This window comes from Luteibaculum oceani, assembly GCF_007995015.1.
Taxonomy (GTDB): domain Bacteria; phylum Bacteroidota; class Bacteroidia; order Flavobacteriales_D; family Luteibaculaceae; genus Luteibaculum; species Luteibaculum oceani.
In genome coordinates this window covers 173,014-230,684 of record NZ_VORB01000003.1, presented here as the reverse complement: position 1 = coordinate 230,684, position 57,671 = coordinate 173,014, and the positions used below count along the sequence as shown (strand labels likewise).

The following is a 57,671-nucleotide window of genomic DNA, read 5'->3' as shown; positions in this document are numbered from 1 at the left end:
CCAATTTTTTAATCTATTGTTATCTGGATTTTTATTTAAAGTAATTGTAGCCTTATTCGATACTCCAATTTTTTATTTGGTCACTTTTTGGGCCAGAAAGCATTTTGCATTGCAATTGGGAGAGGAAATTAGTCTGGATTAAGGGAAAAGCCAAAAGGCATAGATTCGTTACTTTTGCACCTGCTTACGATAACAACCTATGCGAAACCTATTATTAGTTTTATTATCCCTTTTTACTTTGAGCATCTCCGCTCAAATTTATAATCCAGTTAAATGGTCCTATGAGGTTGAGCCTGTTTCTGGAAATGAGTACAAGTTGCTATTTAAGGCAAATATTGAGAAAGACTGGCACCTATATGCTGCTCATTTGAGTTCAGACGAGGGGCCTATAGCCACTAGCTTTTACTTTAAAAAGGGGGATCATTACTCAACAAAGGGGGCAATCAAAGATGGTAACGTAATTACCAAATTTGACAAGGTCTTTGAAATGGATCTCAGCTATTATGAGAAAAGCGCAGTCTTCACACAAATTGTTAAGTGGGAAGGTAAAGCACCTATTACAGGTGAGCTGGAGTTTATGGTTTGTACCGATGAACGTTGCCTTCCACCCGAAATAATTGATTTTTCTTTTGCGAAACCATCAGCTGGAGGTGCCGAATCCAAAAAGATGGACGCGGCAGTAGATGAGAATACTAAATCTGAAGAGGCAGGTGAGGAAACGGGTACAACTATTTTCGACCCCGTAGACTGGTCTTATGAGATAAAGCAAATTGATGAATTTACCTTCGATATTAATTTCACCGCTTCTATTGATGAGGGGTGGTACGTGTATTCTCAATATCTATCAAGTGAAGATGGACCTATTGCGACTGTTTTTAGCTTTGAGGATGCCGAAGGGATGCAACTTCAGGGCAAGACCAAGGAACCAAAAGCAGAGGAAAAATACGATCCCAATTTTTTGATGGATTTGGCCTTCTTTACCGAGGAGGTAACCTTTACGCAAAGAGTTAAAACAGACGGTTCTTTAAATAAGGTTAAGGGATATTTCGAGTTTATGGTGTGTAATGCAGAACGCTGCTTGCCACCAGAAATGGTAGATTTTGAGTTTGATTTAACACCTGGGCCTGCAACCAATCTTGCAAGTTTAGAGACCGCCTCAACGGATAATGCTGTTGCCGAGGTGGTACCTACCCTTCCAAAGGTGGACCTTGAAAACCCACTTGGTACATGCGGAGAGCGCCAAGAAATTAGCAATGTGTGGATGGTGTTTTTATTTGGGTTTTTAGGTGGATTGCTAGCACTTTTAACCCCATGTGTATTCCCGATGATACCCCTAACAGTAAGTTTTTTTACCAAGGGTGAGGGTGGATCAAAAGGTGTGGGAAAAGCCGTGCTTTATGGTTTTTTCATCTTCTTTATTTACGCAGTTCTAAGTGTTCCATTTCATTTTAATACCGATCCAGAAGTACTAAATGAGATTGCAACCAGCGTATGGTTAAACCTTATCTTTTTTGGGGTATTCGTGTTCTTTGCTATTTCCTTCTTCGGTTTTTTTGAAATTACCCTTCCAAGTTCTTTGGCGAATAAAACCGATTCAGCATCCCAGGTCGGAGGAGTATTGGGAATCTTCTTTATGGCTTTAACCTTAGCGTTGGTATCATTTTCTTGCACCGGTCCTATACTTGGTACGGTTTTAGGGAATGCCCTAAAAAATGGTCCATGGCCTATTACGGCAGCTATGAGTGGCTTTGGGGTTGCACTAGGTTTACCTTTTGCGATTTTCGCCACTTTCCCAAGTATGATGGCCAAATTGCCTAAATCAGGGGGATGGTTAAATTCGGTTAAGGTAGTTCTTGGATTTATTGAGCTGGCCCTAGCGCTTAAGTTTATCTCTAATGCCGATCTAGTAGAACAATGGGGATTGGTTAAAAGAGAAACCTTCTTCCTAATCTGGTCTGTAATTGGAATTGGATTGGCAGCATACTTGTTTGGATGGTTGAAGTTTCCTCACGATAGCAAACTAAAAAAGCTTTCTACAGGAAGATTAGCATTTGCCGTGAGCGTGTTGTTATTTACAGTTTATATTTCTACTGGAGTACTTAAAAATAGTCCATGGAACCACAATTTGTTAAGTGGTTTCCCTCCTCCAACTTTTTATTCTTGGTATGAAAAAGAAGGATTCCACGCGGAGTATGACGATTTTGCTGAAGCCATGGAAGCGGCAAAGGCAGAAAACAAACCCATTCTGATTGATTTTACCGGTTGGGCTTGCGTTAACTGTAGAAAAATGGAGGAATCCGTTTGGACCGTTGATGAAGTGAAAGAGAGACTAGAAAAGGATTTTGTACTTGTTTCTCTTTATGTAGACGACAAGGTGAAATTACCCGAAGAGCAGCAAGGGGTAATTGAGTTTGAAGCCAATGGTGAAATCATTAAAAAGAAAATCAGAACCATTGGAAACAAGTGGGCTACCTTCCAAACACAGGTGTTTAATAACAATTCACAACCTTATTATGTAATGCTATCCCCAGAAGGAGAGTTACTAGGGAATCCAGTGGGTTATACCCCTAATGTTGAAGATTACTTACAGTTTTTAGATTGTGGAATAAATACCTTTAAATCGAAGGAAGTCGCAGGACTTTAAATCAGTTTTTTCAATAATTAAAAGCCGTGTTTTTATCCTTGAATAAAGGTGGAAACGCGGTTTTTTTGGTTGAATAGGAATGGGGTTAAAGGTCTAATGAGGTTGGGATTAAGCCTTTTACTCAATTAATCACTCTTTTGTATCTAATCTTCCCAGTCTTAAAAATTAGAATAACCCGTTTATTTCGGCATTGATTTGGTTTACGATTTCACCCAAATCTTCTGGATTTTCATTGAAATTATTCTGGTCTACATCTACCACCAGCAGTTTCCCTCTATCGTATCCAGCTACCCATTCTTCGTAGCGTTCGTTTAACTTTTTAAGATAGTCTAGTCGGATAGACTCCTCGTAAGCTCTTCCGCGGCTTTGAATATGCTTAACCAGTGTGGGTACAGAACCTTTTAGATAGATGATTAAATCTGGAGGGGAAACAAACTCATCTAATAGAGTAAATAAGGCCTTGTAGTTTTCGTAGTCACGCGTGGTCATCAATCCCATTGAGTGCAGGTTGGGAGCAAAAATGTGCGCATCCTCGTAGATGGTTCTATCTTGAATTACATTTTTATTTCCTTTTCTAATTTCAAGGATTTGATTGAAGCGGCTATTCATAAAGAAGATTTGCATGTTGAAAGACCAACGCTGCATATCATCGTAAAAATCATTGATATAGGGATTGTTCATGGGGTCTTCGTAATGAGCTTCCCATTTAAAGTGTTTAGCTAACAATCCGGCAAGGGTAGTTTTACCCGATCCGATATTACCTGCAATAGCAATGTGCATATCTGATTTTTTGAGGAGTCTAAAGTAAAAAATTAGACTCTCGAATGGTCTACAAAACTGCGATTCTTTTCGGCAAATTCAAGAATCTCTTCTACGTGTTTGCGGTCGTTAGACAATCTTGGAACCTTGTGTTGCCCTCCAAGTTTGCCCTTGCTTTTTAACCATTGATAAAAAGTATCTTTTTCTACCACATTCAATTTCAGTTGCTTTAATGTAAGGTCGCCTGTGCGTTTGGCATCATAATCGCTATTTAGCTTCCTAATATTTAGGTCTAAATCAGCTACAAAAGCATCGATATTTTCTGGATCCCGTTCAAATTCGATGATCCATTCATGAGCCCCACTCTCTTCTCCTTTCATGTAAACAGGACAAGCAGTATATTCATTTACAATGCAATTGTGTTGCTGGCAGGTTTCGGCAACAGCTTGATCGGAATTTTCCACTACTAACTCTTCTCCAAATGCGTTTATAAACGACTTGGTTCTTCCACTTACTTTAATTTTAAAAGGGAAAGTAGAGGTTACTTTTATGGTGTCACCCAACTTGTAACGCCATAGACCTCCGTTGGTTGAAATAACAACCGCATAGTTTTTACCTACCTCCAAATCATTTAGCGACAGGGTTTCAGGTTGGTCTTCGGTCCATTTGCTCTCCTCAATAAACTCGAAATAAATTCCATAGTCTAACATAAGGAGCATGTCGTCCAGCCCATTCCTAGATTGTATTCCAAAATATCCTTCCGAGGCGTTATAACTTTGGTAAAACTTAATATTAGGCAATTGTACCAAGTCGTTGAACTGCTCTCGGTAGGGTTCGAAATTAACTCCACCGTGCATAAACAATTCTAGGTTGGGCCAAACTTCGCCAATCGATGATTTCCCAGTTTTTTCTAGAATTCGCTTAAATAAAACAATGGTCCAAGATGGTACACCTGCAATATTGGTAACATCCTCTTGCATGGTGATTTCGGCCATTTGTTCAATTTTGCGCTCCCACTCAGCCATTAGCGCCACATTGGATTGTGGTGTGCGCTTAAACTCAACCCAAAAAGGAAGGTTTTTAATGATAATCGAAGAAAGATCGCCGATATAACTATCCTCACGCATCTCATTTATCTCACTACTTCCACCAATTACCAAGCTTTTGCCATCGTATAAATTACTGTTTGGATTGGCATTGTAGTATAATGCTAAAAGGTCTTTTCCACCTTTGTAATGGCAGTCTTCTAAAGACTCTCTACTTACTGGGATGAATTTGCTCCTATCCTGTGTAGTCCCTGATGATTTGGCAAACCATTTTATTTCCGTTGGCCAAAGTAAATTCTGTTCTCCGGCAATTAGTCGGTTTACAAATGGCTTGATGGCCTCGTAATCTTGAAGGGGCATGGCAGACTTGAAATCAGCTGCTGTCTTGATCTTCTCGAATCCATGTTGTAACCCCCATTCGGTGTTGGCTGCTCTTTTTGTAAGATTGTACATCACCTCATTTTGAACTTCTAGAGGATACTTCTCGAAAAGCTCTATTTGGTGAATTCGTTTTTTAATAAGCCAAGCTAAAACCGTGTTTAACGCCATGGAAATGGTTTATTTTGCTACCAAGTTCTAAAACTACAATACATTTTAAATGCAAGTACAGGGATTGATAAAAAAAATGAAAGTAGCCTTACAAGCCAATGAGGTATCCTACTATTTCCCATTCGAAGGAAAAGTTCCGGTAAACGATTGGGTAGGAAAGGAGGTGGTTATTCGCTTTTCGGGCCAACTAAATTGCATTAACTGTAGTAGAGAAACCAATAAAATTTTTGGTGAGGGGCTTTGTTATCCTTGCTTTAGAGATGCTCCACAGGCTGCACCCTGTATTATAAGACCTGAATTATGCGAGGCGCATCTTGGAAAGGGTAGAGATGTAGAGTGGGAGGAACAGCACCATAACCAACCGCATATTGTTTATTTGGCACTCAGTTCATCAGTAAAAGTTGGGGTAACCAGAGAAATTCAGGTGCCAACAAGATGGATAGACCAAGGTGCCAATCAGGCAATTATTCTTGCAGAAGTACCTTATCGCCAATTGGCTGGTGAAATAGAGGTGTTTCTAAAGGATCACTACACGGATAAAACTTCTTGGCAAGCCATGGTTAAAAACCACGTGGCCGAAGCCGATTTGCTTGAAGAAAAGGAAAATGCAGCTTATGAACTACCTCCGGAATTACAAGATTTTGTGTCGGATAACGACGAGGTGTTCGATTTAAAATACCCAGTAATAGAATTCCCTACTAAGGCAAAGTCAATTAAACTGGATAAAATGCCTGAGGTTCAGGGGAAGTTGGCTGGAATAAAAGGTCAATATTGGTTGTTTTCGGATGGAAGGGTATTCAATTGGCGTAACCATAGCGGATACAATGTGGAAGTTTCGCAAGTTGAGGAAAGTAGTAAATCCCAAACTGAATTATTTTAAGTTTTGTTGAAGTCATTTCTCGATAGACTTAGGGCTCCTTTCCCCTCCCAATCCAGCCTTTTAGAAAATGCCAAAGGTCTTTTTGGAATAGGACTTTTTGTTGCAGCATTTTTATATCTGTTACGACCCTTTGGTATTTCGGGAATGAATGGAGTTCTATTTTGGATCTGTCTCGGGTTTGGTGGGGTGACGGTAGTTTTCGGGCTTGTTTTTCAATTGGTTTGCGATTATCTATTAAAAATTAGAACCGATGTGCCATCTTGGACCCTTTGGAAATGGTTGGTCCAAGCGTGCCTTCTATTATTATGGGTAGGGCTGGGGAACTATTTATTTATGATCTTAATCTCCGATGCTACTTGGAAGGGCGAAAGCCTAATTAACATGTTAATAAATACCATCGTTGTAGGTGTTTTCCCTATCGTGTTTTCGGGTTTGATGATTCAGATGAGGTCTATTAAAAAGAATCAAACGCTGGCAGGCAGTATTAAATCCAAGAAACAAGACCCGTCCGATACTTTATCATCTCACTTGCTTATTAACCAAGGAAGCTCAGCAGAACTACGGCTCGATGAGGGGGGATTCTTTTTTGCAGAAGCCATGCAGAACTATGTAGCCATTCACTATAATGAAGCAGGTGAACTCACTAAAAAAGTTATTCGCTATACGCTGTCAAAATTGGAGTCAGACTGCGAGGGGACAACTATTATTAGGTGTCATAGGTCCTATATTGTAAATCCTCAAAAAATAGAATCTATATCTGGGAACGCACAGGGACTGAAATTGAAAATTAAGAATTGCGAAGTGGAAATTCCCGTTTCCAGAAGCTTTATTCCTACCCTTAAAAAAAGCTTGGATTAATCCCTAGGTATTGCTGTTTATCCCAAGCGGTTTGTCTTTGGTCACAAAGCTTGTTGGTCGTCACAAAACCCTCCGGTATTAGTTATTCCCAGTGTAGATTTCGGAAAAACTATTACTGATGGAATGGATAATTAAAGGAATAACATGGACACACGTATTAGCTGGATTTTCCAGTTTGATTGTTTTTTGGATTCCTGTTTTTACCAAAAAAGGAGGAGAGGCGCACAGAAAAGCGGGTAAAATATATGTGGCTTTAATGTGGGCGGTTGTTATTAGTGCATTTTTACTTTGTATAAATAATCTTTCAATTGCCAGGTATTCCTCAGCAGCCTTCTTAGGTTTCTTATCTCTTATAACTGGAAATGTTCTCTGGTATGGAATAGCGATTTTAAAAAACAAGAAGGGGCTTTCCAGCCAATTCAGGCGGATTCAATTGCTTCTTCAGGGGGCAATTGTGCTAGCATCCTCGCTTTTGATTTTCTACGGGATATGGTTGGAGGGTCATAGCACTGCCATTTTAATGTTTGTGTTCGGAGGGTTGGGGCTTACCGATTTGCCGAAGTTTATTAAGAATTTAAAGGGATCAAAATCAGACTCTTGGTTAAAGACCCATATAGTTGGAATGTGCACTAGTGGAATTGCAGCTTACACAGCATTTTTCGTGTTTGGAGGCAGGGTCTTATTTAAGGGGCTATTTGTTGGCTATTGGAGTGTAGTTCCATGGATTGCTCCGGGTATAGTTGGAGGGATGATAATTTACTTGATGGTGAGACGATTTGATAAGAAGAAGCCCATTACTTAGCTGGAAACAAAAAGCCCCCATCGCAAAGCGTGGGGGCTTAATATTTAACGGTAGTGTGCGTCTAATCTTCGATGATAAATGGCATTCTCATTTGAACGCCTTTCATGCTTTTAATAGTTGAAACACTTTTAAAAGCGTCAACTAAAGCAGGGTCATCGATAAGTTTCTCTGCAGCGTACATCCTAACATTTTCCATGTTTAATTCTTCCAATAATTTTTCAATTGGCTTCTTGATTTTTGGATAACCTTTAACCTTAAAGTCTTCACCTAATTCAGCTCTACTAGCTGCATCCGCAATAGCATCTTCTAAGTCTCCTAGTTCATCTACCAATCCAAGTTCAAGGGCGTCGATACCACTCCATACCCTACCTTGACCAATGCTATCCACATACGAAACGCGAAGTCCTCTTCCATTGGCTACACGTTCTAGGAAGGTAGAGTAGGTTTGCTCAACCTGGTTTTGAATGATTGCATATTCTTCGTTACTCAAAGGACGATAAGCAGCCCCTAAGTCTGCAAATTTGTGGGTTTTCACTCCATCGAAAGTGATTCCTAGTTTATCCTCAGTTAGCTTTTTAACGTTTGGTAGAATTCCAAACACCCCAATAGAACCGGTAATGGTATTCGGGTTGGCATAAATTTTTTCTGCTGGTGTAGCAATGTAGTATCCACCAGAAGCAGCTAGGTTACCCATCGAAACTACAAGAGGTTTTTCTTTCTTAAGTAGCTCTAATTCTCTCCAAATTACCTCAGATGCAAGTGCGGATCCACCAGGAGAGTTAATGCGCAGTACAACCGCTTTTACGTCCTTGTCGTTACGAAGTCTTTTGATTTCATCGTAGAAGGTTTTTGAACCTATTGAAAGCTCATCGCTCTCTCCACTGTTAATCTCACCATTCGCATATAGAACTGCTACCTCGTTCTTACTTCTATTGTATTTATTAAAGCCTTCTACTCGGGCATTTTTGTATTTATTCAAAGAAATTACTTCAACATCCTCGCCCTTCGTAACTCCTAATTTATTAGCCATTATTTGGAAGAATTCATCTTCGTAAACAGCGCCATCAATCATTTTATTTTCTAAGGCTAGTTGTGCGGATCTTGTGCCAATGGTATTGGTTATTTCATCTATTTTTTCAGGAGTTAGACCACGAGATTTTGCAACAAGAGATCTAAAAGTCTCCCAGCGATCTTCCAAGTAAGTGAAGGTTTGCTCCTTGTTAGCCTCGCTCATTTTTGAGTTCATAAAGGGCTCAACCGCAGATTTAAATTTGTTGTTTTTCCCTCTAATAATTTGAGCTTCAACACCAATTTTATCCAACATATTCTTAAAGAACATGAGGTTGGCGCTATAACCAGTTATTTCTGCAGCCCCCTCTGGGAACATGTAAATCTCATCTGCTGTACTGGCTAAAAAGTATCCTTTCTGGGCATAAACTTCGTTGTATGCTAATACCCACTTACCACTTTCCTTAAATTTCTCTATGGCTTCCCTAATTTCCAAAAGGTTAGCATATCCAGCTGGTGGGTATATACTGTTGATGTAAAGTCCCTTTATTCTGTCATCAGCGGCTGCCTTTTCGAGGTTTTCTTTAATAACATCAACACCTAAGACACCAGCTTCTTTAAACGGTCCAAAATCTAGGTTTAAATCATCTCCAGAACTTCTGTCTGCAATAGGTTGGCTTAGGTCTAACCTTAAAACAGAATTAGCCTCTACCGTTACCATTTTATCCTTGTTTTTTAAGTCTGACATAGAAGTAGCAACTACTCCTACCATAACTACAAAAAACAAGATAAATAACACTACTCCAGATAGGATAGTTCCTAACATGGAGGCAAATACGAACTTGAAAAATTGTTTCATAAAGTGTCGAGAATAAGTCGAATTTTGCACGAAAATAGATTTTTAGTGCACAGTGGGTATAGTGATTTTACAAGAGAGGCTTTAAAAAATGCCGAAAGGTTAGAAAACGACATTTACGTTTTGTTGGTGGGTGCCAACTTAAATGATCCTAAGCAACAAATTAGTGAGGCGCTTAAACGATTTAAAAAAGAAATTAATGGTAGTGTAATCGTTTCTTCTTTGTTTCGGTCCGAGGCTTGGGGCTTCGATTCTGAATTGTACTTTTTGAATCAAGTTTGGATTTGCAGGAGCGAAAAGTCGCCTTTAACAATGTTAAATTTCATTAAAGGGATAGAGCATGAAATGGGGAGGGTTAAAACACAAAGCGAAAGATATGAGTCGCGCCTGATTGACATCGACATTCTTTTTAAGGGGAATTCAGTAATTGATTTTCCGGAGCTTCAGATTCCGCATCCCTTGATATATAAGAGGAAGTTTACAACTGTGCCTCTTTCGGAACTCATTCCCAACTTTAATCACCCAGTGTTAAATCAAAAAATGTTTCAGTTAAATGATGTTTTAACCGATCAAGTCGATAGGTTAGAAGATTAGTTCTTTAAATTTCCTTAGCATTTAAAGGTGTAATAAATTTTAATCTTGGCTTCAAGCTTAGTATTATTGCAGACAAATCCGCAAACAAGCAAAAAATGAAAATCGCTTTATCATCTAAGCTATCTGTATTGGCGTTGGCAGTAGTTTTTACTGGATGTTGTTGTTTGGGTCGTATGACTCGCAACGCAGACGCTGTATCTTATAAAGTAAATCCAGCACCTCTTGAAGCACACTGTGACGAAATTGAGGTTGAAGTAACCGCAGAATTTCCACCAAAATATTTCGATAGAAAAACAACTATCGATGTTACTCCAATGTTAGTTGGTGAAAATGGTGCAACTGCAAAATTTGAGTCTTTTAGCCTACAGGGAGAAAAAGTAGCAGGAAACAATACCGTAATTCCGTTCAAATCGGGTGGTTCTTATACTTTCAAAGGAAAAGTTCCTTACAAAGAAGGTTTAGATTACTCAGATCTAGAAATGAACATTACCCTTAAGAAGGGAACTAAAAACAAAGTTTTAGATCCTTATCAAATTGCGGTAGGAACTATTACTACTCCATACTTAGTTCAAAATGATGATCGCGTTCTAATTGCAAAAGATAAATTTCAGCGTGTTACCGAGCACAAGCAAGAAGCTACTGTAAATTATGCTCAAAACAGTTCTTACGTTCGTCCTAACGAATTAAGAGATGCTGATATTAAAGAACTAGAGGCGTTTGTTGCTGAAGCTGCAAAAAATGAAAACATTACCATTACTGGTGTTGAAATTCAAGCTTATGCTTCACCAGAAGGGGAATTAAGATTTAACGAAAATCTAGCTGAGGATCGTGCAGAGTCTGCTAGAAAAGTGGTTGCAAGAATCCTTAAGAGAAAGAAAATCGATACCAAAGCAGATAATTTCTTCAACAACATTGCTAAAGGTGAGGATTGGTTAGGATTTAAGGCTGAAATGGAAAAGTCTAAAATCGAGGATAAGGAGTTAATCCTTAGAATTTTAACCATGTATGATGATTTAGCAAAGCGTGAGCAAGAAATTAGAAACCTGTCTAAAACGTACACAGAAGTAGCTGATAAAATTCTACCTGGATTAAGAAGATCTCAAATTGATGTTAACTACAAAGTACAAGGTAAAACAGACGAAGAAATTCTAAGCCTTGCTAAGTCTAACCCAGTTGATCTAAACGTTGAGGAGTTGTTATATGCTGCTACTTTAACTAGCGATAACAAAGAGAAATTAGCTTTCTATACGGCAGCTCAAAACCAATTCCCAGCAGATTACAGAGGATTTAATAACGCTGGAGTTATTGAGTTTAAAATGGGTAACACAGCAAAAGCTAAAAACCTATTTAACGAAGCTAAAAAAGTAAATGCTAGCGCAGAGGTTCACAATAACCTAGGTGTAATTGCAAGACTTGAAGGTCGTAAAGGAGATGCTAGAAAGCATTTTGAAGCAGGTTTAGCAGCTGGAAAAGACGTTAAATACAACACGGGTATACTTGATATCCAAGAGTGTAGATATGGTTCTGCTGTTACTAACATGGCTGGAGAAAACACATTTAATGCAGCTTTAGCAGCTCATCTTGATGGTAAAAATGATAAGGCTATTGAGGTGTTAAATGCAGCTGGAAACAAAGATGCTAAGTCTCACTACTTATACGCGGTGGTATACGGTGATATGGGTAACGAAGAAAAAATGGTTGCTCACCTAAAAGAATCTATTTCTGCTGACGCTAGTATGAAAGCAAAAGCAGCTAAAGACAGAGCATTCTACCAATACAGAAACAACAGTGCCTTTACTTCAGTTGTAAAGTAATTAAGCGCTAGTAGATAATTAAAAAGGCCACCAAATTGGTGGCCTTTTTTTATGCGCTAAGTTTTTGCAGATCTTTTTTTACTTTCTTAATTCTTCCCTTTCCAGATGGCGGTGCAACCATCTCTTCTATTTCGCAGATTTGAAAAAGCTCTGGAATAAGGTCCTTGCTATATTTTGCAAGGGGTAAAAAGCCAGAGTAGGAGTTGGCTTTTACAAACTTGTGGTTAGACCTTCGGCATAAATCAATAAACGATTCCCAAGATTTGAAATTGTTATGGTCCAGAGTTATGTAATCTGAGCATTGAAGTAACAATAAATGGGCTAGCCGGATTTTACTTTCAGACCAAAATGCAATTAAACGGGAGCTCAATTTTGCATCTATTTCTCTCTTACAGGAATTGATCCAGTGCTTTAATACCCATAGGGCATTGTAAGATTGCATATATGCGCCGTTTTCCATGATGCTTAAAAGCTCTTCTATAACTTCATTTTGATTAGGTAGCGAGTCTGCTATGGCGCGCACCTCTTCAGCGCTTATTTCATTATTTGGTATCTGGATTTCAAGCATAAAAAAAGGCTCCTTAGTTGGAGCCTTCAAAAGTACATGCTGTTTTTTAATTAGAATCCAACCCCAATCGAAAAAGCAAAATATCCAATTTTAAAGTCTTTGTTATTGTCGTTCGTATAAAAGGGACTTAAATCCTGAGAAATTCTGGCGTCGAGCATAAATACCTTGCCGTTGGCATTGGCTATTTGTACTCCACCACCAGCTTTAAAAGAAGTTGTAATGGTTTCCATGTTGTCGATATCAGTCGATTTGCTGTCGCCATCATTATACTCTCTAGTTACATTTCCTGCTAAATTAAAATCGAAAGATGGTCCTGCGAATGCAACAAAGGCAAAATCACCAAATGGAATGGATAATTTTCCTAGGAAAGGAAGTTCCAGCCTGATAAAGTTATACTTGTCGGTGTATTTCTCTCCGCTACTTCCACCAAAAATGCCACCTCCGGCGCCATCTTCCTGTCCGTTTACCTTAGCTCCAGAAAAGTTTAGCATAACATCGGTTCCAACTCCAACTGCTTCTGTAAAAAAGTAATTAGCGTTAAAGCCTGCACCGAATAAAAGCTTGGTATTTACATCGCCATTGTTAAAGGGATGTTCTTTAAGTTCAGAGCTACCCATCATAAATCTACCTCCAGAGAAAAAGCCAGATTGCTGTGCTGATAGTCCTAAAGAAAATAATGACAATACTAATACTTGAATTAGTTTCATGGTTATGGGGTTTAGGGTTATTTAAAACTTGTTGTTAAAATGCTAAATGTAATTTGTTTTACATTTGCCGCCGGATGCAAAGTTTCATAAAACATAGAGGTTTTAGTATTTTTTTGCTTTTTGTAGCAATGTCGGTTCAATTCGGAACCGCCCTGCATTTATTTGCATCCACTCACAATCACGAAATAAGTCACGAGTTTGATTACTCCCATGAATCTAACTGTGATGTTTGTACTTTCATAAAATCATTTAACTCAACCCCGTCGTTTGCGAGTTCATCGCTTGTGTTGGAGTTCCTCGCTTTTGAGGAAACCACAATTGAGAACGAAACTCATGGGGCACACTGTTTGGAGAGCTATCTCCGCAATCGAAGAAATAAGGCGCCACCTGCTTGCTAAGGGTGGATTATTTTTTTGATTAAACAGTTATTTCAATGGCAAAATATTTAGTGTTTTTGCTGTTATGGCTACCTGGTTTTTTACTGGCTAACCATTGCAAAAACAGAATCTCAGGAATAGTTTCGGACGAAGTCCACAACGAATCACTGAGTTACGCAAACATTTACATTCCAGAACTAGGGGTAGGGACAGTTGCAAACGAAAAAGGCGAGTTCGCATTCGAAGAAGTATGCGATGGATCATACACGCTAAAGGTTTCTCATATCGGTTGTAAAACAGAGTACATAAAACTTACTGTTACCGAGGATGTATTCATAACCGTTTCCTTAAATCACAATGCAGAGCTTTTAGAAACCATAGCCGTTAATGCAGATAAAGGCGAATTGGGAGCAGGGGCATCAAAAAGTAGGGTGGTTTTAGGGAGTCCTGAATCTTCTAGTCAGGTTTTGGCAGAAAGTATGGAGAAAATCCCTGGGGTAGGAACCATAAGCACTGGTAACGGAATTAAAAAGCCAACCATCCATGGGCTTTCGGGAAATAGAATTGCGATTATTAATGCCGGGGTTAAGCTCGAAGGGCAGCAGTGGGGAAGGGAACACGCGCCTGAAATTGGACTTAATCAATCGAGTGAAATAACGATAGTAAAAGGAGTTAGCGCCTTAAAATATGGGTCCGAAGCCATGGCTGGGGCAATTATTCTAACTCCTAAAAAAGGATTGGGTGAAAAAGGTGTTGCGCTTAGCGTGGATGCTGGTTATCAAAGCAATGGGAATGGTCAGAGCAACGGAGTTAATATTCCGTTTAACATCGGAGGTAAATATAGTCTTACCGGCTACCTTGGTGGGGCAATAGTTAGGAAAGGAAATTATTCCTCTCCATCCCGAATTTTAACCAATACAGGATATAAGGAGAGTTCATATAATGGATTGTTATCCGCCGATATTGAAGGCTATAAATTGGTATACCTGCAGAGTGCATACCAATCTGAAATTGGAATATTTTCTGGAGCTCATATTGGTAATGTTACCGATTTACTTCGTGCGGTAGAAAATGGATCAGGATTTTCCGGGGATACATTTACCTATCAGATAACCGAGCCCAGACAAGATGTTTTTCACGAAACTCAAAAATTTGAGGTAGAAAAGCAATGGAAAACATGGTCGGGGAAAATGATTTTAAGTCGCCAATACAACCGAAGACAAGAGCTCGATCAACTAGCTCGACAGAGTTCTAGGTCCTTTCCGGGAACGCAATTTGAAATCACTACCCATCAAGCAAATATCCATTTTAAAAAACCGGGAAAAAAGGTAACCTACCAGTGGGGAGCCCAGGGTAATTTCCAAAAAAACACCTACGAGGGAAGTTATTTCATTCCTGGTTATTATAGAAATCAGATTGGGGCTTTCGCACTTGCCAAGTACTATTTAAGCACAGAGTCTAACTTAGAATTTGGATTAAGACAGGATTGGGCTGTCATAGATAGTCCGAACCCCAGAAATGTGGAAGGAAGTTTTGAAAAACGGGCTTCTGTATTTTCTTATCAAATCCTTTATGATAGAATCTATCACGATTTCCAAATAACAGCACAGCACGGAAGGGCCTGGAGGATGCCCGGACCGAATGAGTTGTTTGCAAATGGCTTACACCATGGTGCAGCAAGGGTGGAGGAGGGAAATGTAAACCTCAAACCTGAGATCACGTACAATTCCAACCTAGACTTTAATTACAGACCAAAGAGCAACTGGGGCTTAAATCTAAACCTGTATGCAAATTATTTTACTGGATTGATTTACCTAAAACCACAGCCGGAGCCAGTTCTTACTATTCGAGGTGCTTTTCCTCACTTTGTTTTCGAACAAGATAGGGCGTGGCATTATGGAGCAGATGCTGGTTTAGATTATAAAATCAATAAAAGGTATAGTGCAGAAGTTGCGGGTTCATTAACTAGGATAGACCTGTTGGGACTCGGAAATACAGTCACAGATTTACCGCCAGAAAATATCAGAATCCGTATAGAAAGATCTGTGGGAAAGGAAAGGAAATCAAGGATTTGGATTCAGAATCAATGGTTTAATAAGCAACATCAAACGCCCAGTTTTTCTAACGAGCAATCCTCCGAATATTTTTCTGCAATAACCGCAGCACCGCCAGCCTATAATCTTATTTCAGTAGGTTGGATGGGAGATGCGAATTTGAGTAAAGATTTGGATTTCAGTTACTTTGTAACTGTTGAAAATTTATTGAATCACGAATATCGATCGTATACCGATAGCTTCAGGTATTTTGCTTCCCAACCTGGAGTGAATGTCAAAATGGGAATGAAAATTAAAATAGCTAATCACAAAAAATGAATATCATGAAAACTACCAACCTATTCATCTTGGGTCTTTTATCACTTGTAACTTTTGTTGCCTGTGAAAAGGATAAAGACAAACCTGGTAATGATGATAATGATGGTGAATTAATTACCACCGTGCTAGTTCGCGTTACGGATGCGAATGATGCAAAAACTAGTTTTATTTTTTCAGATATAGATGGTCCAGGAGGTGAAAATCCATCTATTGATTCCATTAAGCTATCTATTGCAAATGCTCCGTTTACCGCAGAATTAGAGTTTTTGGATGAATCTGCTTCTCCAGCAGTTGATATTACCGAAGAAATTGAGGAAGAAGCCAACGAACACAGAGTTTGTTACGATGTTAACACGGGTTCTTTATCTATTGCCATTACGGATACCGATAACACCGGTAAACCGCTTGGATTGAATACGGCTTGGACCGTTTCGGATGAGGTTGCAGGAAGTTTAACCATTACTTTAAAGCACCAGCCAGGAGTGAAAGACGGAACCTGTGATCCAGGTGATACGGATGTTGAGGTTAGTTTCCCGATTTCGATTAAGTAATTAATCGGGTTCGTGGGCTACCCATTCTTCCGGAAAATTAACCAGAAAAACCTTTTCGCTGGCCCGTGTAAAAGCGGTATATAGCCAGCGAAGAAAGGAAAGGTCCATTTCGGGATTGGGTAAATACCCCACATCTATATAAACCACTGGCCATTGCCCACCTTGTGCCTTATGGCAGGTTACGGCATGACCAAATTTAACTTGTAAAGCTTGGAGATAGGGGTCCTTTTTAAGGGCCTCTTTTCTTTCCGGTTTATTGATGATGTCTCCGTAGAATTCCTTGTCGATCAAGTCCCATAATTTTTCTCCTTGGGCCTGAGGCATGGAAGCCTGATCTACGAATAGTGAGTCCAACCAAATTTTCACATCCAATTCAAGGTTGTAGTCACTAAAATAAAGGGTTGCATCCGTGAAATTGAATCCAAAAATTTCATCCTGATTCCTAACCCGTTGAATAACACAAAAATCACCGTTTGCTATAAAATCTTGGGTGCTATCATCCTGAACCCAATGGTAATTATTTTTAACTACCATCAATTTGTCTCCTCCGTCTATCATAGATTCTGAATGATAAACTTGCGTTCTAATTTGTTGATTTAGTCTGTTTGCTTGCTTGTTAGACCGGGTAATGTACATAACGGCATCATCCCCATATTTATCCAAATGCTCTTGATAGTGGTCGGTAAAATCAAAGCGGGAGAGGTATTGCACATCATGGTGCATCTCCAATTTAAAGAAGGGGTCTGGATTTTGCATTTGTTCTCTTAAGCGTGTGGCTTCCAATAGAATTCCAGACTGCAACTCCTGTCTAACAACTTGGTTAAGCGTTATTTTTGCAATCGTTAGATTAAAATCCATTTCAAGCCTGTCCTTGTTTAAGGCGGGGCTGTTTTCCGCTCCAACCGGTGGAAGCTGCGCCTCGTCTCCAACCAAAACCAACCGACAGCCCGTGCCCGAAAACACGAAACTCATTAAATCGTCCAGCAAACTGTTTTTGGTGAATCCGCCGCCTTCTTCGCCGATCATACTGCACTCATCAACTATAAAAACGGTGTCTTTATAGCTGTTTTTTTTAAGCGCGAAAAATTGTCCACCTCCTTTTCGCTTTTTTAATGCATAAATTACTTTGTGAATGGTATATGCCTTCTTTTTAGAGTAGGAGGAAAGAACCTTTGCAGCCCTTCCTGTAGGAGCCATTAAAACATATTTTTTACGCTCCGATGTTAAGTAATTTGCACAGGCAGCTAGCAAGGTGGTTTTTCCCGTACCCGCGTATCCATTAAGGATAACAGCGCAATTTGGCTTATTACTAGCCATAAATTTTTCGAAAGCCATCATAAAATATGATTGGTCTTCCGTGGGCTGGTATCCATGAAATTTTTTGAAGTACTTAAGCAATCCAGACATAGCTGGAGCAAGGTGTGAGATTTTTAACGGAAATAAAATTTTTTCACGAATTAACCTTTAGGTTTTTGGGGGCAACGCAATTCTGCTATTTTCGCAAACGATGAATAATATAGCAGCAGACTAAATAAATTGTAGTTTTGTTGCACTTGAATCCATTTCTATAAAATCTGCTTTATGGACAATTTAAGACAAAGCTTCGGTAAGTTTTTGTTTCCAGCTTTTTTAATAGCTGTAGGTATTGTGATGATCATTACTTCTTTGGTAATGGATCAGAATGCAAGTTTCATCTTAGGATCTACCTGTATCCTTTTGGTGGGAATAGTGAGTTTAATGTACTCATTGGATAAAATCACTAAGCAAATTCAAGGTTTCCTAACCATTGGATTGGTCTTAATCACAGGTCTATTGGTTTGGAAGGACATAGATTCTGTTCAAGAGGATATTCGTTTTGCGGATCGTAAGAAAGAAGTTTATGCTCAGGTAATTCAACGCTTAAAGGACCTTAGAGAGGTGCAGTTAACGCATAAAAAGGTAAATGGAACATTTATAGCTGAAATGGATTCTTTAATGGACTTTTTGGAAAATGGAAAGCTTCCAATTATTAAGGCTATTGGTTCGGTTCCGGATACTTTAACCGAAGAACAAGCGCTTGAGATGGGGATCATCGTGAGAGATACCATTATGGTTTCGGTTTTAGAGAACCTGTTCTTAAATCCAGATACCAGAAAAGATAGAAAGTTCACTTTCGTTAAAGACTCATTACCATATGCTCCAGTATCAGGGGTTCCATTTTGGATGAATGCTGGTACTATAGAATCTGGTGGTGTAAACACTCCAGTTTTTGAAATTAAAGACATGAAACCATTCGACAAGTTCGATACTTTGAAGGTGGGCTCAATGAACGAAGCTAGTACAAGTGGAAACTGGTCAGGAGAGTAAAATATTAGAAAGTTTTAATTCATTTGCGAAAAAGCGGTCGATATTATCGATCGTTTTTTTTAGCAGTACGGTCCAAATCTCGTGGCGTTTGCCCGAAGCTGAGGTTTGGAGCGAAGTAATCTCCCTTCCCTTCAATCAAGATCAAGTTTCTGTAGATCAGATCCACCGGGTAAAGAAATTTACTGAGGGGTACCGCATTGGACAAAATCAGGTTTACATAGGGATTTCTTCTCGGATGTATACAATAGTACCAAGAGAATTATATGATCCTGCAAAAAAAGGGGAATACCTTATAAAAAATACGGGAGCCAAGCCCATTGAATTGGGTTCTGTAATTACCTCCCCTGTTCAAATATTAGATAGTTACATCGTTTTTAATATCAGCAATACCTTAGATCATTTTCTCAATAATCATTTTCCTGGAATGGTTTTATTGCACGAGAAACAAAGCTTGGTTGCAGCTGCTTTGAGTAGACCCGAATCTTCGGAGCGTCAAATGGTGGTTAACTTCAGTGGAAACCATTTCGATATTATTGTTGTCGATCAAAGAAAAGTGAAGTTCTTTAACTCCTTTAGCTTGATGAGCACCGAGGATGTTCTTTATTATTTGCTGTTTGTTACCGAAAAATTGGGTTATGATGTAAAGTCATTAAAAATCCAGTTGTTTGGAAAAATTCCAGAGCAAATTGATAAAGAGGCCTTGCTGAAATATTTGCCTATTACCTCAAATGTAGATGAGGAAAATGAGTTCTTAAGTCTTAAATTTTTACCTAGGTGCGAATCATAGGAGGAAGTTTAAAAGGAAGAAAAATTCTATTACCCAAGAGATTTCAATCTAGGCCTACCACCGATTTTGCAAGGGAAGGGTTATTCAATTATTTAGAAAATCAATTTGACCTTTCAAGTTGTTCTGCTGCCGATTTATTTGCAGGTTCTGGAGCAATATCCTTTGAGCTGGTATCCAGAGGATGTCAGAAAGTAATTTCTCTCGAGATCGATAGGTATAATCTCCAGGCATTACATAAAAATAGAACCGAATGGGGGTTGGAATCTACTTTAACCATTTTAAGGCAGGATGCATTTAAATGGGCAAAAAAGAACAGCGAAGTTTTTGAAATAATATTTTTAGATCCACCGTTTTCCTTTCAAAGTAAGTTCCAAACATTGGTGGATAATATCCTGGCTTCCGAGAGCTTAAATTCAAATGGAAAGTTAATTTTGGAACATCCAGCAGAATGGGAAAACCAAAACTCCGATTGGAACTGTGAAACCCGAAAATTCGGTAACCAGAGTTTTTCCATTTTTGAAAAAGCGTAGTTAAAATGGAAAAGATTGCTGTATTTCCTGGGTCCTTCGATCCCATTACTAAGGGTCATGAGTCTGTTATAAAAAGGGCACTTCCCTTATTCGATCGTATAGTTGTGGCCATGGGAGTCAACACAACTAAAAATTATCTTTTTCCAAAGGAACAACGATTGGAGTGGCTTCATCAAATTTTTGAAGGTGAACCCAAGATTGAAGTACGGGAATACTCACAGCTTACCGTTGATTTTTGCAAAGAAATAGGAGCAAAGTATCTGTTAAGAGGCCTTAGAAATTCACTGGATTTTAATTACGAAAAAAACATTGCCCATATGAACCAGGCAATGGAACCCGATATTGAAACCATTTTTATTCTTACTACTCCTGATTTAGCGGCTATTAATGCCAGTATAGTCCGCGAGATTTACAAGAATAAAGGGAATATTCAGCAGTTTATTCCTCAAAAAATAAACATACCACAACCCTAATCACTTGAAATGAGATATCTAATTCTTGCCACTTTTTTATGCTTATCGACATTTGTTAAGGCCGAGACTATAGTTATAGAAGGTACTGCCGAGGCGGTGTATCACAACAAACCGTTTTACCTATGGGAAACGGGAGACGCCATTTCTGGTAAAAAACAATTGGTGGCCAAAGGTTTGGTAAATGATTTAGGGAAATTTTCCATAGAATTCGACTGTAAGAATACCAGTGAATACATATTAAGCATAGACCGTATTTCTGGGCGTTTTTATGGAATGCCAGGGCAAAATTATAGCTTGTTTTTCCCCAACCTACCAGAGGGAGTGGTGCGTACGTTCTCAGGAGCAAATGAGGTTGATCTAGTGTTTTACGACCTTACCGAAAAGGACCCTAATCTTGTAATTGGAAATTTCAATAGAAGCTTGGAGGAATTTGCAGCTTCAAATGTGGATATTGCCTTTACCAACGCCTACCTTAAAGGGTTACTCGACTTCTGGAAAGCCCAAGCAGCAAAAGTAAAAGAACTGGATGCTTTCAGTAAAAACTACGTTCATTTCGCCTGTGCAAACGCATTGTTAGATGGTGGAATGGATAAGCGTAAGATTTATGAATACTTTTTACAGGAAACTGAGCTAGTTGTTAATAACCCCGAGCTTGGCGTTTTTCTTCAGGATTATTTCAGTCAAATTTTAGAGGAAACCGATCGCTTAAGCGGTGACCAGGTAATAAAAATCACTGTAAACGTTGCCCCACGAGCGTACAAAATCCTTGAGGAACTTAAAAAGAACGACTATCTGGCTGATTTAAAATTAAGAGAGCTTGTAGCGCTACAAGGACTCAAGGAGTTATCCAGCCTAGAAGGATACAACAAAAAGAACATCGTTGATTTGGTAAACCAAATAGAGGTGAGGTCTATTTACGAAGATGTAAAAAGGGTAGCAAAAAATTTAAGCTATCAGTTAACATGGCTAAAGCCTGGCTTTAAACTTCCCGATTTTGAATTAAAATCCGTAGACGGTGAATTGGTTACTCCTGAGAAATTTGTGGGTAAACCAACCATGTATTTTTTCTGGGCGCCATGGAGTACAACATCCCTAAATGAGATGGTGCAATTGGTTGCCGATCAGCCTAATTGGAAAAAGGACATGAACGTTGTATTGGTTTCTGTTGCAGAGAGTAAAGAAGCCGAATTAACTGCGTTAAATGCGGTTCCCAACAACAATTTTGTAAAGCTTAATACAAGAAACCAGCCAGAGGTAATAGAAACCTATCAGATTAAATCAGTTCCCCATTTCCTTTTGGTAGACAAAGATGGGAAAGTGGTTAGACATTATGCCTCTTCTCTGGATGAAATAAGAGGCACCTTCAAAAAGCTTCCTTAACCTATCGTTTTAATTTCCATTTGCTCGCAATAGTGCTGGCAAAGGTCGATAATGTTAAAAAACGAATTTCTATAAACTATGGAAAGGTTTTCTGGATGAAACCAGGAAACCTTTTCTATTTCCTCCTCCTCTTGAGGGATAGGTTCGGTACTCTCTGGTAATAAATCCATTAAGAACCAATGTGAGGTTTTTAAAATGGGTTTGCCCTTTTCAAAATACACATGGTAAGTGGTTTTAAATATTTCCGAATCAGATAGGGCCACATTTATCCCACATTCCTCCTCAACTTCGCGTATAGCCGTCTCTGAGATAGATTCCCCTTTTTCGGTTTTACCCTTAGGAAGATCCCACTTTTTTCGTCGATAGATGAAAAGAAGTTCTCCTTTTTCATTCCTCACCAATCCTCCCCCAGCACTTATGTTTTTAAATAGATCTTGGAAAATCATCCAACATTGTTCTATATCATAAGCGTAAATCCAAAGTAATTGATCTTTATCTGTTAGATGCGTCTTAATTGCATTTTCTAAAGAACTTTTTTTGGTAAAAACCAATTTTTTTACGGCTTTTTTTTGCTCAAATAAACTAGCCCTGTTAGTTATCACTAAAGGGTTTCCATTGATGAAAACTTTATACATTTGCTCCATGAAAGAGGGTAACGAGTCGGAGCTGAAAGTAGCTGAATTTCTTCTTAAAATCAAAGCGGTACAGTTAAATCCGGAAAATCCTTTTACTTGGGCTTCCGGTTGGAAATCTCCAATTTACTGCGACAATAGAAAAATTCTTTCTCACCACAGTATTAGAACCTATGTTCGACAAGAGATGGTAAAAAAAATAGAGGCAGAGTTTTCTCAGCCTGATTGTATTGCTGGGGTTGCCACAGGTGGAATTCCTTTAGGAGTTTTGGTTGCTCAAGAATTGGGCTTACCGTTTGTTTACATCCGTAGCAAAGCCAAAGAACATGGTGCTAAGAAGAGAATTGAAGGCGAAATCCATGAAGGTGCCAAAGTAATCGTAATCGAAGATTTGATTTCTACAGGTAACAGTTCTTTAAGTGCAGTTGAAGCATTGAGAGATGAAAATGTGGACGTACGTGGGTTGGTAGCGGTTTTCGATTATGGATTTGAGCTTGCCAAAAAGAACTTTAAAGCACACGAGTGTAAATACTTTAGCTTGTGCAACTACGAAACACTTATCCATCAAGCAATAGAAACTAATTACATAAGACCGGAGCAAAAGGAAACTTTGATGGAGTGGAGAATGAGCCCGGATAATTGGAAAGGGAAATAGATGACCACAATAGAAAGTAAAAAAGTAGCGTTGAGCTGCACTCCAGAAGAGGCCTTTAAGTTCGTGACTGATATGAACAATTTTGAGCAGTTGCTACCCATGGAAAGGGTAGATGCTTTTACCAGTACCGAAGATGAATGTTCATTTAAGGCACAGGGTTCTTTTCACATAGGTCTACAAAAACAAAATACCACCGAGTTTTCTAAAATAGAACTGGTAAGTACCCCAAAATCGGCAATCAAGTTTAATCTAGATGTGTTCATCGATCAAACTGCAGATGGATGTGAGGTGTACCAAATTTGTAATGCTCAACTAAACCCATTTTTAAAGATGATGGTTGAGAAACCGCTGAATAATCTATTCGATTTTATTGCGGATAGAATGAAAGCTATTCACGGTTAGTTAAGAGCTGTACTTCTTTAATATCGCAAAGAATTTCTTTTTGAATTGGGGTTATGCATTCTAAGATTAACATTCCGGATGCGTTAACCCCTTTTATTTTCCCCTCTATTTCTCCCATAATATGGTGTTTATACCTAAGTACACCATTAAATCCTAGTAGGTTTTTATAATACAACTTTCTTATCTGGTCCTCCCTCTCTACCGAGAAAAAAGGAAGAGAATCTAAGAGGGAAGCCGTCATTTTTGTTCCCAGTTCAACTAGGTTAAATTCCTTTCCTAAAAGCTGAATTAGACTTGTAGCACCCTCAGGAACTTCGGTGTTACTGTTAACATTAATTCCAATACCGAGTATACTTGAGGAAATATTTTTTCCCTGTATTTGATTTTCAATCAGAATCCCGCTGAGTTTTTTGAAATCGACCACAATATCGTTTGGCCATTTAATTTTTGCATTCTCAATTCCTAAATCTTTAAAAAAAGAAATGACCCAGTTACTAAACCACATCGACCAAATAGGTGCCGATTTAGACGGGATATTGGGAAAAGCTATAAAACTGCAGGCCATGTCCTTATTTGGCGCACAAAGCCACGAATTACCACGCTGCCCTCGGCCACTTACCTGATTAAATGTCATTATTGCAGTTGGCTCTGCCGTATTAGCCTCCCTCAACAAATTGGCAGCATAATTGTTGGTAGAGTTAACCTCGGTAAGGAATAAAATATTTTTCAAGACCTAGATAATTATCAAAAGTTCATAAAGGTTTGGTGTACGACCCCTTTGGAGACGTTTTACTAGACAAGATTAATTACATTTAACCCGAAATTAGAAAAGGATTAATGCCCGATAAAGAAATAAAAAAATTACCTGCCATCGTGCAATCGGCAATAAAGGGAATTCAAGACGTAAAAGGAAACGATATCGTTTACATCAATCTCTCCAAATTAGAACATCGTTGTTGCGATCATTTCATTGTTTGTCACGGAAATTCTAATACTCAAGTTAGTGCTATAGCCAACGCTGTGGAGTTCGAAACTAGGGAAGAATTAAATTTGAGACCCATCCACAGAGAAGGAATTGCGAATGCAGAATGGGCGCTATTGGATTATGGCGAATTGGTGGTGCATATTTTTCACCGCGATAAGAGATTGCATTATAACATTGAAGAGTTGTGGTCGGATGGCGAACTCTTAAAAATTGAAGACGAAGTAGAGGTTTAATATGGCTAAGAATAAAGATTCTGAAAAGAACCAATATAAGAAGGTGAAGGAAAGACTAGGTGGTTCGGCTCCTAAAAATGGAGGCAAAGGTCAAGGACCTAAAAAACCATATAATTTTTATTGGATTTACGCTGTGGTACTTGTAGTACTGGTAGCTGTAAATGTATTTAATGTATCTAGCGGATTGGTGAATACCACCTACAGCGATTTTAAAGAAATGGCTGAAAGTGGAGATGTTAGGAAAGTGGTTGTTTTTAATGAGAAAACTGCGGAGGTAACATTAACCAAGGAGGCTCTTGAGAAAGAGAAATACAAAAAGAAAATTAAGCCACCACTTATTGGTGGAGTGAATACAGGACCTCATTATACCTTTAATCTTCCACCTGGAAAAGATGTTGTATCTGAAGAGCTGGAGCGATTTAGATCAGAGTCTAAAATTGAAACTGTAGATTACCAAACACGTGAAGACTGGGGTAAAGACCTTATTCAATGGCTATTATTCCTTGGGATTATTATAGCGTTTTGGGTAATCATAATGCGCCGTGTTTCTGGTGGAGGTGGTCCAGGAGGACAAATCTTTAACTTCGGGAAAAGTCGTGCTCAAGTTTTTGAGAAAGGTAAAAGCACTAATGTAACCTTTGCAGATGTTGCGGGACTAGATGAGGCTAAAGAAGAGGTTCAGGAAATTGTAGAGTTCCTTAAGAACCCTAAAAAATATACCGACTTAGGAGCGAAAATTCCAAAAGGAGCATTACTAGTAGGACCTCCGGGTACCGGTAAAACCTTACTGGCGAAAGCCGTTGCCGGAGAGGCTAAGGTTCCCTTCTTCTCTTTGTCTGGTTCCGATTTTGTTGAAATGTTTGTTGGAGTTGGAGCAAGTAGAGTTAGAGACTTGTTTAAGCAGGCTAAGGAAAAAGCCCCCTGTATAATTTTTATTGATGAGATCGATGCTATTGGTAGAGCCCGTGGAAAAAATGTAAACGTGGGATCTAACGACGAGCGAGAAAATACCCTTAACCAACTACTAACCGAGATGGATGGTTTTGGTACAAATTCTGGGGTAATATTACTTGCCGCAACCAACAGGGCTGACGTACTAGATAGAGCATTATTAAGAGCAGGACGCTTTGATCGCCAGATCTATGTTGATATGCCCGATTTAAATGAGCGGAAGTCTATTTTTAAGGTGCATTTAAGACCAATTAAGGTTTCTGAAGAGGTGGATGTAAACTTCTTGGCAAAACAAACACCTGGATTTTCAGGTGCGGATATTGCCAATGTATGTAACGAAGCTGCTTTAATTGGAGCAAGACGAAACAAAAAGCTTGTTGATAAACAAGATTTCCTGGATGCCGTAGATAGAATTATTGGTGGTTTAGAGAAGAAAAATAAAATCATTACCCCTAAGGAGAAGGAAACTATAGCCTTTCATGAGGCAGGTCACGCTACCGTGAGTTGGTTATTAGAGCATGCATCACCTTTGGTTAAGGTTACTATTGTTCCTAGGGGACAAAGTTTAGGTGCGGCTTGGTATCTTCCAGAGGAGAGACAGATAACCACACGTGCACAAATTTTGGATGAAATGGCCGCTGCGCTTGGAGGTAGAGCTGCAGAGGATATTGTTTTTGGAGAAATCTCTACGGGAGCACTTTCCGACCTTGAAAAGGTGACGAAACAGGCCTATGCAATGGTTAAGATTTATGGATTGAATGATAAAATTGGAAATATTTCATTCTACGACCGTCAGCAAGAATATCAGTTCCAAAAGCCTTATTCAGAGGAAACGGCACGGGTTATGGACCACGAGGTGCACGAAATAATCGAAGGCCAATATAAAAGAGCAAAGGATTTACTTTCCAAGCATCAAGCAGAATTAGAAAAGCTCGCTAAAAAGCTGTTGGAGAAAGAAGTAATCTTTAAGGAAGATTTGGAGGAGATTTTTGGAAAACGACCTTGGCAATCATCGCAGGATGATGCGGATATTAATGGTGAAAAGGTAGTAGCTGTGGATCAGCAGGGAGATAAAATTGCTGGAAAATCTAAAGATAATCCAGAAGAAGAAAGTGCGGCCCCAGTGCCAAAGGATGATAATACATCCACAGATCAATAATTCTTTTAAAAATCCGGCTCAGGCCGGATTTTTTTTATTCCAATTGAAGGCAAAAATTAACTTTGTCGGCTTATTGGATAAATAAGCCCATTTTGTCGAAACTTATTACCCGTGCTCTAAGTGGTGCCTTGTATGTTGCACTTGTTGTTGGTTCTGTCTTAACGGGAGCGTATGGGTTATACATCCTTGGTGGCCTTTTGCTTTTCTTTGCAATAAAAGAGGGGGGGGATTTGGTTAAATTCAATGGCCCCAAAGCTATTTTGATTGTTCCAGGGTTGATTTTGTACAATTTTCTTGTGCTAAACCGACTGCTAGAGCTCAATGTGCCATCCGAATTGTGGATGATATTGCTTCCATTTTTTTATGGAGTAATCTTACTTACCAAGGCTGAATCTGGAGCTCAATGGGCAAGTAAACAGTCTTTCCTATTTCTGTACATTGTCTTCCCTGTATCGTTATTTGTACCATTATATTCTCAACTAGAGATTTCCCATTCAGGACTATTAATCCTTTATGTTTTCATTACAATTTGGGCTAATGATACTTTCGCCTATTTGTCAGGGTCTGCATTGGGTAAGCATAAAATTTGGCCTGCAGTCTCTCCAGGTAAATCTTGGGAAGGATTTGCTGGTGGTTTTGTCGCTTCTTTGGTTGTTGGTTATATAGCTGGATTAAATTTTAGCATCCTTACTATAGGTGAGGGCCTTATATTTGGAGGGCTAATTTCATTGTTCGCTACGATTGGAGATTTCTTTGAATCGGCATTAAAACGCCATGCTGGCGTTAAGGATTCTGGAAATATCCTACCTGGTCATGGTGGAATTTTAGATAGAATAGATTCTATTCTATTTGTAATACCTGCTGTATTTGCATATTTACTATTACTTCAGAAAATTACCTTTTAGATGAAACTACATAAAGAAGGAACTAAGATCCTTGTAATTACTACCATCCTTACGATTTTATTATCGGCAGGATTTTATTTTGGCTTGGCTTCGATAAGTATTTGGCTTTTTGCCATTCTTGAATTGGCCCTAATAATTTTTGTGGTATTAATTTTTAGATTTTTCAGGGTTCCCAAGCGCTCGTGCCCAAATGAAGAAGGGGTAATATATGCTCCAGCTGACGGTAAGGTTGTAGTTATTGAGGACGTTGAAGAAAATGAGCACCTAAAGGAAAAAAGAACCCAGGTTTCAATCTTTATGTCTCCGCTAAACGTGCATGTAAATTATTACCCAATTGCAGGAGAAGTATCGTACACCAAGTATCATCCGGGTAAATTTTTGGTGGCATGGCATCCTAAGTCATCAACAGAAAACGAGAGAAGTACTGTAGGGTTTAAGACTAAATCTGGGGTAGAAATTATTATGCGCCAGATAGCTGGTGCAGTGGCTAGAAGAATTATTACTTATTCTAATGTTGGTGAATATTTTTCTGGTGGTGACCAGTTCGGTTTTATAAAATTTGGATCTAGGATCGATATTTTTCTACCAACCGACGCCGAAATTTTGGTTAACCTGGAGGATAAAACCGTAGGATCTGAAACACCTATCGCACGGTTAAAGTAAGTTCAGATTTATTCTCTGACTAGAGGGATAATATCATTAAGGTCGGACACCTGTTTTACCCTGGTTTTTCGGTATTCGGTAGAAAACCAAATTGGAGTAAAACCAAATTGTTTTGCTCCCCTAACGTCGGCATTCCAGTCGTCTCCGATATAGAAACAGTTTTCCTTATCTGGGGAGCCCGCAAGGTTCCATGCCATTTCAAATATTTTACTCGAAGGCTTTTGGGCATTAGCCATATCGCTAGTCACCATGTTCTGAAAATAGTCTTGTAAACCACTTTCTTTAAGCTTTATTTTTTGGGTAGCCGTAAAGCCATTGGTAATTATGTGAAGTGGAAAATCCTTTGCTAACGAGTCAAGAACTGATAAAGCATTGGGAATAAGATTTTTTTTCTTGGGACATTCACCCAGGTAATAGGTGCTTATTTGCTTAGCGAGATTTTCGTTTTCCAAGCCAAAAGATCTCAAGGTATTATAAAATCTATCTACTCGCAGTGATTCCCTTTCTATTTCACCCGCGGCATATTTTGCCCAATAACTACGATTAATTTTTTCGTAGTATTTATAAAATGGATCAAACGAAATCCCAAAATGTTCTTCCAATTTAAATTCAACAACAATACTGGCAAGGGTTTCTTTGCTATTGCTGTCAAAATCCCAAAGCGTACGATCGAGATCAAAAAATAGGTGCCTTTTTAAGTCCAAAGCGATTTAAGTCCGTTTACTATGGGTTCTGAAAAGTAGGTGAGTACAACCGTCCAAAAGGCACAAACTACAATGTATTTTATCCAAATGTACTTGTCGTGTTTAAAGTACTTAGATGCCAGTAGTGCAGAAATCGGAATAGAAATAATTGGGATGAGTGCTGCAATTCCCCATGCTCCAAATTTGTTTTTTAGACTCACAATTTTCCTGTTTTTCTTGGTGAACACAGGTTTCTTTTTCTTGCTGGGGAATTTCTCTCTAAAGAATTTTTGAATTCTAGTGCCAGCATAGAACAAAACCAAGCACCAGAAACTCGAAGCTCCGAAAACGAAAAGTACAGACTCCAGCTTCGATAAACCCAAAGCCAAAGCACTTCCAGGTCCTAAAACAAATTTTGCACCTACTAAGAACCATAGTAGGATCATCCCTCCAATCTTCTCCATCAATATTTTTTAATCCTTGTAGCCAAAGGCCAAGTCTCCTGCATCACCTAAACCGGGTACAATAAACGAATTTGCAGTCATTTCTTCATCAACGGCGCCCAGCCAAAAATTGGTTTTTGCGGGAAAATGTTCTTGAGCAAACTCTAATCCCTCCTTACTAGCAATTACCGCTACTACGTGTATTTTAGAAGGAGTTCCCAATTCTCTTAAAGCGCGATAAACTTTGGTAATTGATGTCCCAGTAGCAAGCATCGTATCGCAGAGTATAAGTTCTTTTCCTTCTAGATCTGGGCAGCTAAGGTATTCCACTTCAACCTCAAAACCATCATCATTTTTAGAAGGGTTTCTATAGGCAGAGATAAATCCTGAGTCTGCTTTATCAAAAACACTTAATAGTCCTTCGTGTAATGGTAGGCCTGCTCTTAAAATTGTAGTAATAATCGGCCAGTTTTCTGGAACTTGAACCTCGGTAATCCCTAAAGGGGTCTCAACTTCCACCTTTTTGTAGTCGGTAGTTTTAGAAATTTCATAAGCCATTAAGCTTCCTACTCTCTTTAGGTTTTCGCGGAATCTAAGTCTGTCCTTTTGAATTGTGGAACTGCGTAATTCGTATAGGTACTGATTAAGGATGCTGTGCTTTTCTCCAAGAATTTCTACCATACAGAGGTTTTTTCTGAAATATACAAGTTATCCAAAGCATTATTGGGAACTACAATAGATTTTCATCTGCAAAACTCAAATATTGGTCATTGGAAATAATGAGGTGATCCAAAAGGGTAATATCTACCAATTTCAGGGCCTTTTTTACTTTTTCGGTCAAAGCCATGTCGTTGGAACTTGGTTTTAGATTGCCTGATGGATGGTTATGACTTATAATAACACCGCTAGCCAGAACCTGTATGGCTGGCTTTAAGATGAGTCTTACATCTACCACGGTGCCCGAAATACCGCCACTACTTATTTTAAATTGTTCTATCACGCTATTAGCCCTATTGAGGAGTAATACATGAAATTCCTCATGGGGTAAATCTAAATAGCTGGGACAAAGTAGATCAAAGGCCATTTTGCTAGAGGCAATGCGATCTTTGCTTTTTTTGGCAGGAAAGGTCCTTCTTCTGCTTAGCTCAATACATGCAGCTATGGTTACGGCTTTTGCGGTTCCGATGCCTTTAAATTTAAGGAAATCCTTTGTGCTAAGGGAGGCTAGGCGATCGACATTATTGTCGCAGGCGTTAAGAATTTCTCGTGCTAAATCTAGAGCGCTTTTACTCCGGGTTCCCGAACCAAGTAGGATGGCAAGAATTTCTGCGTTGGAAAGGGATTTAGAACCCTGTTGTAATAGCTTTTCACGTGGTTTGTCGTCTGTAGCCCACGCTTTAATAGAAGTGGTGGTAGTCATGGTAGGATTTTCAATATCCTACAAAATAAAAAAAGCGACCCAATTTTGGATCGCTTTTCAAACATTCTTTAGAACTGTAACTCTTAAAGTGAGTTTACGTGTAGAGTAAGTTTCGACTTCAAGTTAGATGCTTTGTTGTCGTGGATAATGTTTTTCTTAGCCAACTTATCCAACATAGAACTAACTAGTGGCAATTGCTTTTCAGCTTCAGCTTTGTCTGTCAAAGCACGTAAAGCACGAACTGCGTTTCTAGCAGTCTTGTGGTAGTACTTGTTCTCTAATCTTTTCTTCTCAGAAGAACGGATTCTTTTTAATGCAGACTTGTGATTTGCCATCTCTTCTTTTCTCTCTTGTTCTTTAGTAGCCCGTAGGGGAATCGAACCCCTGTTTCCAGGATGAAAACCTGGCGTCCTAACCCCTAGACGAACGGGCCGTTGTTCAAATCGGTGGCAAATATACGCGCTTTTCTGATTCTACAACAAAAAATTGAAAAAAAAATTAGTAGGCCCTTGCAAAAAGTACTCTAAACTTGCTTGGAGCCCCCGTCAATACACAGTTTCCGTCCTCTAATTTTTTTTCTAATGGGATGCATCTTATCGTCGCTTTGGTAGCTTCTTTGATCTTCTGCTCGGTTTCTGCAGTTCCATCCCAATGCGCAGATATAAATCCACCCTTTTCAATTTGCTCTTTAAACTCATCCCAACTATTAACCTCGGTTATGGAGTTGTCTAATCTTTCTTTTGCTTTTGTGTAGAGATTCTTTTGGATTTCCTCTAACAAGTACTCAACGTGGTTGGCAACTTCTGCCAATGGAACAAGGTTTTTCTCTCCTGTATCTCTTCTTGCAATTTCCACAGTGCCATTTTCAAGGTCTCTAGGCCCCATAGCAATACGCACAGGAACTCCTTTTAACTCGTACTCAGCAAATTTCCAACCTGGCTTTTTAGTATCATCGTCATCGAAACTAAATGAAATGCCTTTCGCCTTAAACTCTTCTTTGAGTTTATCAGCAACCTCGGCTACACCATTAAGTTGCTCTTCCGATTTATATATAGGCACCATTACTACCTGCTGAGGAGCTAGTTTTGGAGGTACGATTAAACCATTATCATCTGAGTGCATCATTATTAATGCCCCCATTAATCTGGTAGATACACCCCAGCTCGTAGCCCAAACATATTCCTGGCCACCTTCTTTGGTAGCGTATTTTACATCAAATGCTTTTGCGAAGTTTTGCCCTAAGAAATGTGAGGTGCCGGCTTGTAACGCTTTTCCATCCTGCATAAGAGCTTCTATACAATATGTTTCCAAGGCACCTGCGAAGCGCTCCGACTCAGACTTGATTCCTTTAATTACAGGCATGGCCATAAATTCCTCCGCAAAGGTGGCGTACACATCCAACATGCGCTCAGTCTCCTCAATGGCTTCTTCTTTAGTTGCGTGTGCAGTGTGTCCTTCTTGCCATAAGAATTCCGCAGTTCTCAAAAATAAGCGGGTTCTCATTTCCCAGCGTACCACATTCGCCCATTGATTAACCAGGATGGGAAGATTACGGTAAGAGCGGATCCATTTCTTATAGGTGTTCCAAATTATAGTTTCAGAAGTAGGCCTTACGATAAGCTCTTCCTCCAATTTTGCATCTGGATCAACAATTACACCCTTTCCATCTGGATCGTTTTTTAGACGGTAATGGGTAACAACAGCACATTCTTTGGCAAAGCCCTCAACGTGGTTGGCCTCTTTGCTTAGGTAGGATTTAGGAATAAACAGTGGGAAGTATGCATTAACGTGTCCTGTTTCCTTAAACATTTTATCTAGTGCATCCTTCATGGCTTCCCATATTCCAAATCCGTATGGTTTTATAACCATGCAACCTCGTACATCACTGTGTTCGGCAAGGTCTGCGTTAATTACAATATCATTGTACCACTGAGAATAATCTTTAGATCTTGTAGCTATTTTTTGGCCCATTGAAAGTTTGGTATAATAGTTGTTACTTTTAGCGTGGTCAAAGGTAGTATAAATCAAATCTTTTTGATCGTTTGTACGTTGTAGAATAAAAAGGAGCACATTATGAAAACAATAAAATTTTTGATGTGGATAGCACTTGTAACAGGAGTTTATTCTTGTACAGTGTATAACGGTGTTAGTTACGTCGATCCCATCTACAGTTCTCATCCAGATGTGGTGAAAAAACCAGCTCCTGTTGTAGAAGAACCGGTGTACTACGATGATATTCAGGATGATACTTATTCTGAGTCATACGTAGATGAAAATGGAACTACCATTAATAATTATTACGGTACCACCTATAACAGCAGCTACGCTGGAAGGATTAACCGATTTAGAAGGGTGAATCCCGGTTTTGGATATTTCAGCCCGATGTATAATCCAGGCTGGAATTTTGGTTTTGGATTTAATTCATGGGGAGGGTCATCATTTTATATGGGATATAATTCGGGCTTTTACGATCCTTTCTGGGATCCATTTTGGTCTCCTTTTGCTTATGATCCTTGGTTCTGCCCTAGTCCATGGGGCTGGAATGCTTGGAGACCATACTCTTATTGGAGACCTTATTATGCCCCCGTATATGCTTATGGCGATTTTTATGGACCGGGAAACGTAAGAAGGAACCCGGCTAGGTACGGTACCATTCCACGTACCAGAAGTGGTTTTGGATCTGATGATGGTAGGCGTTCTAACGCTCCGGTTGGAATCTACAAAAGTGGTTCAACCAATGATAGACCTACATATAATAATAGAGGAACAAGGTCGGGTGCACAATCAGGAACTACAAGGAAAAACGAACCTAGTAAACCGAGCAACCAGGGTGTTCAACGTCCTACGGCTAGACCAAATTCCCCATCGGGAACCCAAAGACCAACTACAAAACCCAGCTCTCCTGGGGTGCAGCGCCCTATGACTAGACCTTCTACTCCTTCGGGAACGCAACCTTCTACCAGGCCAACACCTCCACCAAGAGGGAGAAGCTATCAACCTAGAACTGAAAATGTTTTAGACGATAACGATAGACCTGCAAATACAGTTCGTAATAACAACAGTGGTACCCGGTCTGTGCAAAGACCGCAGACGCAGCAAAGGAGATCTAGGTCTACCTACCAGCGCTCGAGTAGTCCAAATAGAAGTGGATCTAGTGCGAGACCTCGAAGTAGTAATTCAGGGAGATCAAGTGGTTATTCTAGATCCTCCGGAAGTTCAAGGTCTAGTTATTCGAGACCCTCAGGTGGAAGTTCGAGGTCTTCAAGTCCTGCGAGATCAAGCAGATCATCAAGGTCGTCAAGACCTAGGTAGGTTAAGCTTTTCATGAATTAAAAAATCCCCACAATGAAGAATTATTTAAAGGTGCTGCTAGGGCAGCTTGTAATAGTATTGTTTGGTTTTTCCGAGACCTATGGGCAATCGGTACTTGATCCCTACTACTTTTCGGGTAGTGGACCAGTAGGAACTGCACGTTATACCTCAATGGGAGGAGCCTTTGCAACTTTAGGAGGCGATATTTCAGGTGTTTCAACTAACCCAGCTGGTGGAGCAGTATTTGTAAATCATCAAATCGATTTATCTCTTGGGATCGCAGGTTTTGAAACGCAGGTAGATAGAGGAGAAGGAACCCGATTTCAAATTAATATGCCTTCAGCGGGTGTGATGTTTAGTATTCCGGTAGCAGAATCGAAGTGGAAGGCCATTAATTTTGGACTCACCTCTAGTCGCATTAAAAACTTTGGAAGAAACATCGAGTATAGCGACCAAGTTAATGCTCCAAATTCTTTTGTCGATTTTCTTTTAGCGGATGCAGGCACCATTCCTCCCAGCGAACTGGCTGATAATTCATTCTTCGGTGCGATGGCTTACGATACTTATATCCTAGAATGGGATGAAAATACGGGTTCGTATTATACCTATGCGGGTGGAAGTTCGGAGCAACGAGTAATTTACAAGCGTGCAGGTAGGAATACAGATTACGATTTAAATTTTAGCGCTAATTACGACAACCGATTGTATCTAGGAGTAAACCTAGGAGTTGGGAATATGGAAATTAAGGACGAAATGCAAAACATAGAGTCCTTTAATGATACCTTAGAAAAGGTGGAGTTTAGAGATGATCTTATTCGATCTGGAAGTGCTTTGCTATTTAAGTTGGGGGCAATTTACCGGGTTAATAAAAATATCAGGGTAAGTGCATTTTATCATGCTCCAAGGCATTACCGTTTATTAACGACCTATACCGCTAGGTTGGAGTCAGGTTTCGAAGATAATTCGGGTTACCGAATCAATGATGGTTTTGAATTCGAATACCTACTGAGATTACCTTCGCGTTATGGAGGAGGGGTAGCAGTAGTGCTTCCAAAAGCAGGGGTATTCTCTATTGAGGCCGAAAAAACAAGACTTCAAAATGCCTTTTTGGGTTATTACGATCCCGGCGATGGTGCCTTTGATGCCGATAAATCTTTCTTTAACAGCGAAAACGTAGATATAGCTCAGAATTATGTTGATCTAATAAGCATTAGGGCGGGAGCGGAAATCAAAATTTCCAATGTGGCATTACGTGCAGGAATTAATTACCAAAGTCAACCATTTGCTAACAAAACCGATGCATTGCTAAGCAGATACAAACCGAGAATGTTCTATACCGGTGGGATAGGACTAAGGTTGAATAAGAATACCAGCCTTGATTTCTTTGGGACCTACGCTTCTTACAGAGAAAACTTTTTTCCATATAGCGGGGGCTTAAATAAGGAAATTAAAATTTCAGAAATATCAATCGGGACGGGACTTAGCCTGTACTTTTAGTCTATAGAATTACCAGTCGAACTCAACAGCAACCATTTCAATTTGGAATTTGCGCTGAACTCGGTTGGTAATTTCTCTTTTTAGGAATCGATATTCATAGATTTCTCCGGGGTAGAGCTTTAGGCGGATAATCGCCGCATTCTTTTTCTCGGCAATTTGCCATACCTGGATTTTATCCACCGCCACTATGGTATCGAACTTATTATATAAATCTGTCCTGATTTTTTTAGGCAAATTCTTATTTGGACAGAGGTCTAACAGTAATCCTCCCGAAATCCAAATGGTTCCAAAACTCCAGCGGGCAACTACGGCAGTTATTATTAACCCCAAAATACCAGAGAAAAAATATAGCTGGGTGGCCCAAATGATTCCAACAACCAATATTAATAAGGTAGAAAGTAAGGCGTTTGCCAAAAAGTGCGTTCCAAGGTTCTTTTTTTGAGATTGAGTATTCTTTGTTCCTTGAAGAAATAATAAGGAAATAAAGTTGGTACAGACATCCAAGAGTGCAATCTCCATAAGAAACTCTATGGTGTGAACTTCGGGGAACAGTACCTGGTTGATGGAGTAGTATCCCACAATAAAACAGATAAACAGCATGCTAATTCCTGCTGAAAAATCGAATAGGTTGGATAATTTACCATAGCCAAGGGGGTAATTTGGATTGCAACCTTTTTCGGTAAATCTTTTCTGAAGCCTTTCGGATACAACTGATAATAGATGACTTAGGGTCCGAAGCGAACAGGCAAGGATGATTAAATTTTCCAGGATAAATCCATAGAAGACTTCAAAAAGAAAAACTAATCCAGGAATTAGCAGCGCAAAGGAAAAGATGTTGTTAGGTTCTAACCTATTGCGGTTTAGGGAAATTGGAAATGAAGTTGTCGTCATAATTTGCCATTTGAAATTATGACTGAAAACAACAGATTACGCTTTAACCAAAAACGAGCTAAAGATTATTATTGGGTAAAAAAAAGGTCACCCTAAAGTGACCTTTCTTATTTACTGCATTTTGGATTCGACAAAGCTTGCCAATTCCTTTATATAATTTGGGCTAAAGTCGAACCTAATTCCTGCGGTTTTGTATATCTCTGGGATGGTCTTGGTGTAACCTAGGCTTAATGCTTTTTTAAATTTCTCAAGCGTTTCCGATGGATTTTTTTCATAGTTCATCCAAACCGCTATTGCTCCCAACTGCGCAAACCCATATTCTATGTAGTAGAAGGGAACTTCGAAAAGGTGCATTTGTTTCTGCCACATTTTTTCGAGGTATTTTTCGCAGCCACTGTAGTCTACTACATCGGGGTGGAATTCTTTAAATATCTCAATCCAGGCTTTGTTTCTATCCTTTTCAGAATGTTGTGGGTTCTCGTAAATCCAGTGCTGGAATTTATCGATGGTTGCTACCCATGGTAATACGTCTAATACACGCTCCAGCTGATCTGCTATGGCTCGTTGGAGGTCATCAGAATTCGGGTAAAAATCTTCCCAACCGGCAACCATACTAATAAGCTCGGTGCTCATACTGGCAAGCTCTGCAACTTCAGATGGGAAGCTTTTAAATCCAGTTACTTTGAAATCTTTTGTTAGAAAAGAATGTACCGCATGTCCTCCCTCGTGCATCATGGTAATTACATCACTATGTGTACCAGCGGCGTTCATAAAGATAAATGGAACACCTATTTCATAAAGGGGGTAATTGTATCCTCCTGGAGCTTTTCCTTTTCGCGACTCCAAATCCAAATGCCCCATCTTATCCATTATTTTGAGGCAATCCGAGAAATATGGATCAATTTTCGCAAAAACATTAACCGATTTTTCGAGTAGTTCTTTTCCATCCGTAAATGGGGTGAGAGGCTCTTTTCCAATTGGATCTACAGCTAAATCCCATGGCTTTAGACTTGATACACCTAGCTTTTCCCTGCGCTCTTCTAGCATTTTCCCTACTAATGGAACAATATGCTTTTTCACGCTTTCGTGGAAGCTTTTGCAGTCTTCTACACCATAATCAAACCTGCCCATGGATTTGAATTTATAGTCCCTGAAGTTTTCGAAGCCTGCATTTTCTGCTACTTTCTGGCGTTTGCTCACCAGTTTGTCAAATAGGCCATCAAGTTTTTCCCTATCCTCAAATCTTCTTTCTTGGATTTTAAAGTAGGCTTCTTCTCTAATTTTTCGGTCTGTCTTCTTCAGCAACTTACCTGCTTGCTGCATGGTAAGCTCTTTGCCATCCCACTCCACGGTCATGGCTCCGCTTATGGCGCCAAATTCTTTTGATAGATTGGAGATTTCGGTGAAAAGGGCAATGTTTTCCTCGCGGTATATCTCTATATCCTTGGCGATATTTCGGAAGTAATTTTTGTAAAGTAAGCTTTCTGGTAACCTTTCTTTTCCCGGTGCAGCTTGGATTTTTTTGTTAAGTCTATCTCCAATTGGGGCTATTTTCGGTTGAATTTCGTTGATGAAGTAGGTGTAATTATCAACGTATTCCTTGTTGGCCGTGTCGCATGTCATGCGAATATATCTCCAAGCTCCTGCTTCTTCTAAAACGGCTTCAACCTCGCTCAAGTCGAAAATGAAATTTTCTAAATCTGCAGCATTTTCAATAACACGCTCTTCTAACTGCTCAAGAAAAGGAGCAATATCTTCCCACTTTTCAATTTTTAAGTCTAGTGGAAGAAATCTTCTTGTTTTTCTTTCTACAACTTCCATATCTTTGGGTACAAAAAAAGGAGGCGAACCTCCTTTTTGATTATTTTTTGTCTTCTGTATCGTCGCTTTCTTCAATAATTTCAGCATCCTCAGTTGGAGCAGAAACCTCTTCGAAGTAATCGTTTTCGTGAAGGAGGTTGTACCAAGCAAATAACTTTTTTAGATCCGAGGCGTAAACTCGTTCTCTGTCAAAATCTGGCAAAACCTTCTCGAATAACCCTTCAAGCTCCTCATTGGAGGCCTTTGGATTTTCTACTTTTTTTCCTCCTTGCACTTCATAGATTTTTGGGAAAATCTCTTTTAGAGGCACATCCTCTTCGTACGTGTACATGGATATATCTTCTAAAGCACTGATTTTGTGTGTGGCAAGGGCTGGAATTCTTTTCCCATCAATTAAAGACTCCACAAGAAGTCCCTTCATTGATCTACTTACTATTTTATATAAACCAGGTTTACCGGCAATTGCAATTATTCCTTCTAAATTCATTCTTGTCTATTTCGGGCGCCAAAAATAAGAATCATTATCTCAATTAATAGCGCTTCAAATTAATTCCACGAAAAAAGTCCTCTCAGAATATCTAATGAGGCTTTGGCCATTTTGTTCTCGTTATCTAACATTGGGTTTATTTCAACGATCTCTAAGGCACAAACTTTAGGGCTGTTTAAGAGTGTTTTTAACAAAGTAGTGGCTTCGTCCTTAGTGTATCCATTTTTTACGGGAGTCCCAGTTCCCATCGAAACAGAAGGGTCCATGCTGTCCACATCAAAAGAAATATAGATTGCGTCGCAATGAGACAATTTATCCAATGCAGTTTTAGCGCTGTTTTCAATCCCAATTTTTCTACAGCCACTAACTGTTAAATTAGGTATAGACAATTTCTCTACGATGATATCTTCTTGCTCTTCGGTGTCTCTAACCCCCATGTAAATGATATCGTCAGCCTTTATTTTAGGTTGTTTGCCACCAACGTTTTTAAGCTTTTCCCACTGGGTGGTTTCCTCGGGGTTGAGGTCGTTAATTTGCTGTTCTTTATTGTCGAAGTGTAAGGCGGCGCCCAAAGGCATCCCATGTACATTTCCACTAGGAGTTGTATAGGGACTATGAATATCGGCATGTGCATCCACCCAAATTACCCCTAGTCTCTTTTCTCCAATATGCTTTTTTATTCCGGCAATACTTCCTCCTGCAGTAGAATGGTCTCCAGCAATAATAAGCGGGAATTTCCCCGAATCCAGAGTTTTAGATATGGCTTCGCAAGCGTGCTCGTAAAATTTAACAATCCCCTTTAGGTAATGGGCATTTGGAGTAGGGTCCGGCTGGTTTAGCATGGTGTTATCAGCTGTAACCCTTTCGTATTCAGTTTCTAGGTAAGAACTACAAGCTTGCTCAACCGCTTCTAGTCTCAGGGCATCTACTCCAAGACTTGCACCTCGTGTGCCCGCTCCTAGGTCGCATGGCACTTCTATTATTTTTAATTTTCGCATTATTGTGTTCTTTGTTGTTTATAGCAAGAAAACTGCTCTATTTGCAGTTGCAAAAAATCGGTAGCAAAAATGCAAAGTTACTCTGAATTCTTAGACCTGAGCGTTGGATTTCCTCAAGAGGGATTTAACGTTGTGGATAACGAATTGTATTTCCACGACTTAAATCTCATGGAGATGATAGAGACTTATGGAACCCCGCTTAAGTTTACCTACTTGCCCATTATTTCGCGAAATATACAGCAGTGTAAAATATGGTTCCAACGTGCAATGTTAAAAAACCAATATCGCGGTACTTACCAATATTGTTATTGCACCAAAAGCTCTCATTTTAAGTTTGTTTTAGAAGAAGCACTTAAGAATGATATTCACATAGAGACCTCGTCGGCATTTGATATTCCCATTATACATCACCTTGAAAAGCAAGGGAAAATCGACAAGAATATTCTTGTAATATGCAACGGGTTTAAGAGGCAGTCGTATAAGCAATATATTGTGGACTCTATCCGCGAAGGTTTTACCAATATTATTCCCGTTTTAGATAATAAAGAGGAGTTTTTGTTTTACGATGATGAGCTAGACCAGCCGGTAACGCTTGGTATGCGAATAGCTGCAGAAGAGCAGCCAGATTCTCAATTTTATACCAGCCGACTGGGAATTAGAAGTGAGGATATTATTCCGTTTTGGCAAGAACGCATTCGTCCACATAAGAACTTTAAAGTAAAGCTGCTTCACTTTTTTATCAATTCTGGGATTACCGATACTCCATATTATTGGAATGAATTAGAAAAGCACGTTACGCTGTATTGCGAGTTCAAAAAAATAAACCCCGACCTATGCATGTTAGATATAGGTGGTGGATTTCCATTTAAAAACTCTCTTAGTTTCGATTTCGACTACGAATACATGGTAGATGAAATTGTAAAGCGTATCAAAGAAATTTGTGCTGAACATGGGGTTCACGAACCTGATTTGGTTACGGAATTCGGAAAATATACCGTGGCCGAGGCCTCTGGGGTGTTGTATAAGGTGTTGGGAAGAAAACAACAAAACGACAGGGAAAAATGGTTCATGTTAGATGGATCTTTTATTACCGACCTTCCTGATATCTGGGCTTTAAATCAGAGATATATTTTACTTCCAGTAAACAATTGGAATCATACCTATGAAAAGGTAAATATGGGTGGGATAACTTGCGACGGAATGGATTATTACAACCAGGAGGCGCACGTTAATAACATATTTATGCCCAAAACCAGAAAGATGCAGTACGTTGGATTTTTTCATACCGGAGCGTATCAAGAGGTACTTTCAGGGTATGGCGGAGTACATCATTGTCTCCTACCAAGTCCTAAGCATGTGTTAATTAAAAAGAACAAAGACGAAACGATTCAGTACGAGGTGTTCGGAGAAGAACAAAACTCCAGACAAACACTAAAATTATTGGGTTATACCTAAAAAAGGTGTCGTCCTATATCTTTTGAAATTTGGGAAGCTCGGTTAAGAAATTGGGCTTCCCATTTTTTATTTCCACCCCATAGAAATCGGTTCCATTAGAAACTAGGAGGTACGGAACGTTTAAAATAATGTTGTACTTAAAGATTTGGTCAAAAGTGCTTTGGGTTATGGGAACCGAAGGTCTTTTGCACTCTACTAGAAATACGGGTTGGGCATTTTCGCCGAAAACCACAATGTCGAATCGATATTGTTTGTTAAGGTGTTTTATTCCCTTTTCAACGGCAATCCAACTTTTAGGGTAGCCCAATTCATGGTGGATATACCATGCGACAAATTGTCTAACTTCTTCTTCAGGAGTGTTTACAATCCATTTGCCACGGTATTCATCCCATATCTGCTCTCCCTTTTCGGAAGGTCTAATTTTCAGTTGAAATTTCACCTTATTCTGCTTCTTACCCTTGGCAAATAAAAGTATTTTCGCGCTGTGACTTTCGAAAATATTATATCGGATATAAAGCAGCGGAAATTTTCTCCTTTGTACTTTCTTCAAGGGGAGGAAGATTTCTTTATTGATAAGATCCACGATGCTATTGCTGAAACTGTTCTTAGGGAAGAGGAGCGCGATTTTAATCAATCTATCTTTTACGGTAAGGATACCCAGGTAAGTCAGATTATTGAAAGCGCACGTCGTTTTCCGATGATGGCAGAGTATAATCTGGTTATTGTTCGCGAGGGACAATCACTAAAGAAAATTGAGGAATTAGAACCTTATGCTAAAAATCCAACAAGTAGTACAGTACTGGTGGTTTTATATAAGGGGAAAAAGCTAGATGGAAGAAAGTCATTTGCCAAAACGGTGGCAAAACAGGGGGTGCTATTCGAGAGTAAAAAGCTCTACGATAACCAGGTTGCACCATGGTTAAGCGATTATGCCCGTTCCAAAAAGGTAAATTTAGGGTTGCATGCCCAGCAACTATTGGTAGAAAACTTAGGTTCCAATTTAGGGCAGCTCGCAAATGCTATTGAGAAGCTAGGGATTATCCTCCCAGAAGGAACTGAGGTGAGCCCTAAACATGTCGAGCAATACATTGGTATTAGTAGGGAGTACAATGTATTTGAATTTATAAATGCGATAGGAAATAAAGATGTAAAGCGGGTATATGAAATTGCTGAGCATTTCGGAAATAATCCTAAAAACAATCACCCAATTTTGGTAATCGGTCAATTGGCTGAGTTTTTCTACAAACTCATGATGATTCATTTCTCATCGAGTAAGGATAAGAACCAAATTTGCAGTTTAATAGGTATCAAACCCTTTTTCTTCGGGCAATACATGCAGGCTGCAAAAAACTATCCTGCCAAAACGGTTGTGAAGATTTATTCTAAACTCCGCGAGTATGATATGCGATCAAAGGGCAAGAATAACGGGGGGACAGATGAGGGAGGATTGCTCCGAGAACTCAGTTTTTACATATTAAATTACTAGTTTTGCAGCCGCAATTTCCAATACCTTATATCTTGAAACTCCTTAAATACCTACTCCTTTTTTTACCCCTATTCATTGGTGCAAACAAAATTTCCGCACAGGGTAAAACTGGAGGAACCGTACGGGGGTTTGTATACGATAAGGGCAACGGTTCTGCCATTCTTTTTACCAATGTTTTCTTAGATGGAACTTCCTATGGAGCTACTACGGATGAAAACGGATTTTTCAGTTTTGGTAATGTGCCCGAAGGGAATTACACCCTAAAAATTAAGTCTTTTAATTATCAGGAGTATTCGGAGGATATAGAGATAACCAAAGGGGGATTGATTTCGCGGAAGATATATCTAGAGGCTTCAGCTATTGAAATGGATGAGGTTGAGGTAAGCGCCGAAAGAAGTAGAAATACTACTCAGGTAAAAATGTCGGTTACCAAGATTTCGCCAAAGGAAATTAAGGCGCTCCCCTCGGTGGGTGGTCAGCCCGATTTAGCTCAATATCTACAAGTACTTCCCGGTGTTATTTTTACTGGAGATCAAGGTGGACAATTATATATCCGTGGTGGGTCGCCCATTCAAAACCTTGTTTTGTTGGATGGAATGACCATTTATAATCCTTTCCACTCCATTGGTTTATTTTCGGTTTTTGATACCGAAATTATCTCAAATGCAGATGTATATACCGGAGGATTTAATGCCAGATACGGCGGGCGAATTTCTTCTGTTATGGACATTAAAACTAGAGCAGGTAATAAAACTCGAAACTCTGGTAAAATAGGGGTGAACCCATTTGGAGCTAGACTTTTATTAGAAGGCCCCTTAAAAAAGCTGGATGAAGAAACAGGATTATCTACCAGCTACATTTTGTCGGCGAAAACATCCTACCTAGAGCAAAGTGCCAACCAGTTTTATAGTTATGCTTCAGAGGACGGATTGCCCTATACTTTTACCGATTTGTACGGGAAGTTGTCATTTAATTCAAGATCTGGATCGCAGTTTAATTTGTTTGGTTTTAACTTCCAGGATAACGTAAACTACCAAGGGGTTTCGCAGCTGGGATGGAACAGTTACGGATTTGGTTCTCACTTTCTAGCAGTGCCGTCGGCATCACCGGTAATTATTGAAGGGAATTTTGCTTACTCACAATACGGGATTTCATTGCAGGAAGAAGGGCTTTCAGAAAGATCTAGTTCAGTAGGTAACTTTAATCTTGGTCTAAATTTTAAATATTTCAACGGGGATAACGAAACGCGTTATGGGTTTAACGTGTACGGAATAAGAACCACTTTCGATTATTTCAACCGTTTTGGAGCAGGATTTAATACTAGTGATAACGCTACCGAAATGGCGCTGTACTTCTTAAAGAAATTTAAGGCGGGGTCTTTTGTGTTTGAACCCAGTATACGTACCCATTATTATGCCTCAGTTTCTGAGTTTGTTGTTGAGCCTAGGTTGGGGGTAAAGTATAATCTTAGTGAATTTGTACGATTAAAGGCTGCCACGGGAAGATATTCTCAAAACCTTATTGCCGGTAATTCCGACAGGGATGTAGTTAATTTATTCTATGCCTTTTTAAGTTCTCCAACCAACTTGCCAGAGACCTTTGTAAATGAAAATGGTGAGCGAGTGAGTATAGACTCCAAATTGCAGAAAGCAGATCACTTTATTGGTGGAGTGGAGTTAGATGTCACCAAGAGATTCTCTATAAATGCTGAAGCGTACTTTAAAAACTTTAGACAACTCACCAACGTAAACCGAAACAAAATATTCGAGGATAACTTGGCAAATGAGGGAAGACCCGAGGAGCTAAGAAAGGACTACGTACTAGAAACTGGAGATGCTAAAGGACTGGATTTTACATTTAAGTACAATGCTCCAAGGTACTACGTGTGGCTGGTTTATTCTCTTGGGAAAGTTACCCGTTGGGACGGGGAGAAGTATTACCCTCCAGTATTTGATAGAAGGCATAACTTAAATTTTGTGAGTTCGGTTTTTCTTGGAAAAAAGAGAAATTGGGAGCTAAGCGGAAGATGGAACTTTGGAACCCCATTTCCATTTACACAAACAAGAGGCTTTTTCGAGCAACTGACATTTAACGGTGGATATAATTCTGATTTCACTGATGAAAACGGAAGTTTTGCGATAGAAAATGGTGGCCTTAATCAAGGTCGTTTAAGTACTTATCACAGGTTTGATTTATCTCTCAAGCACACCTGGGAAATCTCGGAGCACAGGTCATTAGAAACGGTAGTTTCTGTTACCAATGTGTACAACAGAAATAACATTTTCTACATCGATGCTATTCGAGGGAACAAAGTTTATCAACTTCCCATCTTACCGAGTTTAGGAGTTACCTACACCTTTTAATAGCGTATTTAATAGGATATAATCCGGGGCAAGGAGCAATTATTTAGTAACTTTGTGCCCCGTAGTTACACAACGGAATTATGGCATCTGCTACCAAGTACATATTCGTAACCGGCGGGGTTACATCATCATTAGGAAAGGGAATTATTTCTGCTTCCCTTGCTAAACTTTTACAGGAACGTGGCTTCTCTGTTACCATTCAAAAATTAGATCCGTATATCAATGTAGATCCCGGAACATTAAATCCTTACGAGCATGGAGAATGTTTTGTAACGGAAGATGGTGCAGAAACCGATTTGGATTTAGGTCACTATGAGCGTTTCCTAAATACTCCTACCTCGCAAGCGAACAATGTAACTACAGGTAGAGTTTACCAAACCGTAATTGAAAAAGAGCGTAAGGGTGAGTTTTTGGGAAAAACCGTGCAGGTAATTCCACATATCACCGATGAAATTAAGCGCCGCATTCAAATTCTCGGTAATAAAGGAACTTACGATTTTGTTATCACCGAGATTGGTGGAACGGTAGGTGATATCGAGTCCCTTCCCTACATAGAATCTGTTCGTCAGATGTTATGGGAGCACCAGGGCGATTGTCTAGTTATCCACCTTACACTTATTCCATATTTAAGTGCTGCTGGTGAGTTGAAAACCAAGCCTACTCAGCACAGTGTTAAAGCCTTATTAGAAGTTGGAGTTCAGCCACATATCTTGGTTTGTAGAACCGAACATGAAATAGGAGAGAGCCTTAAGAAGAAAATAGCTTTATTCTGTAACGTTTCTGCCGATTCTGTAATCGAGTCTATGGATGCATCCTCTATTTATGATGTACCGTTGATGATGCAAAAGGAGAAACTTGATGAGGTTGTATTACGCAAATTAGGTTGTCCTATGGGGCACGAACCTAATTTGGATGAATGGAAAGAGTATCTACATAAATTCAAAAACCCTAAGCATACGGTTAATATTGGGTTAGTAGGAAAGTACACCGAATTACAGGATGCATACAAGTCCATTTCGGAGGCGTTTAACCACGCAGCTTCGGCTTCGGAGACCAAGATCAACATGACTTGGATTCACTCTGAAACTATCCATTCCAAGAATGTAGATGCTAAATTGGCCGGTTTAGATGGTGTTTTAGTAGCTCCTGGATTTGGAGGTAGAGGAGTTGAAGGAAAGATCAATACCATCAGATATTGTAGAGAAAACGGAGTTCCATTTTTCGGAATCTGTTTAGGAATGCAATGTGCAGTAATAGAGTTCGCCAGAAATGTGCTGAAGCTGCCAGAGGCACACACCCTAGAGATTGATCCAGAAAGTCCTAATCCGGTAATTAACCTAATGGAGGATCAGAAGGATATTACCCATATGGGAGGAACCATGCGTTTGGGAGCTTACACATGTAATCTTAAACCAAACACCCTTGCCCACGAAATTTATGGTAGAACCGAAATAAGTGAAAGACACCGCCATAGATTCGAATTTAATAGCGATTACAAATCGCGTTTCGAAGAAAATGGAATGGTAGCAAGTGGAATAAACCCGGATACCAACCTAGTAGAAATTGTGGAAATTCCAGAGCACCCCTTCTTTATCGGTGTTCAGTTCCATCCAGAATATAAAAGCACAGTTCACAACCCACACCCATTGTTTGTGTCCTTTGTGAAAGCAACGCTAAAAGTTAAAGAAAAAGAAGCTGTAAAAGCTTAATTACCATTGATTTATGGATAGAAATTCGCTAATGGGCATGGTGCTCATTGTACTTATTTTAGTAGGGTACAATTATTTTACCGCCCCATCCGAAGAAGAAATTAAGGCAGAAAAAGCCAGACTGGATTCTATTGCTCGTGTAGAAGCAGAAGTTACCGATAGCCTCAGTGATTTAAATGAATCCGCAGTTTTAAAGCCTTCAGTAGATTCCACAGTTCCTGCTGTAGATTCTATTCAGCTTGCGGCTCAAGAGCTACTGCTTAAAGAGAAGTTTGGAGTTTTTGCTTCAGCTAGCAAGGGGAATGAAAAGGAATTTGAAATTGCCACTCCTAAATTTACGCTAACCTTCTCTAACAAGGGAGCAAGTATTAAGGATATAGTCCTTAAAGATTACTTAACCTATGGAGGTAAGCCAGTTCATCTGTTTGATCAGGAATATCAAAATTTCGAGATTGTTTTTGCTGAAAACAACGGTAAGTTGGTTTCAACAAAGGATCTATTCTTTACCGGAAAATTCAAACAAAAAACATTTGTTGAGGAAAGCGATAGCCTGAAGTTAAAATATGCAGCCAAAGGCAGTAGCGGAGAAAAACTTGAAGTGGTGTATACCATTTTTGGAGACCGTTATGATATACGCCAAGAAATTGTTCCTGTGGGACTAAATAATTTCTTTACTGGGCAAAATAGAGCCAGATTTTCTTGGTCATCAGCTGGATATAACCTAGAAAAACATCTTGAGACCGAAAAGCAAAGATGTTCGGTATACTACACCCTGAAAGGGGAGGATAGAGATTATCTTACTGAAAATGGTGATGATGAAGAGGTCATTGAAGAACCCATCGAGTGGATTGCTTTCAAACAGAACTTCTTTTCTACTGTTATTATAGACGAAAAAGGATTTGCACCTTTAGATGCCAAGTTGCTTGTAAAAGATCCCCAGGATACTGTTCACACCAAGATGTATGCAGCAACTGCAGCCTTAAATCCAACCGCTTTAAATACGGCAAGCTACCGATGGTATTTTGGGCCAAATGATTACCACATTTTAAACAGTTACGAGGTAAATGAGCTAGATCGAATCATAGATTTTGGTTGGGGAATTTTTGGCTGGGTAAACAAGTATTTCATCGTCCATGTATTTAGACTGCTCGAGTCTATTAACATGAGCTATGGACTAATTATCCTGGTGCTAACCATTTTAATCAAACTGATTTTATCTCCGCTTACCTACAAGAACTTTGTGTCTTCGGCTAAAATGCGGGTTTTGAAACCTCAAATCGAGGAAATAAACCAAAAGCATAAAAATGCTGATCCCATGAAAAAGCAGCAGGAGATCATGGGCTTGTATCGAAAAACAGGGGTGAATCCCTTGGCAGGATGTATTCCAATGCTATTTCAAATGCCTATTCTGTATGCTATGTTTAGGTTTTTCCCAGCTTCTATAGAGCTAAGGCAAGAGTCCTTTTTATGGGCGGATGACCTTTCATCATACGACAGTATTCTAGACCTTCCTTTCGAAATACCATTTTATGGAGACCACGTTTCCCTGTTTACACTATTAATGTGTATTTCAACTATTGGGTACACGGCCATGAATAGTAGCCAAATGCCTCAGCAGCAAGAGGGAATGCCTAACATGAAGGTGATGATGTACATCTTCCCAATTTTCATGCTGTTTTTCTTCAATAATTTTTCTTCTGGACTTAGTTATTACTATTTTACGGCAAACCTTCTTTCTATAACTCAGATGTGGGTAATTAAGAATTACATCATTGATGAGAAAAAAATCTTGGAGAAAATCCAGGAGAATAAAGAGAAAAATAAGGGGAAGGGGAAAAGTAAATTTCAGAAAAGACTAGAGGAAATGGCCAAGCAAAAAGGTTATAACCTCCCTAAGAACTAAAGTTATGAAAATCAAAAGCATTGCCTTATTACTGGTTTTAAGTCTTCCTCTTGTGGCGCATAAGTGCGGTAAGCATAAAAATGCGGAACAGGAAGCGTCAACAGTTAAAAACGAGGAAGCAATGCTTCAAAAACAAAGGTCCTTTAGAGAAAAGGCGAACGATAAGCCCGATTCTTATCAAGATTCCCTGGCTTTTAGATTTCAAAGAGATGCTTGTTTTGGTACCTGTCCAGTAGACATTATCGAAATATTCAAGTCGGGATATTTGGTGTACACACCCATGATTCACGGTGTGAGAGACTCTATCTCTACAGCTGTAGTAAGTAAAGAAGACCTAGAGATTTTATACCATACGGTAAAGGAGGTAGGGTTTTATGACCTTCCCAATGCCTATGAAAATTATATTCCCGATTTACCAGGTTATAGAATCTATGTAAATAATCTTGAAGGAAATAAAAAAGAGATTGACGTTAAAGCTGGAGCTCCAGCTGAGTTAAGGCCGCTGTTTAATCGATTTAGTTTCTTGCTCAAGAACCTAGATACCTGGCAGGATTTAAAGTAAATTAATTCTAGGCTCCTTCGGGAGCCTTTTTTGTTCTTATGGCTAGAATAGAAATTGTTGATGAAGCGAATGCACAAGGTCGATTAAAAGAGATCTACGACAACTTAAAGGGATCTAGAGGTCAATTAGCAGAAGTTCATAAGGCGCAGAGCCTAAGGCCAGAAAGCATTGTAAAGCACATGGATTTGTACATGGAAATCATGTATTCTAAATCCGAATTGACTCGGGCTCAGCGGGAAATGATTGCCGTGGTGGTTTCTAGTGCTAATGGATGCGAATATTGCCAAGTCCATCATGCTTCAGCGTTAAATAAATACTGGAAAAACGATCAGGAGGTAGAGAAGCTGAGGAAAGACTTCAATAATGTGGATCTATCTCCGGTAGATCATTCCCTTTGTGTCTTTGCCGAGCATTTAACCCATCATCCACAAGACCATGAGCACCAAAATTATATTGAGCCTTTAAAAGAAAAGGGGCTGAGTGACTCCGCCATTCTCGATTGTATTTTGGTTGTTGCCTACTTTAATTTCGTAAACAGGATAGTCCTTTCCACCGGAATAGAAATCGAGGGATCGAAAGGTGACGGGTTTAAATACTAACAACAAGCTAGTACTTAATTTTATTGGAATATGGAATCTTTCGAAGATTTTAAAATGAAAAAAGGCCTGCTAAGTGGGCTTCAAGATATGGGGATAGAGGTTCCAACTCCTATCCAATCCAAATCTTTTTCTCCTATAAAATCGGGGAAAGACTTTCTAGGAATTGCCCAAACGGGTACAGGTAAAACACTAGCTTACCTCTTACCATTATTAGAAGAACTTAAATATTCTGAGCAACTCCCACCCAGGGTTTTGATTTTAGTTCCCACCCGTGAATTAGTACTGCAAGTGGTTTCGGAAATTGAAAAACTATGCAGCTACCTTTCTGTTCGGGTGGTTGGAGTTTATGGTGGATCGAACAATATAAAGCGACAAAAAAAGGCTTTGGAAGAGGGGGCTGACATAGTGGTGGGAACACCAAGAAGAATGTACGATTTGGTATTAGCCCAATCGTTAAGTCTTAAATCGGCAAAGAAATTGGTTATCGATGAAGCCGATTTGATGTTGGATTTTGGGTATAAGACTCAAATGCAGCATCTCTTCGATCTCTTGCCTCAAAAACGACAAAACATACTTTTTTCGGCAACGATGACAGATCAAGTTGCCGAGCTTGTAGATCAAATATTGTTGAATCCGGTTAAAGAATCTATAGCGCCAAGTGGAGCACCGCTTATCACCATTAACCAAACCTCTTTTTCCGTTTTTAATTTTTACACTAAGGTTAATCTTCTGAAGCATATTTTGTTGGATAAGGAGACTCATAAAAGGGTAATAGTTTTCCTTAGATCAAAAGAAAATGTAGATAGGTTAGAAGAGGTCTTTGGAGCTTCAGGAGAAGTTTCGATTATACACGCAGGAAAAGAGCAAAATGCTCGGTTAAGGGCAATTGAGCAGTTTTCCAGCGGAGAGAGCAGGGTGTTAATAGCAACGGATGTTATCGCTAGGGGAGTGGATATTGATGATGTGTCAACGGTTATAAGTTTCGATACTCCTCATTATCCAGAGAATTACATACATAGGATAGGAAGGACGGGTAGAGCCGGGAAATTAGGCCAATCCATCTTATTTTTTACTGAGAAGGAAGAACCGTTGAAAATCGTTATTGAGGAATTAATGGGTTGTGTCATTCCAGTTGAGGAGTTTCCTAACGAGGTTGAAATCAATCCCAAAAAGATTCCAGAAGAAAAAAATAGAGTAGTTCTGGATGAGGAGCCTGTACACAACCATAAAAAAGCTCCAGAGGCCGGACCAGCTTTCCATGAAAAACTAGCGAAGAACAGCAAGGAAAAACCAGCTTTGAAAAAATACCATCGCGAGCTTAAGGCGAAATATAAAAAGTCGCAAAAGCGAGGGGATAAGATTCAAAACATGAAAAAAAAAGGGAGAAAGTAAAACCAACGCCTTTTTGTAACGGGCTATTTCTCCTGCTAAAATTCAGGCTAAGCTCAGAAAACTATGAAAAACGGTTTATGACTTCCTACAAATAGGCGTTAATGTGTTTTATGGTGAGGTTCCCAAATAAGGCGAAGGAAAGAGCTTAATCGTTGGTTCTCACGACTTACTGGAATTCCAGCTACAATACCTATCAATAAATTATCTGCAATTCCTACCCTCATTTGAGGTCGGATAGTCATGTCAAAATCCGCCGGTCCGAATGACTTATTGAACTCCACCCCAATAAAGTTTCGAGTTCCTGCGATCATGTAATGGAAGTTGCTATTCACCATATAAACCACGTGAGTGTGGTTACTCTTAAACTCAGTCTCGATAAGAGGTCCAGTGTATAGCAGGGAGTGAAAATTTGTGCCCCACCTTTTGGCGACTACAAGAAATGGATTGTAAATATTTCCTTTTATCAGTGGTTTTGCAAACTGGTCGAAGCTGGATAATTCAAATTCATTGATATAGCCTAAAGCCATGGAGGTTGCTTTTTCCTCGCTTACAAAAAAGGACCATTGGGCGGCTAGTTTAAGGCTGTTTAATCTGTTGGAAGGGACTTTAGCAGTTTCTGTGCCGTTTAATGGTGAATAGAAGGTAAAGGGAAGTTCTACCTCCAATCCCAAGCGATTTATAGGAGCCCATTCGTATTCGATTAATGCTTCGTAGGAGTCGAATTTTAGATTATCGGTTATCCCCATTCCGATGTTCCATTCTCTTTCGCCCTTCCTAGCACCTAAATCTCGTATTAGATCAATAAATAGGGGTTCGGCATGTAATACCTTATCCGGCGATTTATGGTCTTCATAATGAACGATGTACAAGCTGTCCTTTTCTGCATTGGTTGGTGTTTGGGCGTAAATGCAGATGGAAGAAAAAGTAAAAAGAAAGCTAAATAGAATGAAGTTTCGAAGTTTACTCACTATTGTACGGTATTGTTAATCAGTGGATTATGTATTGTTGGCGGCAAAAATAATTCCTGCAAAGTCATGTTTTACAGGAAGTGAAACCATTAAGAAAATTTGTGTTTTCCTTGTCCGATACGATAAAGTAGGAAATAAATAGAAATGGGTATAAAAAAAAACAGAGCGAGAAACTCCGCTCTCACTCTGTTTCTCGCTCTGTTTTGTACCCGGGACGGGACTTGAACCCGTACAGCCAAAGGCCACAGGATTTTAAGTCCTGCGTGTCTACCAATTCCACCACCCGGGCAGGGCTTTCTCTGTTGAGAAAAGTGGAGCGAGAAACGGGATTCGAACCCGCGACCCCGACCTTGGCAAGGTCGTGCTCTACCAGCTGAGCTATTCTCGCAAATGTGGGTGCAAATATAAAAATCTATCTATTACAGCCAACAATTATTTTTTAGCATTTGCTCCAACCCATTTTTGAATCTCATTTAGCTTCATCAAAGCCTCTACTGGAGTCAATGAATTTATATCCAAATTCAAAAGTTCATCTCTAATTTGCTCCAATACGGGATCGTCTAATTTAAATATGCTTAACTGCATTTCTGGGTCGGGTATATTTATGCTGGCTCCCTTTTCTTTTCCCGTTTCCCGATGGCTTTTTTCCAGCGACTTTAAAACCGTCTCTGCTCTTTTTATTACTTGATTTGGCATCCCAGCTAATTTGGCCACGTGAATACCAAATGAGTGCTCCGATCCACCTGGAACTAACTTTCGGAGGAATAACACTTTTTTGTCTACTTCCTTAATGGCTACGTTAAAGTTCTTTATCCTATCGAACTTTTTTGCCATTTGGTTGAGCTCATGGTAGTGGGTTGCAAAAAGTGTTTTGGCTTTAGCTTTTGGGTTTTCGTGCAAAAACTCAGCAATACTCCAGGCAATGCTTATTCCGTCGTAAGTACTTGTTCCTCTTCCAATTTCGTCCATCAGAATTAAGCTTCGGTCAGAAATATTATTCAAAATGGAGGCAGTTTCATTCATTTCAACCATAAAGGTCGACTCCCCAGAGGAGATGTTATCAGACGCTCCCACTCGGGAGAATATTTTATCCAGGACACCTAAATTAAGGGCTTCGGCTGGAACAAAAGAGCCAGCTTGGGCCATTAAACAGATCAGGGCGGTTTGGCGCAAAACGGCCGATTTACCTGACATGTTAGGACCGGTAATCATTAAAATCTGGTTAGCGGAATTATCCAGCCTAATGCTATTAGGGATATATTCTTCGTTGTCCCCCAGTGCTTGCTCTATAACGGGATGCCTTCCATTTTCGATCTCAATTTCAGTACCGTTCGTTATGCTGGGTTTGCAGTAGTTATTAATTATCGCCGTATGGGCAAAACAAGAGAGTACATCTAGCTGGCCAATAATTTGGGCGTTTAGCTTAATGGCGTCTAGATATTGGAGTAACTCCGATACCAGTTCCTCATAGATTTGCTGCTCTATTACTTGAATCTTATCCTCAGCGCCTAGGATTTTCTGCTCAAACTCTTTTAATTCCTCGGTTATGTATCGTTCCGCAGATACTAAAGTCTGCTTCCTTATCCAGTTTTCAGGAACTTTATCCTTGTGTGTATTCCTAACTTCAATGTAGTAACCGAAAACGTTGTTGAAAGCAATTTTTAAGGATGGAATACCTGTGTTTTCGATTTCGCGGTGTTGCATGGCTAGCAATTGGTCTTTGCCATGATTCGCTAAATTCCTTAATTCATCCAGTTCTGGATTAACACCTTCTTTTACCACGTTGCCTTTAGAGAGTAATAATGGGGCGTCTTCTTGTATGGTACAATTAATTTTCTGGTATAAATCGGTACAAGGATTTAATTGGGCGCGCAAATGGTTAATGAGCTTGCTTTCACTTTCCTTTAGCAGCTCTATTAATTTTGGAAGCTGGCCTAGGCTTTTGCTTAGCTGTAATAACTCTCTAGGGTTAACTCGTTTGGTAGCAATTTTAGCACTTAGGCGTTCCAGGTCAGATATTTGCTTTAAGTCGAGGCGCAATTGCTCTTTTATCTCCGATTGCTGCTTAAAAAAATCTACCGCAGCGTGGCGTAATTCTATTTCATTTTTATCCTTAAGGGGTAAAACCAGCCACCTTTTCAATAGTCTAGATCCCATGGAACTTACTGTGTGGTCGAGGATGTCTATTAATCCAATTCCATCGGGACTGTTGCTTTGCAGGATTTCAAGGTTTCTTATTGTAAATCGATCTAACCAAACATAAGCCGCCTCATCTATTCGGGCAATTCCATTTAGGTGTTGGGTTTCGTGGTGGTGGGTGTCTTTTAGGTATTGTAAAATTGCCCCTGCCGCAATAATTCCGTCACCATAATTTTCAACTCCGTATCCTTTAAGCGATTTTACTCTAAAACATTCGGTAAGTAAATCGTAGGCAAATTCCGGATTAAAAGCCCAGTCTTCTAAGAAGAATAAATTGTGGTTTTTTCCAAAAAGCTCTGGAAATTGATCTCGATATCTTTTTTCTACCAAGACTTCTGATGGTTGAAAGCTCTGAATTAGCTTGTCTACATATTGTGCATCTCCTTGAGATAATAGAAACTCACCTGTGGAGATATCTAGAAAAGAGACCCCAATTTTTAATCCACCCAAATGGACGGACGCCAGAAAGTTGTTTTGTTTTTGATCGAGTACTTTATCGTTAAGGGTTACACCTGGCGTTACCAATTCAGTAACTCCTCTTTTAACTATGGTCTTGGTTTTCTTTGGGTCTTCGAGCTGGTCGCAAATAGCAACACGTAGGCCTGCTTTTACAAGTTTAGGTAAATACGTGTCTAAGGCATGGTGTGGAAATCCAGCGAGGGCTACAGAGGATGCAGCGCCATTTTTCCTTTGGGTAAGTACTATGCCCAATATCGAAGCTGCTTTTTCAGCATCCTCTCCAAAGGTTTCGTAAAAATCTCCGACCCTAAATAAAAGAATTGCATCTGGATATTTACCCTTAATCTGATAGTACTGCTTCATTAAGGGGGTCTCTGTGCTTTTCGCTTTCTTTGCTGCCATACTCACCACGAAATTAAAAAGTTGATTGACGGTGTGGGAGGTATTTTTTCACGATTTATAAACAGGGATTAAATGGCGAATAAAAAGTTGAAACTTGACGAGTTAAACAGGGTGGATCCTGAAACATTTAAGCAGCAAAAAAAACATCCCATTACTGTTGTATTGGATAATGTTAGATCAGGTTTAAATGTGGGTTCCTTTTTCAGAACCTGCGATGCTTTGGCGATTGAACGAATTATTTTGCTTGGAATAACTCCCAAACCTCCACACCGAGAAATATTGAAAAGTGCTATTGGTGCTACCGAAACTGTGGAGTGGATTGGAATGGAAACCAATTCGGAATTAATTGAATTCTGTAAGGAGCAAGGATTGCCAATTATTTGTGTAGAACAGACTGAAGAAAGTAAGGAAATACAGCGTGTAAATTGGGAGTTACCCTGTGCTCTGGTGTTTGGAAATGAAGTAGACGGAGTCAATGATGAACTAATAACGGCGTCTTATTTTTGTGCGGAGATTCCTCAGTTTGGCACGAAACACTCCTTTAATGTATCAGTTTGTGGGGGAGTTGTGTTGTGGGATATGATACGCACCCTGATTACCAAATGAAATTCTTTAAAAATTTCAGTCCTATCGTCTAATTAGCGGATATTTTCGATGTTCTGCGCTGAATATCAATGTCCAATGTTTAGATTTGTAATGATTTTCATCATTAAATTGATGCCAATATTTTATCTATGAAGCGGTTTACGTTGTCAATCACGCTGGCCCTCCTAAGCTCACTGGCTTTTGGACAAAATTTTGCCAATCGTGTAATTTCTTCTGGTCCTTGTAACCCTATAAACGCTGTTACCTGTCCCTCAGGGATTGAGAATGTTACGGCAATTGTAGATGCTGATCGGAGTAATTTTGCAGTAATGAGATCCAATGTGGGTACCTCATTAATTAATAATACGGCCTTTGTTGAGCTCGGATTCGACGAAAAAGTTCAGGGTGGTTCCGTCCTTGGAATTGAAGTTGGAGAGCTAAACCAAAACCTAAATATTGATGTTTTTCAGCAAATCGCGGTTTATGGCTACAACAGTCTTGGTGTAGAGGTTTTCTCAAGTGAAGACATCTCTCTCCAGCAGCTTGGAGTTATTTCCAACGAAGGGGGAGGGGTGATTCTTCAAATTCCTACTCCTCTTGGTAACTATTCCATAGCTAGATTAAGAGTTGAGTTCACTGCTCTTGTGAATCTGGTTCAGGAGATAGCGATATTTAATGTTTTCGCCGATGGGAACTGTCCTGCCATAGAGGCAACCACAGTACTGAACAGTAGAAATACTACCAATCCTGGCGCTGCAGTGGATGAGGATCCAGAAACAGCAGCTGTTTTAGATTTACCTATTTCTGTTGCGGACGTTGCTAATTTGAGTCTTACTTTTCCAGTGGCTGCAAACCCTGGAGATTTTGTTGGGTTTAAGGTTGCTTCGGCAGACCTTCTTCTTGGGTTAGGTCTAATAGAAAATATTACCCTAGTAGCCTATGCGGCTAGTGGTCAAGAATTAGATAGAAAGGAAGACTTTACAATTTCCGATCTAATTATTCTAGACAATTTATCAGGGTTATTAGGTCCTATTCTTAATCTGGGAGGTTCCACAAACGGAAAGGCCATTATAGGTTTCAATACCAAGTCTACGGTTAGCGAGCCAATCAAATCAATAAAAATTGAGGTGGCTCCAATTGTCGGGGTTTCTTTCGATTTAGCCGTTTTTTCTGGTCTTTACTACTCCGATCAATTAGCAATGAATATCGTTGCTAGCAAAGTGGCAATTAATGATGGCGAAACAGTTAATCTTATTGCTACCGGTAATTACGATTCTTATTTATGGAGCACTGGTCAAACCGGACCAAATATTACCGTAGACAAACCAGGATTATATACGGTTACAGGTACGCGTTTCGATGGCTGTGAGGTTTCGGCTTCTGTTTTGGTAAGAAGTTCTAGTTGTAATGGGATAGATAGTCCTTTTGCAACTCAGGTTCTAGATTTTGGGGCTTGTGATCCTATGGTTCCACTTATCTGTCCGTCTGGTGTAGAGAATCCAGAGAACGCCGTTGATGGTGATCCAAGTACCTATGCTACACTTACTTCTA

53 protein-coding genes and 3 tRNA genes (2 of these 56 only partly in view) are annotated in these 57,671 nt (G+C 39.5%); 32 read left to right on the top strand and 24 right to left on the bottom strand.

From position 1 onward, the window contains the following. Positions 1-142, top strand: the 3' portion of a protein-coding gene (locus tag FRX97_RS04435) for a queuosine precursor transporter (RefSeq protein ID WP_317129535.1). The gene continues 509 nt to the left of window position 1, outside the view; the window shows 142 of its 651 coding nt (coding positions 510-651); its start codon lies off the left edge, out of view; it ends in the stop codon at positions 140-142. 57 nt (positions 143-199) lie between these two features. Further along, a complete protein-coding gene (locus FRX97_RS04430; protein WP_147013799.1) occupies positions 200-2,644 on the top strand; it encodes a protein-disulfide reductase DsbD family protein in 2,445 nt (814 codons plus the stop codon). Between the two features lie 165 nt (positions 2,645-2,809). On the opposite strand, the gene FRX97_RS04425 is transcribed toward FRX97_RS04430, so the two are convergent. Both FRX97_RS04425 and FRX97_RS04420 read right to left on the bottom strand, forming a co-directional pair. After that, positions 2,810-3,424, bottom strand: coding sequence for a deoxynucleoside kinase (locus FRX97_RS04425; RefSeq protein ID WP_147013797.1), 615 nt, complete (start codon positions 3,422-3,424; stop codon positions 2,810-2,812). Between the two features lie 32 nt (positions 3,425-3,456). Next, a complete protein-coding gene (locus tag FRX97_RS04420; RefSeq protein WP_147013795.1) occupies positions 3,457-4,998 on the bottom strand; it encodes a GH3 auxin-responsive promoter family protein in 1,542 nt (513 codons plus the stop codon). Positions 4,999-5,074: 76 nt separating this feature from the next. Here FRX97_RS04420 and FRX97_RS04415 point away from each other — a divergent pair, with 76 nt between their 5' ends. The 3 genes from FRX97_RS04415 (at position 5,075) to FRX97_RS04405 (ending at position 7,538) form a co-directional block, all read left to right on the top strand. Further along, positions 5,075-5,878 (top strand): DUF2797 domain-containing protein, encoded by an 804-nt coding sequence (locus FRX97_RS04415; RefSeq protein WP_223266560.1) that lies wholly within the window; start codon positions 5,075-5,077, stop codon positions 5,876-5,878. Positions 5,879-5,884: 6 nt separating this feature from the next. Then, on the top strand, positions 5,885-6,736 hold the full coding sequence (locus tag FRX97_RS04410; protein WP_147013791.1) for a LytR/AlgR family response regulator transcription factor: 852 nt from the start codon (positions 5,885-5,887) through the stop codon (positions 6,734-6,736). Between the two features lie 118 nt (positions 6,737-6,854). Further along, positions 6,855-7,538, top strand: coding sequence for a DUF2306 domain-containing protein (locus tag FRX97_RS04405; RefSeq protein ID WP_147013789.1), 684 nt, complete (start codon positions 6,855-6,857; stop codon positions 7,536-7,538). A 61-nt stretch (positions 7,539-7,599) separates the two neighbouring features. Here the strand turns inward: FRX97_RS04405 and sppA are convergent, their stop codons facing one another. Next, entirely contained in the window at positions 7,600-9,405 is a 1,806-nt protein-coding gene (gene sppA / locus FRX97_RS04400; protein WP_147013787.1) for a signal peptide peptidase SppA, read from the bottom strand. Between the two features lie 3 nt (positions 9,406-9,408). Here sppA and folK point away from each other — a divergent pair, with 3 nt between their 5' ends. Both folK and FRX97_RS04390 read left to right on the top strand, forming a co-directional pair. Further along, positions 9,409-9,996 (top strand): 2-amino-4-hydroxy-6-hydroxymethyldihydropteridine diphosphokinase, encoded by a 588-nt coding sequence (gene folK, locus FRX97_RS04395; protein ID WP_170227019.1) that lies wholly within the window; start codon positions 9,409-9,411, stop codon positions 9,994-9,996. A gap of 95 nt (positions 9,997-10,091) precedes the next feature. Then, a complete protein-coding gene (locus FRX97_RS04390) occupies positions 10,092-11,810 on the top strand; it encodes a TPR end-of-group domain-containing protein (protein WP_147013783.1) in 1,719 nt (572 codons plus the stop codon). A 49-nt stretch (positions 11,811-11,859) separates the two neighbouring features. Here the strand turns inward: FRX97_RS04390 and FRX97_RS04385 are convergent, their stop codons facing one another. Together FRX97_RS04385 and FRX97_RS04380 are read right to left on the bottom strand one after the other, a co-directional pair. Beyond that, on the bottom strand, positions 11,860-12,378 hold the full coding sequence (locus FRX97_RS04385; RefSeq protein WP_147013781.1) for a hypothetical protein: 519 nt from the start codon (positions 12,376-12,378) through the stop codon (positions 11,860-11,862). Between the two features lie 50 nt (positions 12,379-12,428). Further along, positions 12,429-13,085: an outer membrane beta-barrel protein gene (locus tag FRX97_RS04380; protein ID WP_147013779.1), complete on the bottom strand. Its 657-nt coding sequence runs from the start codon at positions 13,083-13,085 to the stop codon at positions 12,429-12,431. A gap of 433 nt (positions 13,086-13,518) precedes the next feature. Between FRX97_RS04380 and FRX97_RS04375 the strand changes: the two genes are divergently transcribed. Together FRX97_RS04375 and FRX97_RS04370 are read left to right on the top strand one after the other, a co-directional pair. Next, positions 13,519-15,834, top strand: a complete 2,316-nt coding sequence (locus FRX97_RS04375; RefSeq protein WP_147013777.1) for a TonB-dependent receptor — start codon at positions 13,519-13,521, stop codon at positions 15,832-15,834. 5 nt (positions 15,835-15,839) lie between these two features. Beyond that, positions 15,840-16,385 (top strand): type 1 periplasmic binding fold superfamily protein, encoded by a 546-nt coding sequence (locus FRX97_RS04370; protein WP_147013775.1) that lies wholly within the window; start codon positions 15,840-15,842, stop codon positions 16,383-16,385. Here the strand turns inward: FRX97_RS04370 and FRX97_RS04365 are convergent, their stop codons facing one another. Beyond that, positions 16,386-17,702 carry an ATP-dependent DNA helicase gene (locus FRX97_RS04365; protein WP_170227018.1) on the bottom strand — a complete coding sequence of 439 codons (1,317 nt, stop codon included), beginning with the start codon at positions 17,700-17,702 and terminating at the stop codon, positions 16,386-16,388. 264 nt (positions 17,703-17,966) lie between these two features. Here FRX97_RS04365 and FRX97_RS04360 point away from each other — a divergent pair, with 264 nt between their 5' ends. From FRX97_RS04360 to FRX97_RS04340, 5 genes are all read left to right on the top strand, one after another. Further along, positions 17,967-18,731, top strand: a complete 765-nt coding sequence (locus FRX97_RS04360) for a hypothetical protein (protein ID WP_147013771.1) — start codon at positions 17,967-17,969, stop codon at positions 18,729-18,731. A gap of 88 nt (positions 18,732-18,819) precedes the next feature. After that, complete coding sequence (locus FRX97_RS04355) at positions 18,820-19,518, top strand: DUF3822 family protein (protein ID WP_170227017.1); 699 nt, start codon at positions 18,820-18,822, stop codon at positions 19,516-19,518. Further along, complete coding sequence (locus tag FRX97_RS04350) at positions 19,506-20,048, top strand: RsmD family RNA methyltransferase (protein WP_147013767.1); 543 nt, start codon at positions 19,506-19,508, stop codon at positions 20,046-20,048. The genes FRX97_RS04355 and FRX97_RS04350 overlap by 13 nt, the downstream gene beginning before the upstream one ends. 5 nt (positions 20,049-20,053) lie before the next feature. Then, positions 20,054-20,521: a pantetheine-phosphate adenylyltransferase gene (gene coaD / locus FRX97_RS04345; RefSeq protein ID WP_147013765.1), complete on the top strand. Its 468-nt coding sequence runs from the start codon at positions 20,054-20,056 to the stop codon at positions 20,519-20,521. Between the two features lie 9 nt (positions 20,522-20,530). After that, positions 20,531-21,901, top strand: a complete 1,371-nt coding sequence (locus FRX97_RS04340) for a TlpA family protein disulfide reductase (protein WP_147013763.1) — start codon at positions 20,531-20,533, stop codon at positions 21,899-21,901. Here the strand turns inward: FRX97_RS04340 and FRX97_RS04335 are convergent. Continuing rightward, positions 21,898-22,545 carry an NUDIX hydrolase gene (locus FRX97_RS04335; protein ID WP_147013761.1) on the bottom strand — a complete coding sequence of 216 codons (648 nt, stop codon included), beginning with the start codon at positions 22,543-22,545 and terminating at the stop codon, positions 21,898-21,900. The two genes, FRX97_RS04340 and FRX97_RS04335, sit on opposite strands and share 4 nt — an antisense overlap. Between FRX97_RS04335 and pyrE the strand changes: the two genes are divergently transcribed. Beyond that, a complete protein-coding gene (gene pyrE / locus FRX97_RS04330) occupies positions 22,544-23,188 on the top strand; it encodes an orotate phosphoribosyltransferase (RefSeq protein ID WP_147013759.1) in 645 nt (214 codons plus the stop codon). The genes FRX97_RS04335 and pyrE overlap by 2 nt on opposite strands. Then, complete coding sequence (locus tag FRX97_RS04325) at positions 23,189-23,590, top strand: hypothetical protein (RefSeq protein WP_147013757.1); 402 nt, start codon at positions 23,189-23,191, stop codon at positions 23,588-23,590. Here the strand turns inward: FRX97_RS04325 and FRX97_RS04320 are convergent. Next, positions 23,577-24,320, bottom strand: a complete 744-nt coding sequence (locus FRX97_RS04320; RefSeq protein ID WP_147013755.1) for a biotin--[acetyl-CoA-carboxylase] ligase — start codon at positions 24,318-24,320, stop codon at positions 23,577-23,579. The two genes, FRX97_RS04325 and FRX97_RS04320, sit on opposite strands and share 14 nt — an antisense overlap. Before the next feature lie 107 nt (positions 24,321-24,427). On the opposite strand from FRX97_RS04320, the gene rsfS reads away from it, so the two are divergent. The 4 genes from rsfS to FRX97_RS04300 all read left to right on the top strand — a co-directional run bounded on the left by rsfS (position 24,428) and on the right by FRX97_RS04300 (position 28,486). Next, positions 24,428-24,808: a ribosome silencing factor gene (gene rsfS / locus FRX97_RS04315; RefSeq protein ID WP_147013753.1), complete on the top strand. Its 381-nt coding sequence runs from the start codon at positions 24,428-24,430 to the stop codon at positions 24,806-24,808. A gap of 1 nt (position 24,809) precedes the next feature. Then, positions 24,810-26,918, top strand: coding sequence for an ATP-dependent zinc metalloprotease FtsH (gene ftsH / locus FRX97_RS04310; protein WP_147013751.1), 2,109 nt, complete (start codon positions 24,810-24,812; stop codon positions 26,916-26,918). Positions 26,919-27,010: 92 nt separating this feature from the next. Further along, a complete protein-coding gene (locus tag FRX97_RS04305) occupies positions 27,011-27,823 on the top strand; it encodes a phosphatidate cytidylyltransferase (protein WP_170227016.1) in 813 nt (270 codons plus the stop codon). Then, positions 27,824-28,486, top strand: a complete 663-nt coding sequence (locus FRX97_RS04300) for a phosphatidylserine decarboxylase family protein (RefSeq protein ID WP_147013747.1) — start codon at positions 27,824-27,826, stop codon at positions 28,484-28,486. Positions 28,487-28,494: 8 nt separating this feature from the next. Here FRX97_RS04300 and FRX97_RS04295 read toward each other — a convergent pair whose 3' ends face one another. From FRX97_RS04295 to proS, 7 genes are all read right to left on the bottom strand, one after another. Further along, positions 28,495-29,190 (bottom strand): YjjG family noncanonical pyrimidine nucleotidase, encoded by a 696-nt coding sequence (locus tag FRX97_RS04295; protein WP_170227015.1) that lies wholly within the window; start codon positions 29,188-29,190, stop codon positions 28,495-28,497. After that, a complete protein-coding gene (locus tag FRX97_RS04290; protein ID WP_147013743.1) occupies positions 29,181-29,633 on the bottom strand; it encodes a hypothetical protein in 453 nt (150 codons plus the stop codon). The genes FRX97_RS04295 and FRX97_RS04290 overlap by 10 nt, the downstream gene beginning before the upstream one ends. A gap of 9 nt (positions 29,634-29,642) precedes the next feature. Next, positions 29,643-30,293: a uracil phosphoribosyltransferase gene (upp, locus tag FRX97_RS04285; protein WP_147013741.1), complete on the bottom strand. Its 651-nt coding sequence runs from the start codon at positions 30,291-30,293 to the stop codon at positions 29,643-29,645. A gap of 49 nt (positions 30,294-30,342) precedes the next feature. Continuing rightward, positions 30,343-31,032 (bottom strand): RadC family protein, encoded by a 690-nt coding sequence (gene radC, locus FRX97_RS04280; protein ID WP_147013739.1) that lies wholly within the window; start codon positions 31,030-31,032, stop codon positions 30,343-30,345. Between the two features lie 83 nt (positions 31,033-31,115). Further along, positions 31,116-31,367 (bottom strand): 30S ribosomal protein S20, encoded by a 252-nt coding sequence (gene rpsT / locus FRX97_RS04275; RefSeq protein ID WP_147013737.1) that lies wholly within the window; start codon positions 31,365-31,367, stop codon positions 31,116-31,118. Between the two features lie 26 nt (positions 31,368-31,393). Further along, positions 31,394-31,465, bottom strand: a tRNA-Glu gene (locus FRX97_RS04270). A gap of 65 nt (positions 31,466-31,530) precedes the next feature. Continuing rightward, a complete protein-coding gene (proS, locus tag FRX97_RS04265) occupies positions 31,531-33,003 on the bottom strand; it encodes a proline--tRNA ligase (RefSeq protein ID WP_147013735.1) in 1,473 nt (490 codons plus the stop codon). 102 nt (positions 33,004-33,105) lie between these two features. Here proS and FRX97_RS04260 point away from each other — a divergent pair, with 102 nt between their 5' ends. Together FRX97_RS04260 and FRX97_RS04255 are read left to right on the top strand one after the other, a co-directional pair. Further along, positions 33,106-34,344 carry a hypothetical protein gene (locus FRX97_RS04260; protein ID WP_147013733.1) on the top strand — a complete coding sequence of 413 codons (1,239 nt, stop codon included), beginning with the start codon at positions 33,106-33,108 and terminating at the stop codon, positions 34,342-34,344. Between the two features lie 33 nt (positions 34,345-34,377). Then, entirely contained in the window at positions 34,378-35,841 is a 1,464-nt protein-coding gene (locus FRX97_RS04255) for an OmpP1/FadL family transporter (RefSeq protein WP_147013731.1), read from the top strand. Positions 35,842-35,850: 9 nt separating this feature from the next. Here FRX97_RS04255 and FRX97_RS04250 read toward each other — a convergent pair whose 3' ends face one another. From FRX97_RS04250 to rocF, 4 genes are all read right to left on the bottom strand, one after another. After that, positions 35,851-36,732 (bottom strand): cation diffusion facilitator family transporter, encoded by an 882-nt coding sequence (locus FRX97_RS04250; RefSeq protein ID WP_147013729.1) that lies wholly within the window; start codon positions 36,730-36,732, stop codon positions 35,851-35,853. A gap of 111 nt (positions 36,733-36,843) precedes the next feature. Beyond that, a complete protein-coding gene (locus tag FRX97_RS04245; RefSeq protein WP_147013727.1) occupies positions 36,844-38,553 on the bottom strand; it encodes a M3 family oligoendopeptidase in 1,710 nt (569 codons plus the stop codon). A gap of 40 nt (positions 38,554-38,593) precedes the next feature. Further along, entirely contained in the window at positions 38,594-39,040 is a 447-nt protein-coding gene (locus FRX97_RS04240; RefSeq protein WP_147013725.1) for a DUF5606 family protein, read from the bottom strand. 59 nt (positions 39,041-39,099) lie between these two features. Further along, positions 39,100-40,038, bottom strand: a complete 939-nt coding sequence (rocF, locus tag FRX97_RS04235; RefSeq protein ID WP_147013723.1) for an arginase — start codon at positions 40,036-40,038, stop codon at positions 39,100-39,102. Between the two features lie 69 nt (positions 40,039-40,107). Here rocF and FRX97_RS04230 point away from each other — a divergent pair, with 69 nt between their 5' ends. Beyond that, entirely contained in the window at positions 40,108-41,493 is a 1,386-nt protein-coding gene (locus FRX97_RS04230) for a type III PLP-dependent enzyme domain-containing protein (RefSeq protein ID WP_147013721.1), read from the top strand. Between the two features lie 13 nt (positions 41,494-41,506). On the opposite strand, the gene FRX97_RS04225 is transcribed toward FRX97_RS04230, so the two are convergent. Beyond that, entirely contained in the window at positions 41,507-42,043 is a 537-nt protein-coding gene (locus FRX97_RS04225; protein ID WP_170227014.1) for a type I restriction enzyme HsdR N-terminal domain-containing protein, read from the bottom strand. On the opposite strand from FRX97_RS04225, the gene holA reads away from it, so the two are divergent. The 7 genes from holA to FRX97_RS04190 all read left to right on the top strand — a co-directional run bounded on the left by holA (position 42,029) and on the right by FRX97_RS04190 (position 51,507). Continuing rightward, positions 42,029-42,979, top strand: a complete 951-nt coding sequence (holA, locus tag FRX97_RS04220; RefSeq protein ID WP_170227013.1) for a DNA polymerase III subunit delta — start codon at positions 42,029-42,031, stop codon at positions 42,977-42,979. The two genes, FRX97_RS04225 and holA, sit on opposite strands and share 15 nt — an antisense overlap. 32 nt (positions 42,980-43,011) lie before the next feature. After that, positions 43,012-45,342, top strand: a complete 2,331-nt coding sequence (locus tag FRX97_RS04215; RefSeq protein ID WP_147013715.1) for a TonB-dependent receptor — start codon at positions 43,012-43,014, stop codon at positions 45,340-45,342. An 80-nt stretch (positions 45,343-45,422) separates the two neighbouring features. Next, positions 45,423-47,051 (top strand): CTP synthase, encoded by a 1,629-nt coding sequence (locus FRX97_RS04210; RefSeq protein ID WP_147013713.1) that lies wholly within the window; start codon positions 45,423-45,425, stop codon positions 47,049-47,051. A gap of 13 nt (positions 47,052-47,064) precedes the next feature. After that, a complete protein-coding gene (gene yidC, locus FRX97_RS04205) occupies positions 47,065-48,954 on the top strand; it encodes a membrane protein insertase YidC (protein WP_147013711.1) in 1,890 nt (629 codons plus the stop codon). A 4-nt stretch (positions 48,955-48,958) separates the two neighbouring features. After that, the gene (locus FRX97_RS04200; protein ID WP_147013709.1) at positions 48,959-49,516 is read left to right on the top strand and encodes a DUF6438 domain-containing protein; all 558 of its coding nucleotides are present in this window, start codon (positions 48,959-48,961) and stop codon (positions 49,514-49,516) included. 38 nt (positions 49,517-49,554) lie between these two features. Next, a complete protein-coding gene (locus FRX97_RS04195; RefSeq protein WP_147013707.1) occupies positions 49,555-50,115 on the top strand; it encodes a peroxidase-related enzyme in 561 nt (186 codons plus the stop codon). Positions 50,116-50,145: 30 nt separating this feature from the next. Continuing rightward, positions 50,146-51,507 carry a DEAD/DEAH box helicase gene (locus FRX97_RS04190; RefSeq protein ID WP_147013705.1) on the top strand — a complete coding sequence of 454 codons (1,362 nt, stop codon included), beginning with the start codon at positions 50,146-50,148 and terminating at the stop codon, positions 51,505-51,507. Between the two features lie 98 nt (positions 51,508-51,605). On the opposite strand, the gene FRX97_RS04185 is transcribed toward FRX97_RS04190, so the two are convergent. The 4 genes from FRX97_RS04185 to mutS all read right to left on the bottom strand — a co-directional run bounded on the left by FRX97_RS04185 (position 51,606) and on the right by mutS (position 55,535). Further along, entirely contained in the window at positions 51,606-52,454 is an 849-nt protein-coding gene (locus FRX97_RS04185; protein WP_147013943.1) for an HAEPLYID family protein, read from the bottom strand. A 227-nt stretch (positions 52,455-52,681) separates the two neighbouring features. Continuing rightward, positions 52,682-52,764, bottom strand: a tRNA-Leu gene (locus tag FRX97_RS04180). Between the two features lie 23 nt (positions 52,765-52,787). Further along, positions 52,788-52,863, bottom strand: a tRNA-Gly gene (locus FRX97_RS04175). Between the two features lie 44 nt (positions 52,864-52,907). After that, positions 52,908-55,535, bottom strand: a complete 2,628-nt coding sequence (gene mutS, locus FRX97_RS04170; protein ID WP_147013703.1) for a DNA mismatch repair protein MutS — start codon at positions 55,533-55,535, stop codon at positions 52,908-52,910. Between the two features lie 72 nt (positions 55,536-55,607). On the opposite strand from mutS, the gene FRX97_RS04165 reads away from it, so the two are divergent. Both FRX97_RS04165 and FRX97_RS04160 read left to right on the top strand, forming a co-directional pair. After that, positions 55,608-56,141: a TrmH family RNA methyltransferase gene (locus FRX97_RS04165; protein WP_147013701.1), complete on the top strand. Its 534-nt coding sequence runs from the start codon at positions 55,608-55,610 to the stop codon at positions 56,139-56,141. A gap of 128 nt (positions 56,142-56,269) precedes the next feature. Next, positions 56,270-57,671 carry the beginning of a gliding motility-associated C-terminal domain-containing protein gene (locus tag FRX97_RS04160; RefSeq protein WP_147013699.1) on the top strand. It continues 2,504 nt past the right edge of the window, so only the first 1,402 of its 3,906 coding nucleotides appear in the window; the start codon lies at positions 56,270-56,272; its stop codon lies off the right edge, out of view.

Coding starts and splice junctions, on each gene's coding strand:
- FRX97_RS04370 (WP_147013775.1), top strand. CDS start 15,840: ATGAAAACTACCAACCTATTCATCTTGGGTCTTTTATCACTTGTAACT.
- rocF (WP_147013723.1), bottom strand. CDS start 40,038: ATGCGAAAATTAAAAATAATAGAAGTGCCATGCGACCTAGGAGCGGGC.
- yidC (WP_147013711.1), top strand. CDS start 47,065: ATGGATAGAAATTCGCTAATGGGCATGGTGCTCATTGTACTTATTTTA.
- FRX97_RS04245 (WP_147013727.1), bottom strand. CDS start 38,553: ATGGAAGTTGTAGAAAGAAAAACAAGAAGATTTCTTCCACTAGACTTA.
- upp (WP_147013741.1), bottom strand. CDS start 30,293: ATGGTAGAAATTCTTGGAGAAAAGCACAGCATCCTTAATCAGTACCTA.
- FRX97_RS04200 (WP_147013709.1), top strand. CDS start 48,959: ATGAAAATCAAAAGCATTGCCTTATTACTGGTTTTAAGTCTTCCTCTT.
- FRX97_RS04340 (WP_147013763.1), top strand. CDS start 20,531: ATGAGATATCTAATTCTTGCCACTTTTTTATGCTTATCGACATTTGTT.
- FRX97_RS04325 (WP_147013757.1), top strand. CDS start 23,189: ATGACCACAATAGAAAGTAAAAAAGTAGCGTTGAGCTGCACTCCAGAA.
- radC (WP_147013739.1), bottom strand. CDS start 31,032: ATGACTACCACCACTTCTATTAAAGCGTGGGCTACAGACGACAAACCA.
- FRX97_RS04230 (WP_147013721.1), top strand. CDS start 40,108: ATGCAAAGTTACTCTGAATTCTTAGACCTGAGCGTTGGATTTCCTCAA.
- FRX97_RS04240 (WP_147013725.1), bottom strand. CDS start 39,040: ATGAATTTAGAAGGAATAATTGCAATTGCCGGTAAACCTGGTTTATAT.
- rsfS (WP_147013753.1), top strand. CDS start 24,428: ATGCCCGATAAAGAAATAAAAAAATTACCTGCCATCGTGCAATCGGCA.
- FRX97_RS04390 (WP_147013783.1), top strand. CDS start 10,092: ATGAAAATCGCTTTATCATCTAAGCTATCTGTATTGGCGTTGGCAGTA.
- FRX97_RS04300 (WP_147013747.1), top strand. CDS start 27,824: ATGAAACTACATAAAGAAGGAACTAAGATCCTTGTAATTACTACCATC.
- proS (WP_147013735.1), bottom strand. CDS start 33,003: ATGGGCCAAAAAATAGCTACAAGATCTAAAGATTATTCTCAGTGGTAC.
- FRX97_RS04195 (WP_147013707.1), top strand. CDS start 49,555: ATGGCTAGAATAGAAATTGTTGATGAAGCGAATGCACAAGGTCGATTA.
- FRX97_RS04365 (WP_170227018.1), bottom strand. CDS start 17,702: ATGGCTAGTAATAAGCCAAATTGCGCTGTTATCCTTAATGGATACGCG.
- FRX97_RS04375 (WP_147013777.1), top strand. CDS start 13,519: ATGGCAAAATATTTAGTGTTTTTGCTGTTATGGCTACCTGGTTTTTTA.
- sppA (WP_147013787.1), bottom strand. CDS start 9,405: ATGAAACAATTTTTCAAGTTCGTATTTGCCTCCATGTTAGGAACTATC.
- FRX97_RS04210 (WP_147013713.1), top strand. CDS start 45,423: ATGGCATCTGCTACCAAGTACATATTCGTAACCGGCGGGGTTACATCA.
- FRX97_RS04255 (WP_147013731.1), top strand. CDS start 34,378: ATGAAGAATTATTTAAAGGTGCTGCTAGGGCAGCTTGTAATAGTATTG.
- FRX97_RS04165 (WP_147013701.1), top strand. CDS start 55,608: ATGGCGAATAAAAAGTTGAAACTTGACGAGTTAAACAGGGTGGATCCT.
- FRX97_RS04420 (WP_147013795.1), bottom strand. CDS start 4,998: ATGGCGTTAAACACGGTTTTAGCTTGGCTTATTAAAAAACGAATTCAC.
- FRX97_RS04250 (WP_147013729.1), bottom strand. CDS start 36,732: ATGACGACAACTTCATTTCCAATTTCCCTAAACCGCAATAGGTTAGAA.
- FRX97_RS04430 (WP_147013799.1), top strand. CDS start 200: ATGCGAAACCTATTATTAGTTTTATTATCCCTTTTTACTTTGAGCATC.
- coaD (WP_147013765.1), top strand. CDS start 20,054: ATGGAAAAGATTGCTGTATTTCCTGGGTCCTTCGATCCCATTACTAAG.
- FRX97_RS04290 (WP_147013743.1), bottom strand. CDS start 29,633: ATGGAGAAGATTGGAGGGATGATCCTACTATGGTTCTTAGTAGGTGCA.
- rpsT (WP_147013737.1), bottom strand. CDS start 31,367: ATGGCAAATCACAAGTCTGCATTAAAAAGAATCCGTTCTTCTGAGAAG.
- ftsH (WP_147013751.1), top strand. CDS start 24,810: ATGGCTAAGAATAAAGATTCTGAAAAGAACCAATATAAGAAGGTGAAG.
- FRX97_RS04190 (WP_147013705.1), top strand. CDS start 50,146: ATGGAATCTTTCGAAGATTTTAAAATGAAAAAAGGCCTGCTAAGTGGG.
- pyrE (WP_147013759.1), top strand. CDS start 22,544: ATGAAAGAGGGTAACGAGTCGGAGCTGAAAGTAGCTGAATTTCTTCTT.
- FRX97_RS04385 (WP_147013781.1), bottom strand. CDS start 12,378: ATGCTTGAAATCCAGATACCAAATAATGAAATAAGCGCTGAAGAGGTG.
- FRX97_RS04380 (WP_147013779.1), bottom strand. CDS start 13,085: ATGAAACTAATTCAAGTATTAGTATTGTCATTATTTTCTTTAGGACTA.
- FRX97_RS04425 (WP_147013797.1), bottom strand. CDS start 3,424: ATGCACATTGCTATTGCAGGTAATATCGGATCGGGTAAAACTACCCTT.
- FRX97_RS04405 (WP_147013789.1), top strand. CDS start 6,855: ATGGAATGGATAATTAAAGGAATAACATGGACACACGTATTAGCTGGA.
- FRX97_RS04415 (WP_223266560.1), top strand. CDS start 5,075: ATGAAAGTAGCCTTACAAGCCAATGAGGTATCCTACTATTTCCCATTC.
- FRX97_RS04260 (WP_147013733.1), top strand. CDS start 33,106: ATGAAAACAATAAAATTTTTGATGTGGATAGCACTTGTAACAGGAGTT.
- FRX97_RS04360 (WP_147013771.1), top strand. CDS start 17,967: ATGGACAATTTAAGACAAAGCTTCGGTAAGTTTTTGTTTCCAGCTTTT.
- FRX97_RS04335 (WP_147013761.1), bottom strand. CDS start 22,545: ATGGAGCAAATGTATAAAGTTTTCATCAATGGAAACCCTTTAGTGATA.
- mutS (WP_147013703.1), bottom strand. CDS start 55,535: ATGGCAGCAAAGAAAGCGAAAAGCACAGAGACCCCCTTAATGAAGCAG.